The 57,671-nt window shown below is 38.6% G+C and carries 47 protein-coding genes, 4 pseudogenes and 1 riboswitch (2 of these 52 only partly in view); of the genes and pseudogenes, 5 read left to right on the forward strand and 46 right to left on the reverse strand.

Annotated features, from left to right (window positions below; all coding sequences use genetic code 11):
- The 15 genes from MW695_RS03930 to MW695_RS04005 all read right to left on the reverse strand — a co-directional run.
- Positions 1-590 carry the 5' portion of a dTDP-glucose 4,6-dehydratase gene (locus tag MW695_RS03930; protein WP_247103588.1) on the reverse strand. The gene continues 352 nt to the left of window position 1, outside the view, so only the first 590 of its 942 coding nucleotides appear in the window; it begins with the start codon at positions 588-590; its stop codon lies beyond the left edge, outside the window.
- A 76-nt stretch (positions 591-666) separates the two neighbouring features.
- Positions 667-1,671, reverse strand: a complete 1,005-nt coding sequence (locus tag MW695_RS03935; protein WP_247103594.1) for an SDR family NAD(P)-dependent oxidoreductase — start codon at positions 1,669-1,671, stop codon at positions 667-669.
- Between the two features lie 73 nt (positions 1,672-1,744).
- The gene (locus MW695_RS03940; protein ID WP_247103595.1) at positions 1,745-2,992 is read right to left on the reverse strand and encodes a surface carbohydrate biosynthesis protein; all 1,248 of its coding nucleotides are present in this window, start codon (positions 2,990-2,992) and stop codon (positions 1,745-1,747) included.
- 32 nt (positions 2,993-3,024) lie between these two features.
- On the reverse strand, positions 3,025-3,921 hold the full coding sequence (locus tag MW695_RS03945; RefSeq protein WP_247103597.1) for a sulfotransferase family protein: 897 nt from the start codon (positions 3,919-3,921) through the stop codon (positions 3,025-3,027).
- Between the two features lie 3 nt (positions 3,922-3,924).
- On the reverse strand, positions 3,925-5,319 hold the full coding sequence (locus MW695_RS03950; RefSeq protein ID WP_247103599.1) for a glycosyltransferase: 1,395 nt from the start codon (positions 5,317-5,319) through the stop codon (positions 3,925-3,927).
- A 785-nt stretch (positions 5,320-6,104) separates the two neighbouring features.
- Positions 6,105-6,866: a 3-oxoacyl-ACP reductase gene (locus MW695_RS03955; protein WP_247103600.1), complete on the reverse strand. Its 762-nt coding sequence runs from the start codon at positions 6,864-6,866 to the stop codon at positions 6,105-6,107.
- Positions 6,867-6,941: 75 nt separating this feature from the next.
- A riboswitch (TPP riboswitch) is annotated at positions 6,942-7,052 on the reverse strand.
- Positions 7,053-7,123: 71 nt separating this feature from the next.
- Positions 7,124-8,269: a mannitol-1-phosphate 5-dehydrogenase gene (locus MW695_RS03960; RefSeq protein ID WP_247103741.1), complete on the reverse strand. Its 1,146-nt coding sequence runs from the start codon at positions 8,267-8,269 to the stop codon at positions 7,124-7,126.
- Between the two features lie 6 nt (positions 8,270-8,275).
- Positions 8,276-10,363 (reverse strand): BglG family transcription antiterminator, encoded by a 2,088-nt coding sequence (locus MW695_RS03965; RefSeq protein WP_247103603.1) that lies wholly within the window; start codon positions 10,361-10,363, stop codon positions 8,276-8,278.
- A gap of 422 nt (positions 10,364-10,785) precedes the next feature.
- Positions 10,786-12,678 (reverse strand): PTS mannitol transporter subunit IICBA, encoded by a 1,893-nt coding sequence (locus MW695_RS03970; protein ID WP_247103604.1) that lies wholly within the window; start codon positions 12,676-12,678, stop codon positions 10,786-10,788.
- A 250-nt stretch (positions 12,679-12,928) separates the two neighbouring features.
- Positions 12,929-14,860: a fructose-1,6-bisphosphatase gene (locus tag MW695_RS03975; RefSeq protein WP_247103609.1), complete on the reverse strand. Its 1,932-nt coding sequence runs from the start codon at positions 14,858-14,860 to the stop codon at positions 12,929-12,931.
- 440 nt (positions 14,861-15,300) lie between these two features.
- Positions 15,301-19,314: a 5'-nucleotidase C-terminal domain-containing protein gene (locus MW695_RS03980; protein WP_247103610.1), complete on the reverse strand. Its 4,014-nt coding sequence runs from the start codon at positions 19,312-19,314 to the stop codon at positions 15,301-15,303.
- Positions 19,315-19,757: 443 nt separating this feature from the next.
- Positions 19,758-20,393, reverse strand: a complete 636-nt coding sequence (locus MW695_RS03985) for a hypothetical protein (RefSeq protein ID WP_247103611.1) — start codon at positions 20,391-20,393, stop codon at positions 19,758-19,760.
- A 5-nt stretch (positions 20,394-20,398) separates the two neighbouring features.
- On the reverse strand, positions 20,399-21,151 hold the full coding sequence (locus MW695_RS03990) for a gamma-glutamyl-gamma-aminobutyrate hydrolase family protein (RefSeq protein WP_247103612.1): 753 nt from the start codon (positions 21,149-21,151) through the stop codon (positions 20,399-20,401).
- Between the two features lie 535 nt (positions 21,152-21,686).
- The gene (locus MW695_RS04000; RefSeq protein WP_247103614.1) at positions 21,687-23,663 is read right to left on the reverse strand and encodes a YjhG/YagF family D-xylonate dehydratase; all 1,977 of its coding nucleotides are present in this window, start codon (positions 23,661-23,663) and stop codon (positions 21,687-21,689) included.
- 102 nt (positions 23,664-23,765) lie between these two features.
- Positions 23,766-24,695 (reverse strand): dihydrodipicolinate synthase family protein, encoded by a 930-nt coding sequence (locus MW695_RS04005; RefSeq protein ID WP_247103616.1) that lies wholly within the window; start codon positions 24,693-24,695, stop codon positions 23,766-23,768.
- A gap of 464 nt (positions 24,696-25,159) precedes the next feature.
- On the opposite strand from MW695_RS04005, the gene MW695_RS04010 reads away from it, so the two are divergent.
- Entirely contained in the window at positions 25,160-25,924 is a 765-nt protein-coding gene (locus tag MW695_RS04010; protein ID WP_247103617.1) for an IclR family transcriptional regulator, read from the forward strand.
- Positions 25,925-26,070: 146 nt separating this feature from the next.
- Here MW695_RS04010 and MW695_RS04015 read toward each other — a convergent pair whose 3' ends face one another.
- From MW695_RS04015 to MW695_RS04070, 12 genes and pseudogenes are all read right to left on the reverse strand, one after another.
- The gene (locus tag MW695_RS04015; protein ID WP_483299842.1) at positions 26,071-26,379 is read right to left on the reverse strand and encodes a hypothetical protein; all 309 of its coding nucleotides are present in this window, start codon (positions 26,377-26,379) and stop codon (positions 26,071-26,073) included.
- Positions 26,380-26,484: 105 nt separating this feature from the next.
- On the reverse strand, positions 26,485-26,838 hold the full coding sequence (locus MW695_RS04020; RefSeq protein ID WP_247103618.1) for a DUF2200 domain-containing protein: 354 nt from the start codon (positions 26,836-26,838) through the stop codon (positions 26,485-26,487).
- Positions 26,839-26,961: 123 nt separating this feature from the next.
- Positions 26,962-27,531, reverse strand: coding sequence for an LOG family protein (locus tag MW695_RS04025; RefSeq protein WP_247103619.1), 570 nt, complete (start codon positions 27,529-27,531; stop codon positions 26,962-26,964).
- Positions 27,532-27,547: 16 nt separating this feature from the next.
- Positions 27,548-27,868 carry a MazG-like family protein gene (locus MW695_RS04030; RefSeq protein ID WP_247103621.1) on the reverse strand — a complete coding sequence of 107 codons (321 nt, stop codon included), beginning with the start codon at positions 27,866-27,868 and terminating at the stop codon, positions 27,548-27,550.
- A gap of 143 nt (positions 27,869-28,011) precedes the next feature.
- Positions 28,012-28,764: a GNAT family N-acetyltransferase gene (locus MW695_RS04035; protein ID WP_247103622.1), complete on the reverse strand. Its 753-nt coding sequence runs from the start codon at positions 28,762-28,764 to the stop codon at positions 28,012-28,014.
- A gap of 114 nt (positions 28,765-28,878) precedes the next feature.
- Positions 28,879-29,619 (reverse strand): class I SAM-dependent methyltransferase, encoded by a 741-nt coding sequence (locus MW695_RS04040; protein ID WP_247103624.1) that lies wholly within the window; start codon positions 29,617-29,619, stop codon positions 28,879-28,881.
- Positions 29,620-29,704: 85 nt separating this feature from the next.
- Positions 29,705-29,950: a hypothetical protein gene (locus MW695_RS04045; protein ID WP_247103626.1), complete on the reverse strand. Its 246-nt coding sequence runs from the start codon at positions 29,948-29,950 to the stop codon at positions 29,705-29,707.
- 308 nt (positions 29,951-30,258) lie between these two features.
- Complete coding sequence (locus MW695_RS04050; protein ID WP_247103628.1) at positions 30,259-30,513, reverse strand: histidine kinase; 255 nt, start codon at positions 30,511-30,513, stop codon at positions 30,259-30,261.
- Positions 30,514-30,634: 121 nt separating this feature from the next.
- Entirely contained in the window at positions 30,635-30,910 is a 276-nt protein-coding gene (locus MW695_RS04055; RefSeq protein ID WP_308446070.1) for an HAD hydrolase family protein, read from the reverse strand.
- A gap of 90 nt (positions 30,911-31,000) precedes the next feature.
- Positions 31,001-31,535: pseudogene (locus tag MW695_RS04060) on the reverse strand (GNAT family N-acetyltransferase).
- Positions 31,536-31,601: 66 nt separating this feature from the next.
- Positions 31,602-31,907: a hypothetical protein gene (locus MW695_RS04065; protein WP_247103632.1), complete on the reverse strand. Its 306-nt coding sequence runs from the start codon at positions 31,905-31,907 to the stop codon at positions 31,602-31,604.
- Positions 31,908-32,298: 391 nt separating this feature from the next.
- Entirely contained in the window at positions 32,299-32,862 is a 564-nt protein-coding gene (locus MW695_RS04070) for a DUF6434 domain-containing protein (RefSeq protein ID WP_247103634.1), read from the reverse strand.
- A gap of 286 nt (positions 32,863-33,148) precedes the next feature.
- Between MW695_RS04070 and MW695_RS23150 the strand changes: the two are divergent.
- Positions 33,149-33,232, forward strand: a pseudogene (locus MW695_RS23150) (L,D-transpeptidase); the annotation flags it as partial.
- A gap of 175 nt (positions 33,233-33,407) precedes the next feature.
- On the opposite strand, the gene MW695_RS04075 reads toward MW695_RS23150, so the two are convergent.
- Genes MW695_RS04075 through MW695_RS04090 form a run of 5 tightly spaced genes read right to left on the reverse strand, consistent with a single transcriptional unit; the run spans position 33,408 to position 39,318 of the window.
- Positions 33,408-34,991, reverse strand: coding sequence for a SagB family peptide dehydrogenase (locus MW695_RS04075; RefSeq protein ID WP_247103636.1), 1,584 nt, complete (start codon positions 34,989-34,991; stop codon positions 33,408-33,410).
- Positions 34,992-35,016: 25 nt separating this feature from the next.
- Positions 35,017-36,957 (reverse strand): TOMM precursor leader peptide-binding protein, encoded by a 1,941-nt coding sequence (locus MW695_RS04080; protein WP_247103638.1) that lies wholly within the window; start codon positions 36,955-36,957, stop codon positions 35,017-35,019.
- A complete protein-coding gene (locus MW695_RS04085) occupies positions 36,957-38,918 on the reverse strand; it encodes a putative thiazole-containing bacteriocin maturation protein (protein WP_247103640.1) in 1,962 nt (653 codons plus the stop codon). The genes MW695_RS04080 and MW695_RS04085 overlap by 1 nt, the downstream gene beginning before the upstream one ends.
- Positions 38,919-39,185 carry a hypothetical protein gene (locus MW695_RS22870; protein WP_306421073.1) on the reverse strand — a complete coding sequence of 89 codons (267 nt, stop codon included), beginning with the start codon at positions 39,183-39,185 and terminating at the stop codon, positions 38,919-38,921.
- Complete coding sequence (locus MW695_RS04090) at positions 39,073-39,318, reverse strand: heterocycloanthracin/sonorensin family bacteriocin (protein WP_306421066.1); 246 nt, start codon at positions 39,316-39,318, stop codon at positions 39,073-39,075. Before MW695_RS04090 ends, MW695_RS22870 begins: the two co-directional genes overlap by 113 nt.
- Before the next feature lie 356 nt (positions 39,319-39,674).
- Between MW695_RS04090 and MW695_RS04095 the strand changes: the two are divergent.
- A pseudogene (locus MW695_RS04095) lies at positions 39,675-39,874 on the forward strand (IS5/IS1182 family transposase); the annotation flags it as partial.
- A gap of 616 nt (positions 39,875-40,490) precedes the next feature.
- On the opposite strand, the gene MW695_RS04100 reads toward MW695_RS04095, so the two are convergent.
- The 8 genes from MW695_RS04100 to MW695_RS04135 all read right to left on the reverse strand — a co-directional run bounded on the left by MW695_RS04100 (position 40,491) and on the right by MW695_RS04135 (position 50,652).
- Positions 40,491-40,937, reverse strand: coding sequence for a 2-thiouracil desulfurase family protein (locus MW695_RS04100; RefSeq protein ID WP_247103654.1), 447 nt, complete (start codon positions 40,935-40,937; stop codon positions 40,491-40,493).
- A gap of 90 nt (positions 40,938-41,027) precedes the next feature.
- The gene (locus MW695_RS04105) at positions 41,028-41,318 is read right to left on the reverse strand and encodes an RNA polymerase alpha subunit C-terminal domain-containing protein (protein WP_247103655.1); all 291 of its coding nucleotides are present in this window, start codon (positions 41,316-41,318) and stop codon (positions 41,028-41,030) included.
- A gap of 113 nt (positions 41,319-41,431) precedes the next feature.
- The gene (locus MW695_RS04110; RefSeq protein WP_247103656.1) at positions 41,432-42,622 is read right to left on the reverse strand and encodes a DUF4317 domain-containing protein; all 1,191 of its coding nucleotides are present in this window, start codon (positions 42,620-42,622) and stop codon (positions 41,432-41,434) included.
- A 432-nt stretch (positions 42,623-43,054) separates the two neighbouring features.
- A complete protein-coding gene (locus MW695_RS04115; RefSeq protein WP_247103657.1) occupies positions 43,055-44,653 on the reverse strand; it encodes a xylulokinase in 1,599 nt (532 codons plus the stop codon).
- 272 nt (positions 44,654-44,925) lie between these two features.
- A complete protein-coding gene (locus tag MW695_RS04120) occupies positions 44,926-46,353 on the reverse strand; it encodes a sugar porter family MFS transporter (protein ID WP_247103659.1) in 1,428 nt (475 codons plus the stop codon).
- A 308-nt stretch (positions 46,354-46,661) separates the two neighbouring features.
- Complete coding sequence (locus MW695_RS04125) at positions 46,662-48,233, reverse strand: response regulator (RefSeq protein ID WP_247103661.1); 1,572 nt, start codon at positions 48,231-48,233, stop codon at positions 46,662-46,664.
- On the reverse strand, positions 48,230-49,654 hold the full coding sequence (locus MW695_RS04130; RefSeq protein WP_247103663.1) for a sensor histidine kinase: 1,425 nt from the start codon (positions 49,652-49,654) through the stop codon (positions 48,230-48,232). The genes MW695_RS04125 and MW695_RS04130 overlap by 4 nt, the downstream gene beginning before the upstream one ends.
- Positions 49,651-50,652, reverse strand: a complete 1,002-nt coding sequence (locus MW695_RS04135) for a sugar-binding protein (protein WP_247103664.1) — start codon at positions 50,650-50,652, stop codon at positions 49,651-49,653. The genes MW695_RS04130 and MW695_RS04135 overlap by 4 nt, the downstream gene beginning before the upstream one ends.
- Before the next feature lie 178 nt (positions 50,653-50,830).
- On the opposite strand from MW695_RS04135, the gene MW695_RS04140 reads away from it, so the two are divergent.
- Positions 50,831-51,577 carry an MBL fold metallo-hydrolase gene (locus MW695_RS04140; protein WP_247103666.1) on the forward strand — a complete coding sequence of 249 codons (747 nt, stop codon included), beginning with the start codon at positions 50,831-50,833 and terminating at the stop codon, positions 51,575-51,577.
- Between the two features lie 110 nt (positions 51,578-51,687).
- Here MW695_RS04140 and MW695_RS04145 read toward each other — a convergent pair whose 3' ends face one another.
- Positions 51,688-52,032 (reverse strand): hypothetical protein, encoded by a 345-nt coding sequence (locus tag MW695_RS04145; protein ID WP_247103667.1) that lies wholly within the window; start codon positions 52,030-52,032, stop codon positions 51,688-51,690.
- 459 nt (positions 52,033-52,491) lie between these two features.
- Here MW695_RS04145 and MW695_RS04150 point away from each other — a divergent pair.
- Positions 52,492-53,284 (forward strand): annotated as a pseudogene (locus MW695_RS04150) (phosphotransferase).
- Positions 53,285-53,516: 232 nt separating this feature from the next.
- Here the strand turns inward: MW695_RS04150 and MW695_RS04155 are convergent.
- The 5 genes from MW695_RS04155 to MW695_RS04175 form a co-directional block, all read right to left on the reverse strand.
- Entirely contained in the window at positions 53,517-53,849 is a 333-nt protein-coding gene (locus MW695_RS04155) for a hypothetical protein (RefSeq protein ID WP_247103668.1), read from the reverse strand.
- A gap of 17 nt (positions 53,850-53,866) precedes the next feature.
- The gene (locus MW695_RS04160; protein WP_247103669.1) at positions 53,867-55,918 is read right to left on the reverse strand and encodes a DUF6792 domain-containing protein; all 2,052 of its coding nucleotides are present in this window, start codon (positions 55,916-55,918) and stop codon (positions 53,867-53,869) included.
- Between the two features lie 25 nt (positions 55,919-55,943).
- A complete protein-coding gene (locus MW695_RS04165; protein ID WP_247103670.1) occupies positions 55,944-56,561 on the reverse strand; it encodes a hypothetical protein in 618 nt (205 codons plus the stop codon).
- Between the two features lie 245 nt (positions 56,562-56,806).
- A complete protein-coding gene (locus MW695_RS04170; protein WP_247103671.1) occupies positions 56,807-57,424 on the reverse strand; it encodes a hypothetical protein in 618 nt (205 codons plus the stop codon).
- 165 nt (positions 57,425-57,589) lie between these two features.
- Positions 57,590-57,671, reverse strand: the 3' end of a protein-coding gene (locus MW695_RS04175) for a hypothetical protein (protein ID WP_247103672.1). The gene runs 335 nt beyond the window's last position; 82 of the gene's 417 nt are visible here — the last part of the coding sequence; the start codon falls outside the window, past its right edge; the stop codon is at positions 57,590-57,592.

A 57,671-nucleotide genomic window follows, 5' to 3' on the forward strand; every position in this document is an offset into this window, starting at 1 on the left:
AGTTTATTTTTCAAAAAAATAGCAATAACTCCTCCTTCACCCCCTGTTTTTTGATAAGGTCCATACGTATTAAATGGACGAACGACAACAACCGGTAATTTGTAGGCATAGTAATAGGATAAAACCATATTTTCTGCAGCAATTTTTGAACCGGCATATGGAGAAGCTGGTTTGATTAAATCATTTTCCTTAATACCGAGCTCATTAGATGTACAATCATAAACCATACATGTACTCATAAAAACGAGTTTGACATGATGTTCTTTACATTTTTCTAAAATGTTAAATGTACCAACTGTATCATTATAAAATGTCTCTTTTGGATCATTAATACTATCTTGCACATTAATGCTAGCGCCTAAATGATAACAAATGTCAAATTGATTTAAAAAAATGTCATCCAGCAAAGATCTATCCTTGATGTCCCCTTTAATAAAGGTAAAATGTTCATTTTTTGAAAACTCTTCAATATTTTCCTTTCTTCCATTCGAAAGGTCATCAAGCACCCAAACACTGTGCCCATTCTTAATTAATTGCCAAACTACCCATCTCCCAATAAATCCTGCTCCTCCAGTGACTAAAACCTTCATACGCAATCCCCTTCCATCATTTTATGAATAAGACAGTATCCTTAGCACCATTCATTTCCATACAAAACGATACTAATTAAATTAAATTCTCATTTATGAGTAGATGACGGATTTCTTTCTTATCAATTGATATCTCTTTAGACGAGCGATACGTGCCGGGTTTTGCTCTTTTAGCATTTTCGTAAGCTGTATTAGTTTGTTTATGACCTGGAATAACAAACATTTCAAGTAGTTCCCATGCTATTAATGATTCATCATAAGTCATTAACTCTTCGTACAATTTTTCTCCTGTTCTTAATCCAATGTATTCGACCGTTATTTCCTCTTTTTTCAATTGATTTTTTTTGCATGTTTCATTGATAATGACATCAACTAAGTCATCTAATACCAATACTGGCATTTTTAATACAAATACTTCCCCTCCCCGTGCTTCTTTAAGTGCTTGAATCGTAAGGTTTGTTGCTTGGCTTAATGTCATCATAAATCGTGTCATGTTTCGGTCAGTTACTGTCATTTTCTTATTCTCAATCAGTTGTTTTTTAAAAAAAGGAATAACCGACCCTCTCGATCCCATCACATTGCCGAATCGAACACTAGCAAATATCGTTTTCCCTTTACCCTTACTATACTCAGCTGCACTTATTAAACGTTCTGCTGTCAGTTTTGTCGCGCCATACGTATTTGTTGGCGAAATCGCCTTATCAGAGCTTGTAAATATAACTTTTTTTACATCATGAGCAATAGCAGCTTTGATCACATTATTTGTGCCTAATACATTCGTTTGAACAGCTTCAAATGGATTGTATTCACAGGAAGGAACGTGCTTCATCGCTGCAAGATGAAATACGTAATCGATATCTTCCATAGCACTGAAAACTCGATCGTAATCTCGAACATCTCCAATACAAAAGCGAATATTATTTCGATTTCCATAGAGATTATTCATATGATATTGCTTATACTCATCACGACTAAACACACGGACAACCGTTGGATTATCTAATAATATCTGCTTTATTAGGCTTTGCCCTATCGTTCCTGTTCCTCCAATAATTAAGATTTTTTTATTGGTAAAATACATTTCATATCCTACTTTCCGTTTATTGTTTTTATGAAATAGCGCATAACTTTTTAACCCATAACACCTGGGGCTATTATGGGTTAGCAAGCTTTAGTTCAAATACATTACTGTCTAGTTTGTTGATAACTATGTTGGTTTCTGTACGTTCTATTCGGTTTAATGTAGCTATGAAAGAGGATAAAATCTTTCTTGTAAGTTCAGTTTTATTTTTTTTGTGCTGTAATGGAAAATTATTTATGACACGCGGAGCTTGAATAGGATGTACGTTTTTCAAAGAACTCTTACTAAGGAGATGAAGGATTCTTTCGTAAGAAGAGACTTCACCACTATTACCATAAAAACTAGACAGGATCGCTTTCTTCTTTAAGGATGAGCCCGCTTTTTTTTGTGACAAATGCTTATCTACTAATTTGTATATTTCTTTCATACTTGCAGCTTCTTCACTTACAGCATTCGCCAACTCTACATCCCATGCTTTAGAAACTATCGGTCTATAAGTAATACTCGGCTTCTCTAACAAAAAGGCTTCAATTCCCGTCGTACAACCGTTATGAACCATTAACTTAGAAGCTATGATCCATTTTGCAATGGCCCCTTCATGTTCAACAAACACATTTGAAGCATTCTTAAATTCTTTCTGATAGCTCGCTATATTTTCTTGTGGGTGGGGACGAATGATCACATTCACATTCGGATAACGTATGCTTAATAACGTCACCATTTCGACAAAATGATCATATAAATCTTTGAAAAATGTGTGTTTAGTTTTATGTCTCATTCCATTTTTATGGTTATACAAAGCAAATCGAGTATTAACTAAAATAAACTCACCATACTTCTCCTTTAATTGTTCCACAGCGTCATCATAGAGTGATTGAAACGGTACATTCAATAAATCAAAGCGTGGATGACCCGTGACATGAATCTTTTCTTTTAAATGAGGATATGCTTGAACTAGAAGGTTTTTTTGTGTCTTACCCCAACAAAAGATTCCATCTAAAAGCTGCAAGTGGTCCGCAGTTGTTCGTGTATGGATATACGTATTATTATTAAAAATAAAGCCTTCTTCATCTAACTCTACTAATGCATGCCCTAGCTTCTTTATTCGGCTGAAAGTTCCTTGTTTAAAGTGGTTTTTATTTGGATAACCTTTTAGGAAGAAAATCCCCTTTGGAAGATAGGCTGCATTGTCAAATAGCTTCGGCTGTTTTCCAATTACGACATTGTATCCATTCTTCACAGCATAATAGGCTAAGAGAAGTTTTCCATCTAATTCTCTTGTCGTAACTTCAATCGGTAAATAAAGATGTCTTTGTGACATAACAAACTCCTTTGCAAAGAAATGGAATTATTCTAATGTTTCTTTAGTTGTGAAACAAGCTCGTTGTTATACAGTGAATGAAGATCTTGCTTATTGGGAAATATTTCATTTAATTCACTTCCATACTCCATCACAACTTCTAATAAGTCATTGAAATCCTTTTTATTCAACCTTTGCTTCCATAAAGAATTTCGGCTATGATTTAAAGTCTCTATCTTACCTGACAATTTAGTTGGTAATTGTAGAAACCGTAATATGTTTTTCACCACTCTGTTCGGGTTTTTAATAAGCTCTTCTTCTTTTATACAAATCATTCGATCATCTTCAATTTTTTGGCGAAACTCTGATATTGCTTTGTTATTTTCAATCCAATATTCCGCTAAATACCTTACATTTCCATTTGGGAAATACCGATTTACATCAATATCATTTGGTATTTTCTTATTTGCGAAATATTCCCAACAACGATATTCATCTTGTGTTGTTTTCTCTGGCCAATAATGAAATTTTAATTTCACTTTCAAACTAGCAACAACTCTTGGCATATCACGATAGATCCAAATATAACGTGCATCAGGAAATAATGAATTGACCAATGGGAGCTTGTTGCATAAATGAGGGTTTTTACTTAGGAAATAAGCATTCTCACTTTTATTCTTGTCATTTTGTTTCATCCTTTCTACAAACGCTGCTGTTAGTCGCTCTGCTTGACCTGGCTGTACGTCCCGTTCATTTAAACAAGGACAAGTGCGATCACGTGTTTTTGGAGAAGCCATAGGGACACCGCCTATTTGCGACCATATATCCTTCAGCTCAAATGGACAATGAACCAAGTGATCATGCATACCTAATATGGATGCGAGTAAAGTCGTCCCACTTCTCATACACCCAACTAGAAAAACTGGTTTTGTTAATCGGCCTATTGTCATCTATTACAACCCTTTCTTCTTTTTCATTACTTCTTCTAATCTCTGATTAAGCTCACGTATTCTCTTAATAGCATATGGACTACTCGTTTTTTCTTTTAATAATTTTTCCTTGGTTATTCGGTTATGATAGTGAATAATAACAGGATCACACTCGATAATTTTTTTTAGCTTTCTTGAAACTAAGTGAAAGTTCATTTCATATGGAAGGCTTTGAAAAGGTATATTTTTACTTGCATATGCAAGAGTTAAGGAGGCCTGTTCACAGAAATTGAAGTTACGCCCGAGTAAATCTCGATGTTTAATTAAGAGTTTCGTATATTTCTTCCAAACAGGATAGAACTCTTTCATTAATCGCTGAGGAAAAATTAATACCCCTGCATTACAATACATAATTGTTCGAATATCCGCTAAGACTGTACGGTGCTCGCGAGGCAGCATCGGCAGCTTAAAAAATGAGAATATTTCTTCAAACTGTTCATAAGGGACGGTTAGCCCTGCTGCTAATGCCGCTTGGAAATGTTCACCAGTAATATAGTCACTCGGATCACGGACAATGACTGTATCACAATCCAGAAACAAGATCGTATCATAATCTTTTGTTTCAGGAAGCTCAAAGAAACGCATTTTGTTTGATTGAGGATGCCATTTACTAAATCGTTTAACGATTCTTACAAACACACCCAAACGTTCAAGCTCTTCAACAAAATTAGGATCAGCTTCATCAACAATACAAACAAATATATTAACACCAGCCATTCGCCCACCAAACCATCTGATCGAACGAACGAGTCGAAGCGTTTGGTCACGATACTTTTCATTATTCTCAGTTACACAACCGATCATAACTCTCCCAGGCGTAGGCATAAGTTTACTAAGTTCTTCTTCATTTCTTGCTTTCTCAAAGTCAATTCCAGCTTCCTCGAGCAGTTTATTATGAAAGAAGAGAAATTCGTTCGATCTTTTTTTTTCAAAGCTAGAAAGATGATCTCTTAAAACAAATGCAAAGTAGTTTTGCTCACATAAAATGCAAATAAAATGATGCTTCAAACAAGACCTCATGAGTGAGCCTTTCGTTTGTACATGAACAACTTCTTCTCCGACGAATTCATTAGGTGAATCGTGAGTAGGAGTATTTATTATTAGACATCCACCACGTTTCAACCTCGTCTTTAATTTCACCCATAACTGTTCCATTTCAAATACTGGAATTTTATCAATAGCATCAGTAATAAGAATTACATCATACTGATTAGATGATGCTAATTGATTGATGTTTTTCAGCTCCGCCAAATCGATCATCAAAGAAGGCTTTTCAATGGAATGATCCATTCCGACTTGAAGAATATCTTTATTTTTTAAAGACCCAATCTTCTTTTCAATAAATGAATGAACTTTCATTATGAACTCCCTTCTCCTCGTTTATGACTAACTTTTTACTTAAACATATCCTATTAAACAACAATTCATTTTTATTTGATCATTCTTTCATAGAATTCAACAGGGTATACGATATATGTATATTTTAGGAATAAGTATTCTGTGAGTAGGGAGATAACTATTTTCTTATTTGAAAATAGAATCATCTGTGCTAAAGATTCACCTAATATTTCCCTTCAACTTGATTGTCCTTTATAAACGTATCCTGTAATCTAAATACATTTACGCTTAAGCACCTTCCTAAGAATAACCAAAGTTGATACGTTACCCACATCCCTCAATACCAAGTTAACGTATATGTTTTACCTTTATTTTATATAGAACATTTTAGTATAATTCCAAATATTGCAAATGAACGGATGATGGCTGATAAGCGGAAGGTACGATCACAGAAAGTGAACTACGCGCAATTGAAGATGAGGAAATGAAACGCATTGTTGCCAAGCAAAAGGAAGCTGGTCGCCAATCAATAACAGATGGAGAAGGTATTCAATTTCAAGGGGTCAAAACAAAGCCTCATTATTTTAATTGACGGTTTGGATGTAGACAGACTATTTCTTGAATTTGACGATAAGCGTTCAGGTGATTCGAACCACTTCGTTACGTGAAACGACAAGACCTACAGCTTGTTTTAGTTGAAATAGCTAAGGATGCTTCGAAATAAACATGTTTAAAACGATCCATGAAAGAAGTCCTTCCTGGATCGTTTTTCTGCTGTAGCTCTTATCCGTAACCTCTTCTTTGCCTTAATCCATCACTAAACCACCATCGACAACAAGATTCTGACCTGTCACTGCTCTTGCCCATGACGACGAAAAGAATAAAGCCGTATCAGCTAATTCTGCTGGAGTAGTTACCTTTTTCAATGGAGTAGTAGACTCAATGATTCCAAACACTTCTTCAGTCGTCACGCTACTCGCATCCGTTTGCTTCAATAAACCACCTGAGATCATATTAACCGTAATGCCATACTGCCCTAATTCCTTTGCTAAATTACGAGTAAAACCAAGTAATGCCGCTTTACCGGTTGTATATTCATGATAAGCAACGACAGGGTTTTGTACGAGATTCGTACCAATATTTATAATACGGCCAAACTGCTGTTCCTTCATATCAGCTACACACGCTTGTACGGTATTTAGTGCCCCTTTCACGCTTCCTTCAAACTGTGTGTTGAACTTTTCCCATTCAAGCTCGAAAGCATTCTTCTGCGTAACCGGATTGAATTCAAAATCAATTAATGCATTGTTCACAATCGTGGTAACCGGTGTACCAAAATAAGCCTTTGCTTTCGCAACCATTTCCTGCACTTGTACCTTATCTCGTACATCTGCTTGAATCGCAATTGCACGCTCACCGATCGCTTTTACGAGATGATCTGCTTTTTCTTGACTTTGATAATAATTGATAATCACTTGAGCACCTTCGTTCGCATAAGCTTTTGCTAGCTCTGCTCCCACTCCCCTACTTGCTCCAGTAATTAAAACCGTTTGCTCATTTAATTTCACAATAGCCCCTCCAATATATGAATCTTTTCAACATTTACACAACAAAAAGACTAGGAAACATAAGGATCTAGTCTTCGAAAAGATAGCCTACTTCCCTCCGCTGGTATGAGCCAGATCAGGTCCTGAGGGTCAAAAAGTTCAATACTTTTTTCTCAGTCTGTATGACAGACACCCCTAGTAGAAACTATTCATTTGTAAATGCTATCTATTATTATAATTTGAACAAAAGGAGCATGCAATTAAAGTGATTCTAGAGATTACATTTCCGCCTTCAACTTATCATAGTGACGAACAATGTCTCTCACTACATCACTATTTTCATCTAATTTACTGACCACTTTCAACACATAAGAAGGTCCATGCTCATTGATCATTGCTTGAATTTCTAGCGCTTCCTCGTCTTCATGAGCATCGAACATTAAGGCAGCTGCTATCGCTTTAGCCAAGTTTGTATACGGTAGCCCTGCCTTATACGCCTGAATAAGAGGACGGATTAAGCGATCCTGTGGACCTAATTTTCGAATTGGGGCACGTCCGACACGTGTAACACCATCATTTAAATAACGATTTTTGAAGCGTTCGATATTTTTATGAATATACGTTAAATGCTCCTCTTCATCAAGTCCATATTCCTTCACTAAGTACGCACCCGTTTCTTTCAACGTCTCTCTCACTTGCTGTACAACACTCTCATCATTTAACGCTTGATCAATGGTCTTCTTTCCTTCAATATACCCTAAATAAGCGGTGACGGCATGACCAGTGTTAACTGTAAATAATTTACGCTCGATAAATGGAGCAAGATCGTCCACAATTGTCATTCCTTCTACATTTGGAATATGTTCATTTGCTTCCACTACCCATTCAAAGTAAGGTTCAACAAGTACATCAAGTGAGCTCTGATCCTGAATCGGGACAATTCGATCAACAGCCGAATTAAAGAAGAAAATTCTTCCTTTCAGCTTCTGCCTTATTTCATCATCAAGATGCTCCAATATAGATTCCTTTAACCTATCAGTAGCAGCAATTTGATTTTCGCATGCAATCACATAGAGCTTTTCATCCGATACAGCAACACGCTCAGCAATCCCCTGAGCTATTAAGGGTGCTATCCTTGGCAAAATAGTCGGTCCAATTGCCGTTGTTACATAAGTTGCTTCCTTAATTGCATCGATAACTTCTTTTTCCTGGCTCAAATTATTTAATCCAGAAACGTGTTCAATCTTCATTGATTGCTGCTCTTCAGTAGCTAGCTTCACTTGATAGCTCCGTTCTGTATTTAATTGATCAATAATGTGTGCAGCTATGTCGACAAACGTGACATGATAGCCTGATTCTGAAAAAAGAGCTCCGATAAATCCTCTCCCGATATTCCCTGCACCAAAATGAACGGCTTGTTTCAACATTGATCATTCCTTTATCAAATTATTTTGTAAGTAATCAAAAAATGTATCCTCTAACTTCTTGCGAATCATTCCTTCATTTGAAGACGAAAAAATCATCATTGCAATGTCATTTTCAATTAAACTTGTACTTATCATGCTTAGAACCTCCTGTTCACGCTTGCTCATATGTTTAGGAGCCAGCATTAATAGCAGGTTTTTCATTTGCATATCCCTTCCATCCATGCCCTTGATTGTACAAGGCTTATTTAAATGGGCGACTTGAAAGATGAGTTCAGATACACTTTCTTCTCTGCAATGAAACAGTCCCATATTCGTATTTGGTATTCCAAGCCCACCGTTTTTCTCGCGCTCCTCTAGTTCCTTTATCACATTTGTAGGATTTGTCACGAGACCACTCTGCCCACTCTCTTCTACCATTTCTTCAATAACCCTCCAATGACCCTCATCAGATTGCTTCCAATACACACGTAAATTTGCAAGAATCGATTCCATGCTTGAATGAACATCCTGAATTTCCTTTAATAAGCCTTTCACGTCCTGACGGTTGTTCTTTTGATTCGCATCCTTTTCAATAGAAGTCGTGACGTAGCTCTTCTTTCTCGTCACGACTTCTAGATGTTTTTGTAAATAATCTTGAATTGAATGAATATCTTTCTCGCTTAACAACGGGCTAACTAGGATATAATCGACATCAGCAAAGGGTAGCCTAACGGTTGAAATGACCAGTTCATACTCGTTCAAATCAGCCTTTTGAAATTCTTTTATCGACAAAATTTCAACGTTATGAATTTCTGATAGCTCTTTTTGAACACGGCTTGCGAGCATTTTGGACGTTCCAATCCCTGTCGGACAAACGATAACAGCATGTACCTGTATGCTCTCCTCGCGCTTCACTAAAGCCGAACCAAAATGAAGCACAATAAACGCAATTTCATCATCTGGAAAGTGAACATCCTCAAATTGTTTATCCAAGCTTTTCTGCACAACCATAAATAACACCGAATATTTTCTTTTAATTTCATTCGTCAATGGGTTAAATAAATCGAGCTTCTGCTTTAAGCGAAAAATCGATGGTTCCATATGTGCTAGCAATCCTTGATACAACGAAAAGTCATCCATTAAATGTACGTTCAATTGTTCAGACACATCTTGAATGACGTTTTTTATTAACTTTCCCAGTAAGACACTGTCGTAACCAGCAACATCAGCCGCTTGCAGCTTAGATCCTTTTAATACAACGGTCAAAAAATGAACATCGCTCTTTTCTAGTGGAATCGAGAGCTGACCTTGAAGCTTTTCACATATTGCTGACACTAGATTAAATTCACTCGTATAGTCATGCTCTGCTTCTATTTCCTGTTCAAGTAAATGGAGTTGCTCAATTCGCTGAAGTGTAATGCAAATATAGACGATTAGCCCTGTATAATCATTGTCTGCTAGCCTTGTTTGCTCTTTGTTTATCTTCTGATTCACAAGTTCGTCAATCACCACTAAATAACGAGGTGAAAAATAGCCAAGAATGTTCTTATTCGACCAATTTCCTTGACCTAGAAAATAGAAGCTTTCAATTAAATCTTCATAAAAATGAACTAAGAAATAATTCGCAAGCGCATGACGTATGCTCGACTCCGTTCCAACTAACTCTAATCCAACGCCTCTCTTTCTCGTTAGGTTAATAGAAAATTTATGGAACCAATCCGTCAGATCATCTAAATAAAGAGACAACGTTGCCCCGCTTATGCCTAACTGGCGAGCAAGCACTTGCTTCTTAAATGTCGGTCCATCATGAAGTAACATAATAAGCAATTGTAGCTTTCGTTGTTCTGGGGTAATATCAGTCGGATTAACACCCGTCAACCTTTGTATTAATCGATAAATTTGTTCATTTTTCCCATCAATAAATAGACCTTCTGTCGCTGTTCTCTTCAGTTCTAGCTCAAAGGGCTTTAAAAGCTTCTCGATTGATTTCAAATCTCTTTGTACTGTTCTTGCACTGACTTCTAGGAACGTAGATAGAGAATGAACCGTATGCTTACCCGAAGTTTTGACAATAAGATCAATAATCATTTTTTCCCTCGATGTAATAAACATTCATCTCACCCATTTCACTTATTAGATGTCCTGCTTTCAAGAGAAAACACCAAGTTCTTCAAGTATAATCCATTTTCGAATGAGTCTAGGACTAACAAAAGTGTTTAGCCGAGAATCCGAACATCTAGAGAACGTAGCGGATGAAATATACATAGATTCCTGTGGGATGAAAAGGAGGCCACTGAAAAAGTACAAATCGACTTTTTCATTATCCTCATGAAATGCTAAGGTGAGACCCTACAGTGCGTAAGAAGCCACTGAAAAAGTCCAAACCACTTTTTCAGTAGCCTCGCGTAGCACGAGGAGGCTCACCAGCTTCCCGCGGAAAGCGAAGTATATTTCGGGATCGGTTAATGTGCACCTCTGTGTATTCATTCGGTCCCTCATTTATTAAAACACTTTTGTCCCTGCTTCTAGACCGATCATTTACTTTTAATAAGAGCTTTCAATTCTTTCACTGATTTCGCTTGAATCATTCGATCAACATTTGCCTGTTCGGAGCAAATGACAGCAATGCTTGAAAGAATCTCTAAGTGTGTACCATCTTTACCAGCTATTCCGAATATTAATTTCGTTTCTTCTCCATTAAAGTCTACCCCATTTGGAACTTGAATAACGGTAAAGCCTGATTTAATGACCGCTTTCTTTGCTTCTTCTGTACCGTGTGGAATTGCGACATTATTACCCATGTACGTCGAGGTCATTTCTTCGCGCTCAATCATCGCATCTACATAGCTTTCCTCAACATAGCCTGCTTCGACTAGCACGGCACCCGCAAAACGAATTGCTTCTTCTTTTGTTTTAAACTCTTGATTGACAAAAATATTTTCTTCAAGAAGCATATCATTATTTTCTTCAGTCGTAGGCTCCTGACCGAACTTGTCACTCTCAGATTGATCGTTTGCTGTGCCACTTTGCAAGTTCGCAATAAGCTTGTCATATTCAGCGCTTGATAAGAAGTTGTCAACAGAAATATGGTAAGCATTAGGAACCTTATTCTGTGCTCGTGGTGTCAATTCTTCTTGCGTAATGACTATTTCGGCATCAGCTGGAATATTACTAATGGCTGTATTCGTCACCATAACATCCAATCCTGCTTCCTTCACCTTCTTGCGTAGAAGTGATGCTCCCATCGCACTCGATCCCATACCGGCATCACAAGCAAACACAATCTTATTTACTTGATCTACTTGAAGATCATTACTTGTAAATTGACTAGAAACCGAGCTTTTTTTCCCCTTCATCTGTTCCATTTTCTTCGTTGCTTCATCCATATCTTCATCGATTTGTTTTCCTGTTTTTAGAACGATCGCCGAAATGATGAATGAAACAGCAGTTGCTACGAAAATTGCTGCATAGTTAGCAAAATACACCATGCCATTTGGCGGAGTGACAGCCGTTATCGCAATAATACTACCTGGCGATGCAGGTGCACCAAGACCTCCGCCAAGAAGTACAAGAGTGAAGACTCCACTCATACCACCAAGAATAACAGAAACAAGTAACATTGGCTTCATTAACACATATGGGAAGTAAATCTCATGGATACCACCGAAAAAGTGAATGATCGACGCTCCTGAGGCTGATTGTCTCGCCATGCCTTTTCCAAAGATCATAAAGGCTAATAATACACCTAAACCTGGTCCGGGATTGGCCTCCAATAGGAAAAGTACTGAACGACCAGCATTTTGCACCTGCTCCAATCCAATTGGTGTTAAGACACCATGGTTTATCGCATTATTTAAGAAAAGAATCTTAGCCGGTTCTATTAACAAGCTCGTTAATGGAAGTAATCCCATATCCAGTAACCAGTCAACACCGACAACAAGAACTTGTGTAAATGACTGTACGGCTGGACCTATTCCTAAAAAGGCAAGAACGGCCAACGCTCCACCGATAATACCTGCAGAGAAATTATTAACGAGCATTTCAAATCCTGACCGAATTTTCCCCTCAATCATTTTGTCAAACCTCTTAATTAAAAAGGCAGCAAGTGGGCCGACAACCATCGCTCCTAAGAACATCGGCGTATCTGGCGCCCCAACGATAACCCCCATCGTCGCAATCGACCCGACAACACCACCACGCTGATCATGAATCAATTTACCACCTGTATAACCAATTAAAAGAGGTAATAAGTACGTAACCATAGGGCCAACCAAACTGGCAAGGCTTTCATTTGGAAAGAAACCATCAGGAATAAACAAGGCTGTAATTAGCCCCCAAGCAATAAAAGCACCAATGTTAGGCATAACCATCGAACTCAAAAAATTACCGAACTTTTGAACTGCAACTTTTACTTTCGATTGAGCCATTCTAATCATCCTTTCTTTAAGTAAATATAATAAAATGCGTACTTCAAAAAAAGCTTAAAAAAGATAGTAAACTTTTTGAACAACTTAAGCATAAAGGAGCAATAGAGCGACATTCAATGACAATGAAAACTAACTTTGTCGCAATGATCATGACAAACCTATTGTTTCTCTCATTCTACAGGCTATACGAAACTGATAGTTGATTGAAGGCGATAAAAAAGCACACCTAAATCGTAGGCATGCTTTTACTTTAATCCATATAACGATACTCCATCAGCTTCTTCAACATCGCAATTTCTTCTAGTAATTCCTGCCCGACATTCGTTTCTCGTACCTTTTTCCGTTCGAGCTCCTTATCAACAACTCGTTTCACCGATAATACATCAGCACCATTATGAATAACATCCTCTTTTGAATTAAACTGCTGATGAGCGACTAATTGCATCCCAAATGAGTTATACAGCAACGTATAGCCAGCTATCCCCGTAGTTGATTGATAGGCCTTTGAGAAACCTCCGTCAATGACAATCATTTTTCCATTTGCCTTAATGGGGTTCTCGCCATTAATTTCCTTAACAGGTGTGTGACCATTAATAATATGTCCTTGCTCAGGGTCTAGGTCAAACTCTGCTAGAATCGTCCGACAAACCTCCTCATTCTCTCTCAAATAATAATAAGGATTCTTAGGTTCTTTTTGCGCAGCTTTATCCTTAATAAAATAACGTTCAAATGTCGTCATTGCACGCTTTCCAAAAAGTGACGAATACTCCCCTGTCCATAAATACCAAACCATATCAGTCGCAAGGTCATCCGTTTGATCACGATGAGCAAACGCATAACGCAAATACGTCTCAAATTGATCTAATAATGCCCGACCTTTGTATACCTGACCATCAATTTCCATTTGCTCCATCTGACCGTCTTCATTAATCGGCATACAGCCATGAATGAGCAAATTCCCATTATATCGCAAATAGAGGCTGCCTTTTTTCATTAAAAATTTCATATGCCTCGCTAGTTTTTCCGAATGCTGGACAGACAGCAGCAGCTTATTGATCACTTCTTCTTCCTCATCTAATAACACAGTCGGATTATTGCGATCAATGGTTGAAAAGCACGTATTCTCTAATGAATACGTCTTTCCATAGACAGTCACTTCATTGCGCTCATAATCGACCATCTCAAGCAACAAGCGCTCTGACATATTGAAGAAAGGACGTCGATTAATAATCGGACTTTCCAATTTAAATTGAATGATAGCGATCGCCTGATGAATTTTTGTTATTTGCAAAGACTCATCCTCTGACAGTGGTTTATCGGCATGTTGCTTTGGTCGAAATGCTGGATTATCATCGTAATATTTGTCCGCTAACGTCATCAACGGTCGCAGATTAATCCCATATACATCTTCAATAATGTCCAAATTATCGTAACGAGCACAAATGCGAATAATATTCGCTAGACAGACCTTCGAACCAGCAAACGCCCCCAACCAAAGAACATCATGATTCCCCCACTGAATATCTAACGAATGATAGTTAATCAACGTATCCATAATTTTATCAGGGTCAGGCCCACGATCATAAATGTCTCCAACGACATGCAAGTGATCTACAATTAGTTGCTGAATCGTATAAGCGAGCCCTGCAATCAGCTTTTCTGATTGCCCAAGCGTAATAATCTGTTCTAAAATTTGTTTATAATAGGACTTCTTGTTTGAATACTTATCCGATTTATACAATAGCTCTTCGATGACATAAACAAACTGCTCCGGTAGTGCTTTTCGTAATTTCGAGCGTGTATACTTCGACGAAGCATAAGGAATAAGTGTAATCATGTCGCAAATGACTTGCTTGTACCATCGATGCAGCTCTACCTTACTACTAAACTTATTTTTCATCAGCTTTAGCTTGTCTTCTGGATAATAAACTAATGTCGCAAAATCATCAATCTCCTGTTGAGTCAATGAATCTTTGAAAATGTCCATTATCTTTTCTTTCACTTTACCCGAGCCATTGCGAAGTACATGTTGAAACGCATGATACTCCCCATGCAAATCACTGACAAAATGCTCCGTCCCTTTTGGCAAATTCAAAATCGCTTCTAGATTAATAATTTCCGTCACGACTTTCTCTTCACTATCAAATTTCTCAGCAAGCAAATCTAAGTATTTTCTATTCAACGCAGCTGTTCCCCCTTCAGCTCAAGTATGCATATAATATGTTACACCAAATCGATAAACGTCCTTTATATTAAGTATTAATTTTTATTAAGTGTATCATATAAAATAAATAGTGCAACATATTAACAATAAACTTACCCTATTAATGACACACTTATGAGGCTAGAAGAACCGTTAATAAAGATATGGCTCACACTCGCTGACGTAATTTCTTCCGTTCCTTTCTGCTGAAACATGCACATACCAAGTTTATGTTGGCATCAAATTTAAATATATTAAATTGAGCAGATCCCCTTCCTAAATCAGCTTCATTCTACTCTGGAAAAAATCTTATACTCCCTTATATATAAAGAGACGGCCCACCATTTCCAATTCAATTTCAATTGGAAAGGACAGAACCGCCTGTACTATTTCGCTCCTATGTCTACACTAAATTTCACTTAAACAAGCTTTCTACGTCTCATTAACAAGATCATAAACCCGATCAAGAAAAGAATGACACCCATTAAAGCAATGTTGGCTGAATTCGTTGCTGTATCAGGTAATTTACTATCTTCACCTGATTCTTTTTTGCTTCCAGAGTCTTGATTGTCATCATCGTCTCCTTCAGTTCCAGGAGGGGCAGGTAGTTTCTTCTCCTCTTCCTCCTCTTCCTCCTCTTCTTCTTCAGGCTTGCTTGGATCTTCCGGGGTTGGATCAATAGGGTCTTCTTCCTCCTCAAATGCAGCAAATAGACTGAAATGATTCGTTTCGGCAGTCACATAGCCATTTAAGTATGTCCCTCCGACTTTCTCCCACACATTCGTTGTTTCATTCAAGTAGAAAACATGAACCATGTCTTCATCAGTTAGTAAATCTTCATCAATCTGGAAATGCAGCGTGGCAAATTGTTCCCCAAAATGAGAGAGAATTTGATCTCCTTGAGTCAGTGTAAAGTCAAAGATTGTACTCACTAATGTTCCAGGCTCCGAGCCTATTTCTTCCTTAAGCTCTTCTTCATTCACTTCATCAAACGAGAATGTCACAGCTCCTTGGCCCATTTCAAAAATTGTAGCTGGAATTTCTACCGTCACGGTGCTTGAAACGAATTGAATCGTAGCTCCTTTTTCAACTAAATCATCGATTTGCTCGCTACTTAGCTCAATCACTGTATGTCCTACAAACAATTCAGAACGTACATCCAGTTCAAGAATACCACCATCTTGAACACGGTTGACCAGTTCATCAGAAACAAAGATTTTACCATCTTTCACTACAAGATCATCCTTTGGCTCAGAAGGTGGTTCGACTGGGTCTACCGGATCGACAGGATCTGGATCAACTGGTTCGATCGGGTCTACTGGATCTGGATCAATCGGATCAACTGGTTCAATCGGGTCTACTGGCTGACTAGGATCATAAATAGAAATTCTTTCTCCTTCCACATAATCAATCGCTTCTATTTGTGCCTCTACGAACTCTGCAACGGCTTCCCATACGAAGCCATTCTCTTCAACCGTCGAGTCACTTAACGTATAGTGGCCACCATTATGCATAAAGTCATTGTAAGCAACCTTATAAACCCCATTATCTTCAATACTTGTACCATCCTCTAAGCTGATCATAACATTCTCAAACCTCGGTGATCCGTTACCTTCTACTAACGTATAATGAATACCTGAGGCTTGCACATCCACTTGACCATGGTAATTCGATTGAGCTAGAATCATTTCTTTTAATCGTGATCCCGTCGTTTCCACTACGACAATTTGGTTTCCATAACCATCTAACGCTTCAATTTGCTCTCTCGTTATATCACCTGCTGGAATTGCACCAGTCACAGAGCTTCCATTAAGAAGACCAATGTCTGCATTTGTTAATGAACGAACAGCATCTGTGTAGAGGTTTCCTAGACCAACATCCATAACCCCTTTATTTGCACTAAACAATCCTTGTTCAGTAGAACCAATCACTTCTCCAATCGGTCCACCGGCATTTGGATCAACTTCAGTGGAAATTCGTCCTTCAGAACCATAATTCAATTTTTCACCTTGAGCAGTTAAAAATTCTCCGTATTCAATCATCGCCGTCGTCATAGGTGTCACTTCTGCGTATACGACCGTCCCTTGAAAATCGTAGCCTGATCCACCTGTTCCAATGTAATCCGGTACGGCGACTAAATACATAGCATTAAGATCAAGAGGCTGTCCTTCTAATTCTAATTCGACATCGACATATTGCCCACTCGCATTTGTTAAAATCGTATAGTGAAGCCCTGATGATTGTAAATCAATTTGATTTCGATTATTTCTCGAATACGAAAACTTGATGACATCCTTAATCGCTTCTCCAGTCATTTCAAATAGCATCACTTGATTATCAAACGGTTCAATACGATAAATATCACCGATCGTCACATCTCCAGCAGCTATTGAATCACGAATACCACCATTATTCGTGAAGGCAATATCTGCATCGGCAGCAAACGCCATTGCATCTGTCCAGAAGTTCCCTAGTGCTACATCTCTTTCATAACGACCATCTCTTGTAAGACCTGTATCTGATTCACCGATGACAATGCCTAATATTTCATCCATTTGCTCGTTCCAAACATCAATGATCGCTTGTATTTCTTCATCCGTATCTTGTAATTGACTAACATCTTGCAAGTGACCCTGTACTTGAGATACTTCTTTCGTTTCAGCGTCAATCGCGAGTGATAATTTCCCTACATGACTTGCATATCCACCTGCTTGAGCAATTGGTGTGCCACTCACAACTTGAGGTGTGTTTAACACCGTATGAGTATGCCCACCAATAATGACATCAAAATAGTCAACTTCTTCTGCAAAGCGACGATCATCGCCATAACCAATATGAGTTAAAGCAATAATAACATCAGCTTGCTCCTCTAGCTCTTCTTGATAGGCGAGAGCTGTTTCGACATAATCATGGAATTCAATATCTACCACTCCACTTGGCGCTGTTGCTGGAGGGTTTTGCGTTAAACTAAACACACCAACATCGAATTCTTCAAATTCAAAAATCGTATATGGTTCAGGCTGTTCAATCGCAATAGACGGATCAACTGTCATGTTAGCACTTAACCATGGGAAGTTTGATTGTACGACACGTTCAGCAAATACATCCTGCCCGTAATCAAACTCATGATTCCCTATCGCCAATGCATCTAGCTTCATTTCATTTAAAATATCAATGATCGGTTCACCTAAGTTAATGTCATTAACAGGTGATCCACTGAAAATGTCACCAGCATCTAAATAAAGCGAGTTATCAACAGCATCGCGTTCACCATTAATAAACGCTGCTACTTTCCCTAAATCATCAATACGAGAATGAATGTCATTTGTGTGCAAAATGGTTAAATCTAATGTATCATCACCAAGCTCTGGTTCAGTTGGATTTGTCGGCTCCTCTGAATCAGAGTCAGAAATGAGCACAATATCCATATCACCACGAGGTTTCACTTGAAATGTACCATTAAATACACTTGCAATCCCAGTTACGTCAACAACATCTCCGTTACCAAACGCGAAGTCATCGTACTCAAGACCTGTACGATTATCAACGCGAATCGATACCGATTCATTGTCTAATTCAGCTTGAAATTCGAATGTCCCAAAGTTATTCACTTCTGATAAATCAGCAATCGTCACACTTTCCAACGTCACGAGCTGACCTTGAATCGAATCACCTATTTCACTCGGAGTTACGATTGATGGTGTAGGGAGTTCTCCATCACCTAAAACCGTCACACTCGACAATTGGCTAATTTGAAACTCGCCATTAAACTCTCCTGTTTCACCAGTAATAATGACGTCATCACCTTGACTGACTTCATTAGAACCAAATACGTATGTACCACCTGTTGTATCTTGTAAATAAAATCCACTTCCACCCCATGCTCCAGGTGTTGTCGTCACAACTCCTCCGATCGTCACTTCCTCACCATGCTCCATATTGCGAGCATCTGCAATCGAAGTTACTTCAGGTAATTCAGGATCTGGCTCAGGAGAATATCCTTCCACAAATGTCATAGAAGTAGGACTTCTCAAGCCCGCCTGTGAAAAATAGTTTTCTAAGCTACCATGTACTTGAATCTTTTCTCCAATAATACTAGGATTTGATTCTAGTCCAAATGAACCTCGAAAATCAGATGTAATTTGAACGAGTAAAAAATTCGCACTATCTCTTTCCTCAGGATCATCTGCCAAAATTAAATTAAAGTCATTTCCAAATGGCGCAGAAAAATTAAAGCTATTAGCATTTGTAGTATGTCCAACGATATACCCTTCGACTGTAGCTGTCCCTTCATTGTTTTCAATCGCATCTTGTACGGTTAGAGTCGCTTCGTCCGCTGTCACAGCAGCTAGTGATTGAAATGGACTAAACACGAGAGCAAGCACTAACACATAAATGAGAGTTTGCATGAATACATTTTTTCTCTTCACCATAAATAGCCTCCTAAATTCATATTTTACGACTCATTCTAAATTGAAATAGAGAACCGCTGTTTCTATACAACATGTTCCTTCAAAATAGAATTGAATCGTTTACACAAGGCTATCCTACCAAATCAATTTTAAGGCTATGTTAATTTAACATGTAGATGCTGTATATATTTGGACAATCCTGTCATATTTAAGAAAAAGGCGGTAGCGTCTTTTCTTAATTGTGTTGTGCTGTTTGAAAGTGCGGTTCTTTAAAGAATAACGTGTATCGAACGAAGCCAACGCTCTTCTTTAAATGATCCCACTTGCTTCTTCGGTTCTTCTCACATCTCTTCCTCGAATTTTATGCTTTCTTAGCTTTTTAAATAGACTTCTCCGACAACATCCAAAAAGTGACATCATCCAATCTGATGTCACTCGTTCTGCTACTATTTCACTTTGCTACCTCATTCCACCGCCCTAACGATCTCATCAAGCTCCTCTCGCGTATAGACTCCATCAATTCCTGGTTTCTTTAATAAATATTCAACAATTTCGTTATCATCTAATGCTAACGTAGTTTTTAAACCATGGATAATCATACTTAAATATTCCTTCGACGGCCTCACAAATGGAACATCTAAGTCCCAATCGGCCGTGAACGTTAAAATCGGATATCCTTGCTCCTCACCTACGTATAAAATCGTCCCATACCACGAATTTCTAAATGTCTTGAAGCGATTAAGAATCACTTCTTCTAAATTGATCTCAATCTTCACTCCATTATTTTCCTGCTTCACGACATCGACAAACTGTTCAACGGTTATTAAATATTTTCGACTATATGTATGAACCCTTTCATCTTTCGTTAACCCAATAAATGCTACACCTTGATCTTGCCACCGCGCTGATCGCTTTGCAAAGTAAAGTGGATAGTGCATCATGTATGTTGCCTCATCAATAGGAAGTGATTGATCCCTACATCCTACTTCTACTTTTTGTGAGCCACGTGGCCTACCACCCTTGATATAACATAGGAAGCGTTCCCTACTTAAATTCGAACCATAGCTCGCATACCAAACATAGTTAGTAGACTTATTCATCACACTCATCTCCCCTTTTGTCCATTTACCTTATGATGTTCGCATTCCGTTATAAACATTTTGAATAACCGTTGCATAGCCGATTCTTCACTAGCCATTTCCTCTGGATGCCATTGAACACCCATGATTAGCGGCGCTGCTTCATTCATCCCTTCAACCGCTTCAATCATACCATCAGGAGCAACGGCTACTACCCTTAAACCAGCAGCAAGCTTATCTATCGCCTGATGGTGCATACTGTTTACACGATAAGTCTGATTACCGATCATTTGAAAAAGACGACTTCTCTCATCAATCTCTATCAAGTGAGTCGGCTCTGATCTTACCGTTTGTTGATTGTGGTTAATGGCGTTCGCATGTTGCGCCTCGATATCTTGAATGACCGTCCCTCCTAATGCGACATTGATCATTGTCATACCTCGACAAAGTCCTAGTATAGGCTTGTTCTTTTCCAAAGCACAACGAACTAATCCAATCTCAGTTTCATCACGTTTTGGACTTGTTTCTTCGACTTTGGGACTTGGATGCGAATGAAAGGAATAAGGATCAATATCCTCTCCACCACTCAAAATAATTCCATCACAAACATTCCCCCACACCTCTATCAATTCAGAAGATCCATTTGGAATCATCATAGGAACGCCACCTGCTTGTATGACTGAACGGACACACTTTTCATGAATATGATAGCTCATAATTTGGTTATGTGTCACAATTGAGCTTGTTAGGCCAATGACTGGATGTATAGATGATTCCATAATTTGTACTCTCCTTTTAATCTCTGTCTTATCTCAACAATAAGTCATTCCTTATTTTACAAATAGACAATGATAAATATACGTTAAGTATGGATCACGATTCTCTTTTGGAAAAAATCTCAACCAATTATCGTGATGATCCTGAAATAATTTTAAGTCGCTACAGTTGATCACACACCTTTTAGCTTTTTTGGTGCGCCTAATTCTGAAGTCATTTTAGGCTCTGACATATTAGCCTTTACTCCTGCCAACGTGATGGCATATACGTACTGCCTAAATGAAGAACAATGGAAAGAGATCACAGCACCTATCCAGCCTAGTACTTATATCGGACCATACAAGGATTGCCATCAGTCCACTCCGTTGAATCCATCCTATCATCCACTCAATTATCAAAACCAAGCAACCCAACCTCCGTATCAGTCATTCAACTCAACGCCTTACTATAAACAGTATAGATACTAAAAAAGAACGATTGTGTTAATGGATCTAACACAATCGTCTCCCTTCTCTTCTACATCATAACAGCTTCATTTCACAGTTCATCACGAGCCAACGCCTTCTCTCCAGCCTCCAACACTTCTATAATTCGATCTACATCATAAACACTGCCACGCCACGTTCCTCCACTTACCGCCTGCAGTGATGCCCAAAGGCGGGTATCATCAGGTAGCTTAGGATTTGATTTCAGCTCTTGATGAGTGCTGCGACTATTCAACAGCTTTGTTGCATCAGCGATGGGTAGCTGATCATCTTTAGTTCCAATAAATTGAACCGTCCCTTCTAAATTCAAACAATCAATGACAATTTCAATCATATCGCCATTACGTAGCTTTCCGATCGGACCTCCGGCTAATGCTTCTGGACCAATATGACCGATACATGCTCCAGTCGAAACCCCCGAAAAACGAGCATCAGTCAATAACGAAACCTGCTTCCCAAACGGTAAATATTTAAGGGCTGACGTTAGTTGATAGGTTTCTTCCATCCCCGTCCCGAGTGGTCCACCACCGATTACGACCATCACATCACCTGCTTCGACTCCACCTGTTTTGATCGCCTTGATCGCATCCTTTTCAGACGTAAACACCTTTGCTACTCCCGTATGGCGATACACCCCATCCTCCCCAACAACAGACGGATCAATAGACGTCGACTTAATGACAGCTCCTTCAGGCGCAATATTCCCCTCTGGAAACGTCACTGTTGACGTAAGGCCTTTCTCCTTTGCTTGTTCCGGGCTCATAATAACCTCTTCCGGCTGGACACGATCAGCCGCAAATAAACGTTTTCTTATCTCGGTTCTCCGCTCTGAATGCTCCCACCAGTCTAGGTTCTCACCAAGAGTCGCTCCTGTTACCGTTTTCACATCTTCATGTAATAAACCTAGCTTTCGTAAATGCAGCATCACCTCTGGAACACCACCAGCAAGGTAAGCACGAACCGTCGGATGATAATCAGGTCCATTTGGCAAGACACTTACTAACCTTGGCGTTTTCTTGTTTATGCGTATCCAATCTTCTACAGTCGGAATACGACAGTTTGCTGCATGGGCAATCGCTGGAATATGAAGCAGCAGATTCGTAGAACCACCAAAGGCCGCGTGAACAACCATCGCATTTTCAATCGCTTTATCCGTTAGTATGTCCTTTGTCGTCAGCTGATTCTTTTCCATCGCTAATACCGCACGAGCCGATTGTCTCGCCATCTCTCCCCAAATCGGCTGTCCTGATGGAGCTAATGCTGAGTGAGTAATCGCCAAACCTAGCGCCTCTGCCACCACTTGAGCTGTTGCAGCTGTACCTAGAAATTGGCAGCCACCTCCCGACGTCGCACACGAAACACACCCTAACTCAGCCGCCTCCTTTAACGTAATTTCTTTATTAGCAAATCTCGCACCAATCGTTTGGACCTTTCCGGCGTCCTCGCCAACGGTAGGTGGCAGCGTCACTCCACCAGGTACAATAATCGTCGGCAAGTCCGCTGTTCCTGCAAGAGCAATCATCATCGCCGGTAGCCCTTTGTCACAGGTCGCCACACCCATCACCGCCTGCCGCGTCGGAAGAGAGCGGATTAACCGACGATAAACAAGGGCAGCATCATTTCGAAATGGAAATGAATCAAACATACCAACAGTCCCTTGAGAACGACCATCACACGGGTCGCTTACAAATGCAGCAAAGGGCACCCCTTTTTTTTCACGAATCTCTTTAGCTGCCTCTGACATTAATAGATCGACTTCCCAATGTCCAGTATGGTAGCCTAAGGCAATAGGACTGCCATCGTGATCTCGAATACCACCATTTGTCCCAAGTATCAGCACCTGCTTACCAAGTAGCTCTTGGGGTTTCCATCCCATTCCGACGTTTTGCGTCATACCAAACAAATCACCACTTGGTGATTCCTCAAGCATTTGTGCTGTAAGAGGTAGCTCTCCTATTGGCCCTTTCGCATGTGTTTTCACGTTGTAAATCGATTGATCTTCATCAGAGAAAATAGTATATAGTGACATAGCAACCTCCAATTTTTATTTTGTCGTGCGCAGTCGTTAAATCGTGTACGAAGCCGATCACGCAAATTCACTTACAGCCAATTTTTTTGAACCATCACATTCTTATCCCTCTCCGCTCATATCTGGCAGAACGTTTGCTTTTTCTAACACCTGCTTCACCTGTTCAACCTTCTCTTCACTTAAACGCTTCGTTGGCGGGAGTTCATATGTCGATACATCCATCCCACATAGCCTCATCGCTTCCTTAATAACATTCACAAATGGACTATCAATCTTATACAATAGTGGAAGAATAGCTAGTTGCTTATAGAGCTTACCCGCTTTTTCTAAATCACCTTTGCGAAAAGCCTCATAAATTCCTACTGATAACTGAGAAGCGAAATTTCCACTTGCCGAAATCACCCCATCTCCACCTAACTGAAGCGTATTTAACAAATGATCATCAAACCCACACAAGACTGAAAAATGAGGATGCTTCCCTTTCACCTTAATAATCAACTCACGAATATGTCCGACAGAGTCAACCGTATCCTTAATGGCAACAATGTTTTCGTGTGCATCAGCAAGCTTTGACACGAGGTCGACAGACAAATCCTGACCTGTGAGATTCGGAAAATTATAAAGAACAACAGGAAGATCGACAGACTTAGCAATGTCATCATAATAGCTAAACAAGTGTTCATCAGACAAAACCCAATAATATGGGTTAATGACAACAACGCCATCCGCACCGACCCGTTCGGCATCCTGACTTAACTCAATCGCTTCCCTTGTACTCGTACTTCCTGTGCCAATCAAGACAGGCACTCGCTTATTCACATAGGAAACCGCAAATTCAGCTACCTCTTTTCGTTCATTTACTGACATCTGCGAGAACTCTCCCCCCGTGCCAAGAAAGAATAAACCATTCACTCCTTCACCTATCAAATGATCAATTAACCAACTCATTTGTCTTTTATCTAGTACACCTTGCTCATTAAATAGAGTGGACACAGGCGGTATCACACCTTGAAAGCTCTTTACATTTCCCACTATGCTTCTCCTCCTAATTTGTTTTACATTATAAAACTTAGTTCTATTATTTAAAAATATGGTGCTATTATATCATAGAATCAAAGACCAAAGGGAATCGTCTTGTCGTTAATAGGTTAAGAAAAACGCGTTGGTTTCTTTTATTAATTGCGTTGCGCGGAGCCGTTACAACGGTTTTCAGTTATTCTGAAAATGGGGTTCTTTCAGAATAACGTATACGAGCGAAGCCAGCGCTCTTCATTGAATGATCCCACTTGCTTCTTCGTTTCTTTTCACATTTCTTCCTCGAATTTTATGATTCTTATCTTTTGAAAAAGCGCTGCTTCAAGACAAGGGCACCAAAAAAGTACAAATCAACTTTTTCAGTGCCCTGCTACAAGACGCCCTCTTTTCTTCACTTAGCTTCTACGTTAAAATGAAAGGGTTCGTTTATTGCAAAAATAAGAAGAATATGAGGGTGGATCATGCCAATCATTCAATCTGTCGTACGTGCTCTCACGATATTAGATCTATTTGATGAACAGACGACTGAACTTAAAATTACAGAAATAAGTACACAAATGGGACTTCATAAAAGCACCGTGCATTCATTATTAAAAACACTTCAAGAAGCCAACTACATTGAACAAAACCTTGAGAATGGAAAATATAGATTAGGGATGAAGCTAGTCGAACGAGGGAATTTAGTCATAAGTACCTTTAATCTCAGAAATGTCGCTAGAAAATATTTACTCGATTTATCAATAGAAACCGGACAAACGAGCCACCTTGGCATTTTAGACGGAGATGCCGGAGTATATATTGACAAAAAAGAAGGAGAAAAAGCATTAATTCGTTACTCAAGAATCGGTAAACGCATCCCACTTCATTCAACGGCTATCGGAAAAATTCTATTAGCGTATCAGAATGAGGAGAACGTAAAGAAGCTACTATCTGATTACGTCTTCACACCATTAACAAATAAAACGATTATGAACCATGATGCGCTACGAAAAGAATTAGATGATGTCATAAGAAAGGGGCATGCTATTGATAACGAGGAAAACGAGCCGGGCGTTCGCTGCATAGCCGTCCCGATCAAAAACCTCGAAGGCGAGCTCCTTGCTGCGGTTAGTATTTCAACATTAGTCTCAAATGTGAATGATGAACAGCTTCAAGACTATCTGAATTTACTTAAAGATACAGGTGCCAAGCTATCAGAAGAAGTGCGTTACGGAACTGCGACATAATAGAAAAAAGCATAAAAAGGGCACTGAAAAAGTAAAAAACCTTTTTCAGTGCCCTCTAGATTTTAAATTTTTTAAATGCCTCGCCTTATCCATTTTTCAATAATAAGCGAAAGTTTGGCAAATATGGGCTTCTCCCTAGATGCAAGCTACTTATTAAAAACAGCGTCCTTTCTACTGTACATGTCATAAGCAAAATAACCAAATAAATAACCAAATCCAGCACCTAAACTAGTTGCAAATAAGACAGAAATGGGAAGAAACAAACCGACAACTATACCAATATTACAGCCAAAAACCATTCCAATTGGTATTAAACTATCTAATAAACCTTGAGCACTTTTTGATTTCATCTTACCTAGTTTACCTTCGTTATATTGATGCTTCAGCCTTCCAATAACAAATACGACAATCGCTCCCACGATGACAACAGGTGCTATCGCCATGACAAATCCCACGCTAAAACCTCCTTTACTTTTACATACTCTTGAAAGTTACACATTATAGGCAAATCGTAACGACTATCTTCATCCCATCTCATTCAGCGAAGTATTATATTTGAATCATGATTTCCGCAGTATTTTCTCCATCGCTTTTCCTTTTGCTAACTCATCAATTAGCTTATCCAAATAGCGAATTTCCTGCATAGTTGGCTCTTCAATATCTTCTACTCGCACACCACAGACTACCCCTTTGATTAAAGTTCGTGAAGGGTTTAGCTTAGGAGCATCCGCAAAAAAGGTTTCAAAGTCTGTCTGTTGCTCTAATTGCGCTTCTAACTCTTGATCGCTATATCCTGTCAACCAACAAATAATTTCATCCACTTCTGCTTTCGTACGCCCTTTTTTCTCCGCTTTTGTGACATAATGCGGATAGACACTTGCAAAGCTCATTGTATAAATCTTATGCTTGGTCACGAGACATGCTCCTTTCTTTTGTTTCGTATCCAACCTTCTGTATTGTTTTTATTCAAGAATACCATAGAATTTTTAAGAACGTTTCTGCATAATCAAACTTTGTTTACAGGGGATTGACTTCTTTCATGTCCATTTTATAGTATAACTCATCTTATACGTATCTATTTTATGTAATAATTCTGCAGGATCAGAAGAGATTAAAATCAAGTCCTTATACTCTCGTTTCATAAATCCCTTTTTAATAATATGATCAATCATTTCCATCAACGGATCAAAAAAGCCATTCACATTTAATAACCCACACGGTTTTTGATGATAGCCTAATTGAGCCCATGTAAAAACTTCAAACCATTCTTCTAAGGTCCCTGACCCTCCAGGTAGAGCTACAAAACCATCTGCTAATTCTGCCATTTGTGCTTTACGTTCATGCATACTCTCAACAACAATTAATTCGCTAAGCCCTTCATGAGCAAGCTCAACATTTTTTAATTTTTCTGGTATAACTCCAATGACTTTTCCCTCGTATTCTAGCACTTTGTTTGCTATAGCTCCCATACAGCCAACTTGTGCTCCCCCATAAATTAATACTTTACCTTTATTCGCCAATTCCATACCGAATTGTTCTGCAGAATCAATATATGTCTTGTCATCTCCATAACTCGAACCACAAAATACAGCTAAATGGTTTCTCATTAAAAACACCTCTAATTTAATTGTTCTCGAATCTTTTTGTTAATTTCTTCTTATGTTCTTCAAAGACATCTTCTAGACTAATCTGATACTTGTTAGCAATTACAGCGATATTACCTAAAACATCTCCTAATTCTTCTGTTAATGCCGCTTTATTATATGTATAAGTATTTCGTTCTTCATCTGGACGATCTCTTCCAATTTCTAATGCGCGAATCGCTCGTGCCACTTCACCGGTTTCTTCTGATAAAAAACCGATTCTCACAAAAATATCTAATTCTGACCATCCTCTTAACTTATAATAATGATCGACCCATTTTTGAAAACTTTGTACATCCATAGATATGTCCTCCTCTTTCAATGTAATGCAAGTCCATAATAAAGCACAATATATAGTGATGTTTTTTTATATTAACACGATATATAGTGGATATAAAGGAAGAATTCTCATCCTAAAGGTTAGACTTCGCCAAATAAAAGGTACTAGCATTCTATCCGATACCAATATCTATACACTTCTTTAAAACCCAATTTCGAATAAAGATTTAATGCTGGACGATTATTTAATACAACTTGAAGATATGCATGTTCGGCTCCATTTTCCTTACCCCAATTTAAAATAGTAGCAATTAATTGTTTTGCATACCCTTTGTTCCTATACTTCTCATTAGTAACAATATCAAACAACCCTATGTATTCCCCCTCTAGTACGCCCATTCCACAGGTAAGTGGCTCGTTTTTGTCGTTAAACAAAATGACATAGCAAACTTCAGGAACAATCCTTTTTAATATCTTTTTCAATGTAACTTGGTCAGTACCTCTTACATGATTTAATTCACAGAAATAGAAAAACCATTTCTCATCAAAAGTGCTATATAAAACGGTTTTATTTGCAGTTGGTACTTCAACATCATTCAACGATAATAATTGGACACTTGTCAAACCATCTAATACATACCCTTTTTGTTCAAGAATACGATCCAAGTCGTTGGGGAATACATTTGTCGTAAGCTTGTAAATAACTTTCAACTTTTTGCGACGATACATTTTTCTCATAGTTTCTATCTTCTCTTCTATCACATCATTTGATGAATAGAGTGGATAAATAGAATTGGCTCTTTTGGCATAACCATCAGAAAACCTGACTACCCATCCGTCAACAAGCTGTGTTTGAAGAGCTGGCAGAGCATTCATTGATAGTTCCTCTATTTTTTGGATGACTAGCTTATTATTCATTAGATTAATTCTCCCCTTGACTAACATGCTGAGATTCTCCGAAAATTTCATAAAAGCCTGAGATTATCGTTTACATGATTCTAATTAACAATCCCTATTCAGCACACATCAACACTACTTTTTCGCAATGAGCAAGAACCTTTTTGAATTTGTACGAATCCCTTTTTTGGTTCGATTGTTTTGTATGAAATCGTTCAAACTATCTAAGTCTCTTTCTCTCTTACCGAAATCAGGGATAATTGGTGTATGTTGAAGTAAAAATAGCAAATCCTCAGGTCTTTGATAATAGTCGATTGCATCGTATTCAAACGATTGAACCTCAGAAAAGCCCGCATCGTATAGGTCCGTTACATACCTTTCCTTTAACGTACCATCGACTTCCCCAAAAGATTGTCCCCGTCCAAAAGCTGTCTTTACATTTAATTTATCAGCTTCACTTACTTGTTGTGTCAAAAAAGTCCCGCCATTCTTTAATACCTTAAATACTTCTGTTGGAGCAAACGGTGCATGGCAGGCTGAAATAACATCAAAAAAATCGATAGGAAAATGCAAATCATCAGACGACATTTGGGAAAATCGGACGTTTAATGCTTTTGATTTTCTAAGATTCGATCGAGCGGTCTCCATCATTCCCATTGAAAAGTCAATTCCAACTAAGAACATCAAGGAAGAGGCGATTCTTAATACGTTTTCGCCTCCACCCGTTCCAATGTCCAAAAGAACATCTGAACGTTTGCTTCTTTTCATAACTTCTTCGTAAAAATCCCACTTAACCCCTTCAGTCTCCACTTGTAAATGACTAAAATCCCATCCATTTACTTCTCCAACCTTATCGTAAAATTGTAATTCATCCATGTTTATAACCTACTTTTCAAATGTTTTAAAAATGATATCGCTCTCATTTAAACTGCTATAAAATCATCTATTCTTTACCGTTAAATTAAGGTCTATTCCAAAACAAAGTTCTTATTAAGAAAGGAAGGATCATAATCAGAAAAAATAATAGACCATTGCTAATGAGAGGTCCCTTTTTATTTTCAGAAAATAAGGCTAATACCAATCCGGCTCCAGAGGCAATTGCACCAATTAACAGCAATTTACCGACAACGAATACAATAGACATAATGGAGGAAATTAACCCAACGATAAATAAATTGATGGAAATCGAACCTAATCTGCTCTTCAAATGATTTCACCCCTGTTACGTTGCAGAATATTGAACGATACAACTGCGCCGTCGCTTGTTTAAGTACATATTTCCACAGTTAGGCTTGAGATGTGATTGGGTGTTTAATATGCGATGGAAATTTATTGTTACCATTAGTTTTTACAAATAATACGTCATCTCCGTTAAAAATTTCTCCTTTCATATTAATGTTTTGATAGTCAGGGGTATAGTGGAAGACAATTTTCTTCGTGTTTTGATTAGAAATGGTTGAGAGAACCTTAAATCATTTTGGTTTTCACTTTGACACTCCTACTCACTCACTTTAGTTAAATTAGACTGAACACTAGGACCATACTCAATCCAATTACTGCTCCGACATCTGGTACGAAACTTCTATTCCCTTTTCTTTTCTCCAATATTGTCACCACTTTCCCAAGTATGACTAATAGAATGGCTATGCTTATGACGGTATGACTAAAAGCAGAGCTGAATGTACTATGATCAGATATTAGGACTACGGATATTGGAATGATTATGAACAAGGCTGCACTCACATACAAGACCCATTTCCATTTATTCATTTTAATTAAAAGTTCCTCTCATTTTTAAAATTCCTTTCATACCTTTTAACGTTTATTCCTGTACAATAACAAAGGAGCTCCATTAACAACTGTTCCAGTTCTTTTGATTAAAGAATTCATTTTAAAATAAGTATTTTTCTAAAGCATAAAATACTCCGTCTTCATTATTTGAAGACGTCACTACATTGGCTTTGTCTTTAAGATCATCCGGTGCGTTCCCCATCGCAATACCTAATCCTGCGAATTCTATCATCTCTAAATCATTATAAAAATCTCCGATTGCTATAATCTCAGACTTATCAATGCTTAGTTTGTGTAACACTTGTTCTAAAGCACTCGCTTTATGCGCTTGAGGATGAATTCCTCTTCTATTTCTTAATCTTACAATATAAGTGATAGATTACATTTTTATGTTTTCGTACATCAACTTTTATCAACACAGAAAAAGCACGTCTTATTTCAGAACTCAATTCCAACAACATAAGACCTACACTTTATTTCTTTCAAACCATTCATATTCTAAAATACTCATCTCCCATAAACTCCAATAATCCTCACCTATTTTTCTTGACTCTGTGTAATCCTTCTTTAACAAATCCTGATTTTTCATAACAAGCAATCGCCGTGTCATTAAAATCAAACACTCCAAGACTAACTCGATGTAAGCGAAGCTCCTCAAAGGCAACTTTAAGAATTTCTTTCATCATTTGTTGACCTATCCCTTTTCCTCTTATACTTTTTTCACCAACTAAGACTTTTCCAATTCTTGCTGATTTGTTTGTTGTGTCAATTTCCCCTAATGAAATATGACCAATAATTTTTCTAGTTTCTTTTTCTATTACACTATAGACAAAAATAGTAGCGTGATCTTTATTCGCCTTTTCAAGGTAGTTTTCTAATTGTTGTTCATCTAAAGGAAATCTAAAAATAGGACCTCCCCATTGAAGTAAAAACTCAGGTGTTTCAATCCAATTTATCAGTTGCTTAAAATGGGTGCGCTCAAAAAATATTAATTCAACCATATTGTAGGTCTCCTGTTTATTTTAATAGATGTTTTATTCCCACTAACTTGCATCACTTGTTGACGTTTAATCACTTATCGTTTCTTTTCTCCGTTTCAACCTTTTAGTGACAAAATTGATAACCACGTAAATGATTATTACATTCAATAATATACTTAAAGGATTAATGTGTAAGCCGTCATTACCTGTGAAAAAATTAGTTCCAAACCATATACTATTAGGCTCCCTTTGATAAATGGTTATACTTGTTAAAGGGTAGCCATACGTATATCTTCCCATCCCATCACTCATAAAGCGGCTAGGGACTAAAACGACTATTATCGCACAGAGCAATACACTGTATCCCACGATTGTATGATTAATCCGCTTCAAAATACCACCTCATTAATCGTATTTTTCTACAAGCCTTCACCCGTTTAGCAGCTAAAAAGCAGCCCCTTTCATTCATGCCCGTTTTCTGTCCTTGCATTTTACACTCCACAACACGAGATATTGAATGACAACCATCATTGAACCTAAGGTTAGGACTAAAATGGTCCTTTCACTACGCTCTGCATAGACATAAATACAGATGATACCAATGACCAGTATGATCAAACAGGATAATGTCACTATTATTATTTCCTTCTTCATAATCCCTCCTCCATTTCCGAATATGTATTTCTTGTTAATTTCACTATCACTTCATTTTAACATTAATTTCCTTTTTATAAAGAGAAAAAGCGTCCTTTTTAGGGTACGCTTTCTCTCCTTAAGTCTATAGTTAGTGAGTATATTTATTACTTCCTGGGAGGCTTTTAATTGTATTCCATGCTTCAATTGCTTCTTTTCGACTTTTCTGTTGATTTTTCGGGTCCGTATAAAAATCACGTATAAATTGGTTGTATTCAAATTGAGGAGCGATTTTTTTCTTGTATGTAGGATCTTTTTTTCGTTCTTCTTCCTCATTCCATGCATCGACAACATCACGATACGTTTTTCCAATATTATTTTTAAAGTAGTTTTGGATATAGGTAGAAAAATGAAATTTAGGGATGATCGTCTTAAAGAATGCTCGTACCTCTTGACTGCAACGATGATTTTCCGTAATGACGGTCTCAAGGTTTAATTCTAAATCGTTATCGACCTTATTGCTTACCCTTGATTTTCTAATTGGCTTTTTAATCTCTCCTGTATCGATATATGTACGAATCCTATCAGAAATTTCTACTTTTGAACCAGAAGTACTTATGCCATTCTCTCTACAAAATGTTTGTAGCTCTTCCTTTAACCAGTAGTAATCATTGAAATCTTTCATACTCACTTCTTTTGTTAGGTTCGGCCTCATATCCTTCACCTCCTTGTACTCTCAACCAATTATAGAACATATATTCCCCATCCGTCTATTGTTTTTTACCATATGATGCCTCATGATACATATCTGTTCTTCATGAAAATTCAATAATCCTTATTCCATTAAAGTGCCCGATTGTTGAATATTCTTTTTCTATTGAAGAGTATCGTTGTACTGTACATTACTTTAAAGCATCTATGTACATTCTCTTTTAGGACGGAGAAATTATTGAGGCTGAAGTTGAAATAAGGGATATTACGTAGATAAAAAAAAGGTAAATGGTAAGAATGTCTCCCATGAATGTATTCGAATGCTTAATCATGATGTTCTAGAATTAGCATCAAGAGTGCAAATTAATACTTGAGTGGATTCATAAATACTCTGTTAAATCTCACCTCCTTTAATGCAAAGTTGGTTCAAAAGCGGCATAAAGGAGGCATTTTCCTATTTTCAATGATCTTGCTCAAGTTCAGTACCTATGAAATCCTATACCGTAAATATCCATTCTTACATGAAAAAGTGCGTTACTCTTGCCTTACCTAGCTAAGCAAACTCCCTCTTAACCAGGCGCGTGGATGGTATGTTCCGACGGGAATTTGGATCAAGCTGGTTTTTCCTTTCGAACCGATCTTGTAAAGTTCATCACATTGATTCGCATTGAACCCTAACAACGGATGCCCCCCCATTCCTAAAGCACACGACACCAAGAGCAGCCGTTGCACGAGAATGCCCGCTTCCATCTGTTGAATACGGTATCCTCTATACCCAAATATCTCTTTGAGGTGATCCCTGTCTCCAACCACATGCATACAGAGTGGAACTTGATACAAATTCACATTGGGCATGGTTAATCCAGATTGTAATAACTCCCGGTAATCCCCCTTGGTTATTCTCCGAAGTGCCCGAGTGCCATTGTCATAAGAATAGGCACCATTAGGGATTCCCTCTACATTATAAAAACTGCCATATAAAGACAGACGAGTCTCAATCTGGCCCTGTGTATCATCAAGGTCATTTTGATAAGAGAAGGAAAATGTCTCTTTTAATAAAGTAGATAGTTGTGCTTGACTTACCTTCCCTAACATAAAATCGTTATCAGGAGAATACCGCTTCCTGCAAACAGATGCGAGATCGTACGATAAACACTCTGTAAATGGAAGAAAGGCCATCTCTCTCTCTAAGAGAAGTTTCTCACAATTCTTTTTCTTTATTTTAATAAATGACTGCGATGTTTCAAACATCGATGCTTCATTAAGTTTTCTCAGCATCGGATAATCAATCACTCTCTTTGAATAATTACAGGATACATGATTCAACTCTGGAACTTCCCGACACAATTCAGAAGCAGAAACTGCTTCTCCACTTTTTTGAACGTTGTCAACACGAGTCATTGGTGGTTTCATACTTAAAGGGATAACCGCATATACACTTTCCTCCTGTTCGGATAACCCAAGTAAATGATTAATTGACCGATCAAGAAATTGATAACATACTCGTGTAGAGAACCCCATCCGATTGGCCACTTCTAATGATTGCCCAATTAACACACCTGCATCTAACCCTTGGAGTCTGTAGGAGAAATTATTGTATTTATAAAAATTTTTCCAAAAAACGGTCGAGACAAAAACGGTACAAAAACAATCCGAAATAGGAAGACCATTGTCAATACTTCTAAATAAGTAGAAATCGTAATTTCCTTCTCGTAACAAAATAAGACGATGATGCGCCACATCATAATGGTAAATTCCATTGGGAACGTCATCCAGCTTTACATAGACGTATAGTTCATTAGGATACAACGCCCCGCCTGAGGGAACAAATCTCCGTAAAGACTGAGTATAGCTCACATTTTTTTCTTTGGTTCCATCTATTAAAGTAGATTGAGAGTACTGATTTAGACCGTATATATACCATAAGAAATGACCAAGCTCTTCAAGACGAGGGTTTAGATCATCTTCTCTCTTCTTGATTGTTAAAGGTATTTCTGCAGTAAGGTGGATCTTTGGTAAACCGTGGTACAATTTATATGGAAGCGGCGCATCTTCCCAGTCCACCTGCCAATCTAGGGGAAAGATTTTATCCGTGTCAAAATGCAGTCGATATAGAAATGTTTCTAGCTCCAAAATCTTTTTACCTCCTACTCCTCCATTACGGGAATGGATGGGGGAATGGATTAAGCTGTTCATACAATAACGGCTTCTTCACAAATCCTAGTTTCATTGGTACCGTGAGTACCCTCTCCAACCCTTTCACACGGGTGAGGTGATGCCCAAATGTCATTGGTAACATACCGGGAATTAATACCTTTACACAGAATAATCCATTCCTTTTGGTTATAGGTGTGGTTTGGTCAACCACAATAACATCAAGGTTTAAACGGCGTAACCTCTGAAGAATATCCAGAAGATCATCTTTTAAATCAGTATTGGCCAACGGTTCCTTAAATTCCTCAGCAAACGTACGCATAGGACGATGATTATCCAATAAAAAATCCAGTCGTTCCTCTGCTTCTTTCAGACCGTATAGCATACCGTGATCCTCCATGGTACGTACTGCAAACGGATCTTTAAGCATCCTTTTATATTTATGTCGGTTTTTCTCCAATTTTTCGTCATCCCTAAACATCATTCCTGCAAGCTCATAAATCGAGCTTTTTACAGCCCTGATTGGATCAGGGTTAGCACCTGCTGCACAAATAATGTTTACTCCCTTGGACCTTCTGCTTTTTGCCACTGCCCAAACACTTGGAATCTTATGTTCCATAGTCGAATTGTAAAAATAAAGGTCATAACCAGTAACCTCAGAAATACGGTCAACCATCAGCTGTAATTCTATATCATTAGCTGAGCGAAGATTAAGCGGCTGGAGGGGAAGCCTTGCATACCAAGTTATCAAAAAAGAATCTCGCTCGACAACTTCCATAATGGCATGGAAAATGGCTTCTTCTCTAGTCCCCCCTATTGCACATCCGTTTGATGTTTCATATACAAAACCCTTCCCGCAGCCTAAACTATAGTAGGCAAGTAACTCTGGAATCAGAATAGGACGTTCTTGTAAGAACGAATAACCCCAGACCCAATTCATTGGGGAATCAGGTTTAAATGGTTTAAACGGAAAATCAGTCTTTTCATATTGAACGGTTTCATGCAAACCAACACAAGCAGGATTTAGTGCACTATTTTTTAAATGATGATAACTATCATGAACAACCGTCCTTTTTCCTCGAGGTTCGATTCCGCAATATCGTTCCAAACCTTCCAAAATAGCAGTCAGCTCACTCATTTCATAAGAATTAGACCTCCCTGCTACTCCCTCATCCCCTCCAAACATAGGCATGTTCACTAAAACATCAGCAAATGGCAGCTTGACATCCTGCATTTTCCCATTCATGAGCCCAGATCGATAATCGAAATAATCTTTGACTAGCACTGCTTTTAATTCATCCATCGAACGACTGCGATAACCGCTACTATCGATTTTAGGACTAGATTCTAACCGAATTTGAGCTAATTCTGATGTATCATTTGGTAATGAACTGCACATCGGGCACGATGGGTTAGGCAAGAAAAAGTGAAGGGAGTTCGACAACGTTCTCATGTTCGTAATGAAAACTTTCTCTTCTAAGTTGCTGGATACTCCTTGAAGAATCCTCCTTACTTCATTACTTATCAAAGTTGCCATTTGCGACAGTCCTATTCGTGATGCCCAAGCATCTTGCAGTATACCTTCTTCTGCTGGCATTCTCCTTTGAAACTCCCACATTTCTTGACGGTCAAATCCCGCTATAATACGCCGCATATCAGCACAATAAGAACATCCCGTTGTATCCGGGCGAACGAATGGACCAATAATTCCCTCTCCAAACGAAATGAAACCACGAAGCCATGGAATACCAGCATCCCTAAATCGCTCTTCCGCTTTTTCATGAACAGATGGATGCCAGGAATCATGGAGCACCAAAGCTAATTCTGTTTCATCTGGAAGGTCTTCTACTATACTTTGTCGCTTTATGAGATGGGTTCCGGACAATTGATGATAAACAAAATCTGCTAATAAACCACTTCCATCCATTAGAATTATGGTTGCCATTACAATTCCTCCTCTCGAACCTGTATACCAAACACCCCTGCTAGCTCCTGTTTTAAGAAAGGTTCGAACGAAAGATCATAAATACATAGGCGTTTCCTGTTTTGTTTTAAGATCGCAATTGAAGATTGTAATAGCTCTAATTGAGTCATTTCAACACAAGAAGGAATGTTGAGTTTGGATTCCTTTTTTTCAAGAAAATCGGCTGGCTCCATTTCATGTCTTACCACTGAATTCACCTTGTTTTGAGTAGGTAAAAGTGCTTGTTCTAATGCATTTCGTAATGCCAACGTCGTATTTAAACCTACCCTAGTGTACCAACGACCATTCGACCTGATCCGTATGACAGGGAAGCCTAGAATATCCTCTCTTACATCGATAATTGGTGAACCATTTAAGGTAGTTAACGCATCTAAATAATATCTGCATTGCTGATCTTCTATTGATTCTTGCTGCAATTCAAAGTACGTATTGGTCTGATCAGCATTTCTTTCTTTCCACTCTTCATCTAAATATCGTTGCAGCCCTCGACATACAGCCTCTTCAATTGTCTCCCCTGCACCGATGCCCATTATTCCTTCTGGTATGGTCGAGTCAATCTGATCATTCTGATTTTTAAATCCCTTACCATGTGAATGAATCAATTGTGAAACATACATTTCAATGCCCGTCAGTCCAGCATGTCTTTTTGCTTCCTCATGTGTAAAACCAACACAAACAACTTCTGAAAGAAGTGCGGCCGGTCCGTAAGTCAACGGGTTAACTGCTTGAACATAACACTGAGCCAGAGGAAGCTGTGTCAAATCTCGTTCCTCCCATGAATGGAAGATTCCTACCTCTTCGGAAGTTAGCTGACTAAAATATTCCAATAATTTACTAGGTGTGGTATTTCTGTTCAATTCATGTTTAATTCTTAAATCAAGGTCTTCAATCAGCTTGGGGGTTAGACTTTTTGACGTAACCAACGGATGTGTGAGGAATGATAACCAGTTACCTACCAATGTTTCAAGATCAAGCAGGTAAATTTGGTTACTTTGAGTTGAATCTGCAATTCCTACAGCCTTCTTGAAAAATTCAAATACAAGGACATTTGCCAGGATCGATCCGGCTGTCGGAGAGAAATTGTTAGACTGTTGACCTGTTTGAACGACAGGCTGATGAAGGCGGCGCCATGCAGACTCCCAGCATCCATCTGATTCCGGATGGACAAATGGACCCGCTAGTCCTACTTGGTCTATACATATGGCAGGTAGAAATACTTTCCTTTCCTCTTTGCAAACGATGTTAAGATTCCTTATTTCATTTACATTTCCATCCTGCGAAACATACAAAACACAATCATAAGGATGCACCGCTTTTTTTAAAATACTTCTGTACTGCCCTTTTTCAAAAGGGACCTCCTTTACCTCAACCTCAGAATCATCTTTTTGGGCATGCTGCACCAGTTCATGAATCCGGTGCCGATTTGTAGGCATTGATTGCGATAACATAAAGTCGAATTTAGGAAGTCCCGATTCGAGTAATGCACCAACCAATGAAACCAGAATAGTCCCAGCTCCGACTGCTAAAATTTTAGCCTGACGGTATTCTTGAAAGTGGTACGCACCAGAATCAACAAAATTTTCGATAAATTCAATTTGTGAAGAATATTTTTCAAGAACCGTAAGATTTAATTGGTGAGGACGATCTTGACTTAGATCTCGTACAAAGCCCTTCTGATACAACGTTTCTCCAATCTCATATACTCTCTTCTTATATGAGGATGATAGTCCCTCTGTCAATTCTCCCAATGTTTGCTCTCCGTTGAACATCGGCATCAGTGTTTCAATCCATTGATAGATAGTACTCCCTTTTATACGGAATGAACTCTCGTTATTTCTAAAGTACACACCACCTTCTTGATCTGGTTGATAAAATGTATCTTTTTTTACCTTCAGACGTGTAGAAGCGTTAAGTTTTGTCATTCAGCTCCTCCTTATTTCTAATCGATTCAAATTAGGCACTATCATTTTATGTAGTTTTATTTGTCCCTTATGATTAACTAAAAAAGTAATGCCCTGCGATAAATCATGCAGGGACATTTTTTCCATTAAATAACTAAATTTCCTTGAATAACGATTACCTTCCCCCACAGCGGAAACAGTTATGACATCGAAAACAGTTAAAGCAGTTAAAGCAGTTAAAGCAGTTAAAACATTGAAAAAAGCAGCTGAAGCAACGAAAACCGCCACAACGATGGAAGCCTCCGCCTCCAAACAGAGCAAATTGACGTGCATCTTCACTATAAGTGTTCATAGGAGTTAACTCACTAACTTGGAAATCACCCATCTCCAAATTTTGCAATTGATTTTGATAATTATGCATTTATTCTTCTCCTTTGTATTTAGTTTTCAGGTTAAACCGACACCTGATGGGAGAGGCAAACGAAGTTATGAATCAGATTTGGTTCATTTAAAACCATCAGATATTCCGTGTACTCTCTTCAACAAAATATGATTCCTTTTAGGTGATTGTTACTGATGTTAGTGCCTAAATTTCATTGTATGTTTTTATTTCTTGCATAAATCGATAGACGCTTAATAAAAAGAAAAGGGGCTGTATCAAAAGGTCATAAAAATGACCTTTTGACAGCCTCTTTTTTATGCCAAACATTCAAAAAATCGCCTCTTTCGGTATAATGAAGTTACCACTACCACATTAACGAAAGAAGGCGATTTTTTATGAGCAACCAAACGGTCACTTTGCAAGATTATATATGAATCAGAATCAGCTGTATCTTCGTATGGATTTTTCTAATTTAATTCCTGAGGATCACGTTGCCCAAATCGTGAGCGACATGATCGATACCCTGGACGATCAACTGTTTTTTAATGTGTATAAAGGAGGCGGTCGTTCCGCCTACCACCCGAAAATGATCTCTGCCCCGGAGATAATGTAACCGAATCGCCTTTCCAACTAAAAGGCACAATTGTTACAGGGTTCCAAGTCCTACAAATTGATGTAGCAACTATTCGATTTAAAGTTATCGTTCGAACAACTCTTACAGCAACACGACCAGTTGTCGCAAGGTACTAAACTCGTTCAAGATGTTAATCCAAATCGGTGTGAATAAGAATAATATTTTTTATACAGTAAAAAATCAGCCTTATTAAATGAATAAAGCAATTACTTTTAAATTGAGGTAATTGCTTTATAATCATTTGAGGAAAAGGGAATTACGATAAGTCAATTCTTTACCCTACATAGTAACCCTTAAGTACCCCGGTTGCTTCTAAAAATTTTTAAACTTTCTAAGTTAGTATTCCTGTAGTGAGTTAATTTCAACTTTGAAAAAAATAGAGCCCCTCAGTAAGATAAGAGAGTATTGACACCATTCTATTACTCAAATTCTAAGAAGGAACTCTTATATGGAGTTTGAAATGCAAGACAAACAAAATCAACTAATAGAAAGAATTTCCGATTTATAAAGATCATGACATTAGCGAAACCAGGATTTCAAGAATTGCTTCCATTAATTAAATAGCTTCAAGAAATCTTTAAACAAAATCCTCCTCTGAAATCACTTGAATACCATTTCTTTTTAGTAAGGCTGAAGTAACACCATTTCCAACAACCCTTTTACCCTTGAATTCACCGTTATAAATCATTGAACTACCACAGGATGGACTATTCTCCTTGAGAATAACGATTGAAGCATTTATTTCTTTAGCTTTATGTAAAGTAGCATGAGCACCTTCAAGGTAAAGGGCCGTTACATCTTTACCTGATTTCTCAATGACTTTAGCATTTCCATCCAGTACATCTTCTCCGTTTCCGCCTACTATTTCAGCCGGCTCCCTCGGAGTTAAAAATCCACCAAGCAGCTCGGGACAAATCGTCACAGCTTTCTTCTCACTAACTAGCTTACTGATCCGATTATCCAAGCTATGTGTACCGTTATATCTCACTTTTAATCCAGCTAAACAGGAACTGACCAAAATCATGAACATCACCTCACAAGTACATGTATTCTTAATCAAGTGAATTCATTTACTTGATGCATTGCATCATCTACATCACAAATTGTTGATGATTTATTTTTTAAATGATAGCCTTTCTTCTTCTAATAACGTTCTCATAGTAGGTAAGGAAGCTGGCCCAATTCCATGAATGCGTAATATTTCTTTTTCCGTATACGTCGATAGCTTTTGCAAAGTGTCAATTCCTTCATGAAGTAATGCATTTCTTGCAGGTGAACTAAGCTTCGAAAGGAAGCCGCTATTTGGCTTACTCTCCTTATCACAGGTAGGACAACTCGGGCAATCACTACTTTTGTAATACGTATGTCCCTTTTCACAAATCCTCAGCGTTTTTTCCGCTGTCACATTAATTCCTCCTAACTAATTTTTGATTCATTTTACAATTTGCATAACTTCTTTATGAAGGCTCTATCTAATAAGAGATGATACTATTAAAATAATTTGGTATACTCAGTCCCTCACTCTCCCAAATCATCTGCCTTTTCAAACAGAACTTCTGGAATCATATCAAAGCCTTCAATTTTCGTCGTTTCTTCCACTTCAATTAATAAGCATTGCTTGCCGTTCACATGAACTTGACGTACATACCGTAAATCCTGTGGACTAATGGATATATCAGCGATTTTCGTCTTTATTTTAATTGATTTAGACGTATATTTCGGAACAATATTATTGGCTTTCAACTCATATTTCTCATCATCAATGACGCTCTTAAAGGCAACTTCCATTTTATCCTGATCGACCTTTTCAATACCGCTGCTCGTTAATACTCTCTCGACATCGCGGTAGTCTAATTTCGGTATTTCCTCTTCCTCATTTTCTTCAATGATACGGTTAACCTCATCATATACATTTGACAATGTCCTTGTATTCATTTGATCGCCTGCAACGCTCCGAACGATTTCTTCAAACGCATCTTTATCATCTTGCGCCGTCATCATTTTTTCAGCATTGATTACGTCTTCTATGAAATCCTCGTTCAACTCATTCGTCTTGCCTGTTGAGTAAAGAATACGATTCACATCCGAAGCATTGTCCGTTATAGAAGGAAACAGAAAGCCCGTGATTGGCGCTTTTAAATCAATGATCGGATCGACGACTACATTATATTTAAACTCTTTTTCAACATAATCAAACAGTAATTCCTTCTTTGGGTCTTCCGTTCGATTCATACTACATAAGATAAATGGATGAGAATAAACCGTGTCTTGATTACTTCCTTCTACCTCTTCACTTTGACGCTTCATTGGCTTCCGGTACTCACCTCGAATAAACGTAATCACTACATCCATTTCATATTGCTTGTCCTTCAGCATCTTTTCAACGATTTGCAGCATCTGACTCGTCCATTGCTCAGTCTCTTCACTGATCAGTCCTTGGTGAAGAATGAGCTGACTACTATTTTCCACATCGCGCTGAAACTTTAACTCAAACAGCTTCTCGTCCAAATTCCCTGAAAGGACTTTCTTGAAATTAATCATAAATAACTCTTTCTGTTCATCCTCTAATAGCTCAAACGCTAAGCATTGCTGATGATACACCTCACTTGATTCTTTCATAATGTACACGTTAAATATTTCTTTTATCTCTAATTTGTCATTGTTTACTCTAAACTGTCTACGCATTTGGGCGATGTCTTTTTTATTCAAGCTGTTTTTCACTCCTACTTTCAATATCAACATCATTTTACCATAGATACGTAAGATTTCAGTGAGAGGATTTACTTTGAATATGGTCGGTTCGGTTTACTTATGATTCTATTGTCCTTCCTCACAAAAAAACACAGCACTACGTATAGCTAATGGAACCTCATTCCGCTATTTCCTTAATAGAGCTCTTTTTGGCTCCCCTTCCGGAACGTCATTCCGCTATTTGACCATTTGTACTTCATTTTTCTCTTCTTTTGATGTATTAACGGAATGACGTTCCACTTCGTTTGTTTAAACGTCGTTATTCTTTCTTTTAACGGAATGACGTTCCGTTAAGCACGTAAGAAATCCTCTGTTGTAGCACGCATGAATACTACTATACAAAAACGACAGGGTCACATTCACCCTGTCGTTCTCTACTTTACCTCTCATCTATTGATGATTTTCAACCGCTGCTCGCTCAATGGCTAATCCTTGCTTGTAACGCCTCATGAACTGCTCATAACCGGCTACATCTGCTGGATCTGGTACGATTGTTTTCACTTCTTGATCAACAAAGACACGCTCATTTAAATAGTCTTCTAACGTTTCATCGTTCTTTTTGTTGATCATATATGCGCCAAGTAGAGCCATTCCCCATGCTCCGCCTTCACTGGCTGTTTTCATGATAGAGACTGGGGCATTCATGGCCGCTGCTAGAATCGATTGTCCTACACCTTCTGTCTTAAAGATCCCACCGTGACCTAAGAGTTCATCCAACTTCACATTCTCTTCCTTCGTCAAAATATCCATCCCGATCTTCATCGCACCAAATGCTGTAAATAATTGCACACGCATGAAGTTCGCTAAATTGAAGTTACTTTCTGAAGAACGAACAAATAGCGGACGTCCTTCCTCAAAATGAGTCATATGCTCTCCAGATAGATAACCATAAGACAGGAGACCGCCACCATCTGGATCGCCTTGAAGAGCTTGCTTGAACAACGTTTCAAATATTCGGTTTGTATCCGCTTGAACACCCATTGCCCCTAGAAACTCCTCAAATAGCCCAACCCATGAATTTAAGTCAGATGAGCAGTTATTTGAATGAGCCATCGCCACTAAGTTACCTGTCGGTGTTGTGACAAGGTCAATTTCCGGGTATACCTTCGATAAGTCCTTCTCTAGTACAACCATCGCAAAGGCTGATGTCCCTGCTGACACATTACCTGTACGCTTTGCCACACTATTAGTCGCTACCATTCCTGTTCCTGCATCACCCTCAGGTGGGCAAAGTGGAATGCCAGGCTGTAATTCACCTGTAACATCTAGTAGCTTAGCACCTTCAGCGCTCAGCAAGCCGGCACTTTCACCTGCTACTAACACACTCGGCATGATATCCTCTAGCTTCCAATTGATTTGCTTAGCAGTGACCTTTTCATTAAATTGCGTAATCATCGTTTGATTGAAATCCTTCTTGCTCAAATCAATAGGGAAGACACCGGATGCTTCTCCTACTCCTAGCACTTTCTCTCCTGTAAGCTTCCAATGAACGTAGCCAGCTAGAGTCGTTAGAAATGCCACATCATTTACATGCTCTTCTCCATTTAGAATCGCTTGATACAAGTGGGCAATGCTCCAACGTTGTGGAATCGGATAGTTAAATAGCTCTGTTAATTGCTTAGAAGCTTGCTCCGTTATATTGTTGCGCCACGTACGAAACGGAACTAACAGCTCATCTTGCTGATCAAATGCCATATACCCATGCATCATCGCACTAAAACCTATCGCTCCAACCGTTTGTAACGTAACACCATACTGCTGCTTCACGTCGTTAGCCATCTTTTGATAGCTATCTTGTATGCCCTTCCAAATTTCCTCAATGCTATATGTCCAAATTTGATCGACATAGCTATTCTCCCAATCATGGTTACCTGTTGCAATTGTTGTATGGTCTTCCCCAATTAGCACTGCTTTAATTCGTGTTGACCCGAGTTCTATACCAAGTGTTGTCTTCCCATTTTCAATCGCTTTTTTCACATCAATACTCATACCATCGCCTCCACTAGATTCATAGCCTTCTCATCCGTTTCCTTAGTGATATCCATAAATAGAATCAATTATCTTGTACGTATATTTTAATTGATATATTTATATTACTAAAATAAGTACGTACATTCAAGCGTTTAACGAAGACTTGTTCACGTTTTCTCTTTTATAGTATGCTAAGCTATTATTCAATCATACTAACCCCCAAGAAAAAGAGTTGAAGCCTTAAGTGACTAGGCTTCAACTCTATAAATTTCAAAACAAAACAAATTCATCTATTTATTAACCGTCTCCTGCACATTATATTCACTGAATACACTTTTCTCTGACTCTGCTGCGTTCTTTTTCTTCAACCAAATTTGCCCGATTTCCTCGAGTGTCTTGTTCTTCGTTTCTGGCACGATCGTCATCACAAATGTGAAGCAAATCGCGTTAATAACGGCAAACATCCAGAACGTGAACGCTCCACCCATGTTATTAATTAAAATCGGTGTGAATTGCCCAATTGCCCAGTTTGCTCCCCAAAGGAACATTGTCGCAATTCCCACTGCTTTCGCACGCAAATGGTTCGGGAAAATTTCCGGAATCATAATCCAAGGAATAGGCCCCATTGATACACAAAATGCTGCGGTGAAGCCCGCTATGAATACGATAAGTAAAGGACCACTATTAGCTGGTTCAAAGTAAAAGACACTACCAATTAACACCATGAACAGTGCCATTAAAATCGAACCAATCGCCATAAGCTTTTTGCGTCCAAGCTTATCAATTAATAATAGAGCGACAATTGTAAACAAAACTTGTACACTACCAATAATGCTTGTTGCCAAGAATTCCGTATTATTCTCAAAGCCAACACTACGGAAAATGTCCGGTCCATAGTATGTGACCGCATTCATACCAATCACTTGGTTAAAGAGAGCAAGGAATATCCCGACACCCATCGCCATACGCAACCCAGGTTTTAGTAGCTGTTTAATAGATGTATTTTTCTCTGTTTCAATTGAGACTTTAATCTCCTTCGCTTCCTGTTTTGCAACTTCTTCTCCATTAATACGTATCAATGTTCGAAACGCTTCCTTCTCACGTCCTTTTTGAATTAAATAACGTGGACTTTCTGGAATGAAGAACAATAAGACAAAGAAGATTAATCCTGGCAATACGCCATAGCCTAGCATCCAGCGCCAGCCTTCCTCTAATCCCCACGCATACGTACCACTGTTGGCGACCGCATAGTTAATGTAAAAGGTCGCACAGATACCGAAGATCGTAAATAACTGATAAAGCGAACCTAGTCTTCCACGAATTTTTGGTGGTGCACACTCACTAATATACGTCACAGACAGAGCCGATGCGAAACCGATTCCAAAACCACCAATAATTCTCGCCACAATTAGCATCGACACTCCTGTTGCAAAAGCAGATCCAATTGCCGAAATAATAAAGAGCACCGCTGATAAAAACATAATATTTCTTCGTCCGTACCGATCACTTAGGAAACCAGACAGTGCTACACCGAGCACACCACCAACCATCACACACGAAATAACCCAGCCTTGCATCGCAGGTGTTAGTTCATAACGCTCAGCAAGAAACCCAATGGCCCCCGAAATCACAGCGGTATCAAACCCATACATAAGTCCCGCTACCCCAGCCGCAACTGCAATTAATATGACATACCAAGATGACTGTTTCTGTAACATGTTAATCCTCTCCAATTCTCTATCTTTTAAATATTTATCTCATTTGATTAGGAATATAATACGACGCTATAACCTTCCCTCCTCCTGATTCTTCTCTGTATGATGTCGTTTTCATTATTCATTTCATAATGCTTAAAACGTTTACAGACAATGTAACACAGAAAATTCACCTCAAAATCACAATCATCTGTACATTGTTGTTATTATCTAGACAAATTTGTAACGGTTTTCTTGCAACGTCGTTCCAAATTAATTGAAACGGATTCCAACAGCTTAAGGGTACCAAAAAAGTTAAAAACCAAACTTTTTCAGTACCCTTGATACTTCCCTCTATACTCTCTCGGACTCATGCCTGTTTCCTTTTTAAATACGCGACTAAAATAATTCGGATCCTTATAGCCGATTGTCAAGGCAATTTCCTTTAATGGCGTTTTCCCGTCTAACAATAAGTCCTTAGCCTTATTCATTCTCGTCTGCGTAACATATTCTATAAACTTCAGCTGAAAATGCTCTTTAAAAAGCTTGCTTAAGTAATAAGAACTCAAGCCTACTCTTTCAGCTGCCTCTTCTAACGTAACGGCTTTATGATAGTGATCATCAATATACTCTTTCGCTTGTACGAGTAAACGATCGACACCGGACGTCCGCCATTCTCCTAACCGTTCAATTATGACGAGCAAATGCGTCTTCGCGCGCTCCTTAATTTGTCTAGCTGTTTCTAATTGTTCAAAGCTCATCTGAACATCTTCGTCAAAGCCAAGCTCATTCATCGCTCGCGCTAACACGGAAAAGAAGTTTTCGATCGCCTTTTTTATCAATTCAACCTTTGCATGAGACGCTTGTTGAATGAGCTGAAAATACGTATCAAACAGCTGCATTCCTTGCTGACTATCTCCTGTTTTAACTGCATGCACAAGCTCCTTCTCTACTTCAAACGGAACCAGCTCTTTTCGCTGCTTACGCAAATGACGGTTATAGACCATATAGGCGGCACGTTCATGATGATAGACCAGTTCCAAAGCGTAGATCGCTTCTTCATAGGATTGTGAAAAATGTTGAACATCTGATACAATCGATCCGATTCCTGCCAACAGACGACAGCCCTCTAGTTGTTTTTGCACCTGATGAATAATCGTTCCTGCTATATCCTGCCTTAGCTTCTCCTTCGCTTCATCTTCCGCAGTTAATAAAATAAAGCTTGGCACTTGAAACCCCGTTAATGGTCCGACAAGTGCAGAAATACCCTCTTGATCCATTGCCTGTTTCAACACTTTATACCAGCGACTCTTCTCTTGCCTATTAGGGTGAAGCTCCTCAGAATCAAATGAAAAAACAACGACAAAGCCTTGCTTTTGATCAAGATCGAGCCACTTTTGCCAATCCTTCTGCTCGAACTCATGAACATGATCGAGCATTAATGAAACGATTAGTTCCATTTCGATAAAGGAAGCGAATCTCTCTAGCCGTTGATTCAGCTCTAACACTTCACTCCCTTGCCTTCTTTCCTCCTCAATCTCTGCCACCATTCGATCGAAGGCCTCAAGCACTTCAGACACTCTACTTGGCTTCAGCAAATATTCCTTAATACCAAACTTCATCGCTTGGCGTGCATAATCGAACATATCAAAGGCAGACACCATAATACATTTCACATTTGGCTCGATAGCGAGAATTTGCTCAATGGCTTGAAGACCATCAAGCTGGGGCATTTTTATATCCATAAAAATCAAGTCTGGCTTCGTATCTCGTGCAAGCTCAACCGCCTGCTTACCATTTTGCGCTTGTGCTACCACTTCAAATCCTGACCGATTCTTTGATAGCATAAGCTCCAAGCCTTCTCGCTCAAGCGACTCATCATCTACTAGCATAACCTTTATCAATGTCTGTCTCCTCTCTCCTGTTTGGTTACGTAAATCTTTACCGTTGTGCCACTTCCAAGCTCAGAGTCAATATGAAGCTGACTTTCCTTATCAAACAACTTCAACCTAGTCATGACGTTTCTCATCCCGATACCGGTCGAATGGCCAGAGCCTCCCTTACTGCTAGCGCGAGTATCCAATAACCGATTAATCGTTTCCTGATCCATCCCGACACCATTATCCTTAATTTCAATACAAACCTTCTCATTCTCCTCTCGAATCGATAAGACAATATGAGCGCCTTCGCTCATCTCTTCAATTCCATGCATAAAGGCATTCTCAATGATAGGCTGTAGTGTTAAGCATGGAATAGGTGTCGATAAGCACGCTGGGTCGACATCCTCTTCAAACGTCACCCGATCACCAAAGCGCGTCCTCTGAATAAAAAAGTATTCCTTTACAATTCGAACTTCATCCTTCAATACCGTCTCTCGATCCAAGTTGCCAATATTATAACGCAGCAACGTCGACACCGATGAGATCAAATCACTTGTCCGCTCTGCCCCTTCAATATAGGCCGTTTTCGAAATGGAATTAAGCGTATTAAAAAGAAAATGAGGGTTAATTTGATTTTGTAAGCTTTTCAGTTCCATTTCTTTAAGTGACTGCGCTAGCCGCGCTTTCTCTTCGATATCTGTTACAGATTGGAGAATGTTCCTTTTCATTTCATTGAACGTCTTCGTCAAAAACCACAGCTCGTCCTTTCTTGCTACAACGACATCCTCCCCTGAATAATTCCCCCCAGAAATGCGCTGTGCTGCCTTCGTTAAACGTCCGATCGTCCTCGTAATGCCATCGGAGAACCATAAGGCAAACAAGACACTCAATAGAATAATTGAACCAACAATCGCCGTCCCCATTTTTTCTGTATAAGAGATTTTTGCTTCCGTTAATAGCGATAACTGTTTATAATCTGTCAATTCATCATTAATCAATTCAAGCGTCTGTTCATGAATATAACTCGCGATGATTTCTGCTTCATTTAACGAGAATGAATATTGCTGGACATCTCGGCGCTCGACACCTTCAACCGTTTGATCTGTCTGTTCAAGAAAGCTACTAAGCAAATTCAAATAGTTCTTCTTAGCAATTCCATCCTTTTCTGCCCTCTGAAACTCCTGCTGCAAGCGAAGGAGCTGGATTTGATTTTCTTCATAATAAGAATGGTTTTGCGGTAATGGTTCATGAACATAGATTTGTAGTGATTGAAACGTCTCACTCGTCATTCTAGTCAGTTCATTAAGCAATAGAAGCTGTTCAACACTTTCATCATTCAACTCCAGCACCCGCTGATGACTTTGCTCACGAACGAAAAAGACGAGGACAACCAACAATAATAGCGCGACAAAATAAATGAGTAGCTTCGATCGAATCTTGATCATAGCGACTCACCCTTTTCACGCTTCCAGCTATCTACGTTCGACTTTCGGATAATGGATACATCTGTATGATAAATCTCGTCCACCACGTCCCCTTGAATAAGATCAAGCATCATCTCAATGCTTCTGTAGCCCATTTCAAATGGCTGCTGCTCGACAATCGTATCCAACTCCCCCGTTTCGAGTAATTGAAGGTTTTCTTCCAATGGGTCAAACGTCATCACATATAAGCTCTCCTGTTTCTGAAGCGTCTTAGCTGCTGCAACGATTCCTATGCCATCCCACGAGCTCGTCCCAATCATCGCCGTAATTTCATCGTGCTCACTTAACATCGTGTACGCCTTCTCCTCAGCCTCCACTCTCGTAATGTTCGATTCTTCCACCGCTACAATGTCAATCCCGTCAACCCTCTCAATTGTATCCTTGAACCCTTGAACACGTAGCTGATGATGCGTATTGTCAAAACTACCCGTAATCATTCCTATCGTCGCCTGTCCGTTCGTATCTTCAATTAATGCTTCCCCGGCTAATTGACCAGCTACATAATTATCCGTACCAATATAAGCATCACGTAAGCTCTTAGGTGAGTCTGTATCAATTGTCATCACAGGAATTCCTTCACTCACTGCTTGATTAATCAACGGTGTGAACGACTCATTTAACGCTTGCACAATAATCCCGTCAACCTTCGCCTTAATCGCCATGTCTAACAGCTTCAGCTGCTCCTCCGGATTCGAACGACTAGGCCCTTTATACTCTACAAACACATCATAATGCTCCTCGGTCTGCTTCGCCCCTTCTCCAACTAAGCGCCAATAATCATGATTCATCTCTTCACCAATCAAAACAAAATGATACGTTGGCAGCGAAGGATCCGAAGCCACCCCATCATGAATTCTATGTTCATACATTTGCACTTGTTGATAATAATAAAAAGAAAAGCCAATCGCTACAACAAGCAGCGATAATAAGACATAATAATGAATAGGTATCCGACTCATGTTGCCCTCCTGCTCAATCCTATAATAAGTAGATGATTGTATGTTACGCTTATTAATGGAATGAATCAAATGTTTCGTTGCTTCATGGGGCACATTATCTAATAGTCACATACAATTAAAGAGTCATTCCAAGAGGGAAGCCCTCCCTTTTGGAATCATCTCTTAAAGGAGAAAACGTATGAAAGTCACCATCATCGGATTTTGGGGTGCATATCCTGAGAAAAACGCCGCAACGTCCTGCTACTTACTAGAACAAAATGATTTCCATTTACTTATTGATTGTGGAAGTGGAGCCTTAGCTCAATTACAAAACTACTTACCTTTGCACAGCTTAGACGGGCTCATACTCTCCCACTATCATCATGACCACATAGCTGATATCGGGAGCTTGCAGTACAGTATGTTAATAAACAACCAATTACACAAGTCATCTACTCTCTTTCCGATCTATGGACACAATAAGAACAAAGATGCGTTCAAATCGTTACATTTTCGCGATGTGACAGAAGGTCGTATTATTGAAGAAAACAAGCCTGTTCAGATTGGACCATGGCATGTGACCTTCTGCAAAACCGAGCACTCTGCCTATTGCTTAGCTATGAAATTTCTAGACCCAGCAACAGGAAAACAATTCGTCTACACAGCCGATACGTATTGGTGTGATGAACTTGTCCCATTTGCAACAGGTGCCGATCTCCTCATATGTGAAGCTTCCTTATATGAAGAAACGCATGCAGCCAAAACAGGGCATATGACCCCTGCACTCGCAGCAGAACTGGCACGAGAAGCGAATGTACAAACGTTAGTGCTCACCCACCTGCCTCATTTCGGCGACCATCAAGATTTAGTAAAAGAAGCGAAGCAAGGATTTGATGGCGAGGTCATACTCGCAAAGGCTGGGTTGTCTTTTTCATTAGGTTCATAAGTGGATGCAGTGCCTTCCAAAGAGGGTGTCCATTGCCAAACTCCGTCTAATCGGAACCTCATTCTAGCTTGTTTCTTCTGTATAGTGGAATAAGGTTCCATGTCTCAACATTAGCTACTAGTAGAGTGCCCTGCTTCGGTGAACTGATTATCGTAAATCTTCATCCACCTCTCCTTTTGCTCATATAAAAAAATAAATAAAACAATTTGTCCGACAATAAATAAGAATACACCTAAAACAAGTCCCCCAATTAATTCGAACCGACTTACATTCGATGCAAGCTGAAACCAGCTACTAATAGCCATCACACTTAAGATAACATGTAGACAAGCTGCAATCGTCGAATGAATCTCAAATTTCCCCGTATTTCGAATCATAAATGATCCATAACACCCACTAACGAAGACAGCTAATCCCATATTCATCATATACAGTACAAATGTTAGTTCAATCATGCTTCAATCTCCCTTCAACGAATGAATCCCTACCCTTTGCTAAAAAAGTCATTCGTTCATTTGTATGCACGACAAGCCGAGACCATAACTAAAACAGCTTGTCTTAGAAGCGTCGCACGCAACCAACGTTCTTCCATATAGCTACTTTCATCTTCCCTGATTAGGCTTATGACAAACTTGTGAATGACATCTTTCAAATGATTTTTTTCAAGGTACAAATAGAACATGTTATGTCTTGTAGATTAATCATGTAAGTAGTTAAAGGAATTCAATTATTATGATCGAATACTATTTATACGTAAGTTAGTAGTCATTATAGTGTGTGGCATTTATGCTTAAGCAAGGAATAAAGAAACATATTACGAGGGTTCTGTATAAGTTTAGAAATCGGAATCCCAATGTGTATTCATATATTGATCCTAGAGTAGCTGTTTTAGGAATAGTTAGGAGGAATAGTTGATGGCAAACCATGATAAAGAAGAATTACTAACGGGAGGAAATGTCTCTAACGTTTATCGTTCAGGAGATACAGTGCGACGAGAATTAAAGCGAGATAGTATGAAAATTCATCATTTATTAAAGCATTTAGAGAACAAAGGTTACCATTATGCACCAAAGTTTTTGGGTATTGATGAAAAGGGAAGAGAGGTATTATCATTTATTGAAGGTGAAGCTGGGAATGACCCTTTAAAAGCGTACATGTGGTCTGATCAGGCTCTGGAAGAAATCGCGAAAATGCTACGACTTTACCATGACGCTGTAAGTGATTTTCCATTATCAGATGATTGGCAGCCGATAGATAAAACTCCACCCCATTTCGAGGTGTTATGCCACAATGACTTTGCTAGATACAACATTATTTTTAATCATGAAAGACCTATTGGCATTATTGACTTTGATGTTGCAGGTCCTGGTCCAAGACTTTGGGACATCGCTTATACACTTTATACATGTGTCCCCTTAAGTAGGTTTTATCTGTCTGAAGCAGGTGAAAAGGTTTATTATGAAACGTCACAGCATGCAAACCGTGTAAAAACAAAGAGTTCAACTGTTTTTTGAATCTTATGGTGAGACAAGGAAAGAGAATGATTTGGAAATGGTATTATTACGACTAGAAGGTTTATGTCAAACAATTGAAAGGAAAGCCGCTGAAGGCGATATCGCCTTTCAAAAGATGATCGAAGAAGGACAACTTGAACATTACCGAAACGATATAACGTTTATTCAAACGCATGGACGAGAGTGGATGTAATCGTCGGCGTTGATTTCTTAGAGAGACTCAACGCCTGTTGTAGAAGTTATTAGACCATGTCATAAATCTATTTTTCGAAAGATGATAAACCTCTTTCGAAGATAACTTTCCCGATATATATGAGTTTTTATGGTCATTGAAAGATGGGATTATTCTATTTCGAGAGGTGTAATGATCAAAACTACGATGTTTCGAAGGCTGCGTGTCGAAACTCTCTCATTTCCTTACACGTCTACTGAAGCGCTCCATTAGAGATCTCATAATACACGAGTACATCTTGTCTTCGCATTCGGTTCATATAGTCTGAATAGTCCGACATGCTCTGGCCAATCAAGTCATAGTATGTATCAATCATATCAATCGTACTGGCATGCTGGCGATTCATCGCACCTAGCATTCCTTCAATGACAGCTCCTTCTGACTGTTTTAATTCCCCTTGAATGAAGCGTTTGAGCTCTTGGTGGTCGCTTCTCATTCGTAACAATTGCCGTTGAAAGGGACCCGATTTGTAGGTTAAGTCTTCATAGCTATGAAAGGGTACATTCACTTTCATCGTTTTCAACATGGTGGTTTTCACCTTCTCTATGCATATTTAAAAATGTTCGAAATATGTTCATCATGTTCAAACAACGTCTCGATGGCTACTCTCATTTCTTCAATCAATGTCATCGTTTGCCTTAAGTCCTTTCGATATTGGTGAAAGAATTCCTCGAAAGGGTCTGTGATCGTTTGTGGCAAAGCCGGAATAAACTCTTGTACAGAAATTCTTCGTATGGAGTAGACTTGTGTCGCTTGCCCGAAGAATTGTCTTTGATACACATTCGGGTTCTGCTCCATTTGATGAATCTGCTGACGCAAACGCTGCTTCCTTCGCTCATCATCACCAAGTACGTCCCGTTCATACGTCTGCTGCATGCGCGTCAATTCCATTAATACGTTCGCGCAAACCTCTTTCCCTTTTTGGAAAATCCGAATCGAAGAGGAAATGTTCACATAGACTTCCTGTCCACCTGAGCGATTGGTTCGTCCAGTTTTACCTACTGCACCAAATAAATCCACATTCGCTAACTTATCTAACAGAGCCTCCGACGTTAAGCCATCATGAACATAGATCATGTCGTTCGATTCAGGATCATACACTTTGTAAATATCCGAACCCGACTCTTTGCCCAAGTATGCAATAATATGATCCATCGTATGAGCCTCTGCACTCACATGAAAATAATCAACGATTGTCGATGTATGTGTTTGGATGGTCGCCCAATCCTTATTTACTTTTTCTAATCTCTTGCCAAACGTTTCAAATTCAAAGAGGAAATCATCCAGTAAAACCCCAATAGGGATAAACATCACATTCGTTTGATATAAGGTAAGCAGCTTATTCACATCTGAATGCATCCCGTTTAGTTCAGCCTCTAACGATTTAACGGCCTCCACTAACTCTTGCCCTTGCTCAAACGTGATAATTTCCTGTTCCACCATGACTTCCACGATATCTGGCAAATGTGTACGTAAATTCCTGACAAATGAAAGGACTTGTGGGATCGTTTCTTTTAACCGTTCAATTGTCGGTTTTAAAGAAAGAATTGTATGAAATGTTAACCTTGCAGATGCACCCACTCTGTCAACAAATGATTGAAGCGTATAGGGAGTCTCCCTACTTCTTATCTCACGCAAATCACTAATAGCATCCATAAGCCCTGGCCGAATCCCCGTCATCTCACGAAAAAAACCATCAAACCCTTCTTGATTGTAGACATCCGCATAATCAGACAAATACTCTTGAAACGCAAAGATCACCTCATCAGGAATCGCCGCAGCCACCTTCTCTATCCCATCACGTCCATCAATCGTCGAGACGATCTCCGCTTCGCCAATATCCATAAACCCCGGCATTTTCAGCATGCCATACAGCATTTCCTCTTTAACAATGAGGCGCTGAATAGACGATTCGTCCATACGAGATTTATAGTATTCCTCACCAAAGGCTACGAGTTCGTCTGGGGGGATGGTGTGGAGTTGAATAATGTCGTTTTCAATTCCGAATTTATTCATTATGTTAAGCATAAATTCTATATCTAGATTAGCAAGGTGATAAACACTAGGGTGAGCCGGATTAAACACATAAAGTTTATCAAAAATTCCTTTTGTTAATTGTGCATTCATAGAATTATTTCCACCTAAAGAGTGAGCTAAACCATAGCTTTCTAGAGGTGTTTTATTAGATATATTTTTTCTAATTTGTTTTGAGACCTCCGTTTGGAAGTTCAAAGTATCTTGGTATTGAGCGTCACTTTGGCCAGCTCCTATACCCATAGCATTATATATCCAGTCTTTTGATTTCCAACTATCTTTTTCAGACTTCTCACTCCCTCTTACTATCGTATACATTTGATTAATTCCTTTAATTTCATCATAAAAGTGAATAACAGTCCCATCAAAACCCGAATATACACCACTATTTTTTATACCGTCAATATCATCAGAATGATAGATTGTAATATTTTCAGGTGGTGCCTTGCCTTCTTCTTCAAGGATTAGCCTTCTCACTTCAGATTCCGTTACATCATCATATTCTAACCTAACAATCCTCGCACGGAGTAAATTTGAATTGAGTACTTCGTTATTGTCCATTTCTCTCAGCCCCACAACTCTCTATCTATTCTTGAAATTCAATGGCTTTCATTAATTTTAAAGCGTGTTCCTCTTGCAAGTCTACATCTATAGTACAAGGTTCTTCAAAAGTGTAACAAGTTACTTCATAAATAAACTTTACACTTTTCTCAAATGAATTTGATTTGATATAACTAAAAAAATGATAAGCTTTTGGCTCGTTATCTATTTCAAAAACTGATTTTGCATAATAATATGTATTATTTTCATATTGAAATTCTTCATACTTCCCTTCATAATTTACATAGCTTGACAAAAGTGTTAACTGGGTATCTATTGAATTGGTTAACGGGCTATCCTCATACCGGAGTCTTGCTCGATAAATTAAATTGTCACCATACAATTCCTTAATACTCAAACTCTCTCTTTGGTCACCTTCTCTATAATAATAAGCCGGCTCAGTCACCGCATTCTCCGGAAACCAAATCGTATACCCACCTGTTTTCGATTCAAACAAATAAAACCCTTCCTCTACTTCCTTCGTCGACTTCATAAATTCTCTCGTAAACTCATCTTCAAACGCAGGTACGTCTGGTGCATTCATCATACATCCTCCTGTTACCATCATCACTAGTACTAAGGCGATCCCTTTCAAATGTCGCAAAGAACCTCCTCCTTTCCTCGATGCTCTTTCTCATTCTTGCATAAGCTATCCATTTTTTTCAATTCATATTTGGGAGATTTTTCTTTTTAAGGCATTTGTACTATGGCTTTTTACGGGGAATTACTAGCAGTTCCGGAGTGATGTTTACGACTTGCAGGAGTATTTTCTTATCTTATCAATCTTTGGGGCTATGACTTTTCTGAGGATTTAATGATAGTAAGTCACTGTGTACGAACAAACGAGAATTATTCTTGAAATTCTACTGATTTCATTAGATTCAAAGCATATTCTTCCTGTTGATCGACATCTATAGTGCAATTTTCAGATAAGAAATTACAAGATGTTGCATAAAGAAATTTAACGCTTCTATGGTTTGCATTTGATTTAATATAACTTATAAAATAGTAAACTTTACTACCTTCACTCACATTATGTAAAGTTGTTGCATAATAAAATGTCTTATCTCCATGAATAAATTCTTCGTATTCTCCTTGGTAATCTACGTAACTAGAAAGAAGTCTCAACTGACTATTTATATTTTCTGTCCCCGATCTATTATCATAAGTTAGCCTTAATCTGTATGAAAGGTTATCACCATAAACCTCACTAATATTTACAAGTTCTCTTGATTCTCCTCTTTTTATATAATTTGAAGAATCCACTGTAGCATTCTCCGGAAACCAAATCGTATACCCACCTGTTTTCGATTCAAACAAATAAAACCCTTCCTCCAATTCCTTCGTGGACTTCATAAATTCTCGCGTAAACTCATCTTCAAATGCAGGTACGTCTGGCGCATTCATCATACATCCTCCTGTTACGATCATCACTAGTACTAAGGCGATCCCTTTCAACTGTCGCAAAGAACCTCCTCCTTTCCTCGATGCTCTTTCTCATTCTGGCATAAGCTATCCATTTTTTTCAATTAGTAATTCGGATATTTTTCTTTTTAAGGCATTTGTACTATGGATTTTTATGGAAAGTTTGCTTTTTCTTTATTTTGATTCACGAGTCGTAGCTACCTTTCATCATTTGACTTTTTTATAAAATAACGATTTCAGCATCCATCTAGAAAAAATCATTATATGGAAATAAAAACAAGACACAAAA

Origin of the sequence: Halalkalibacter sp. APA_J-10(15), from assembly GCF_023017105.1 — a bacterium.
In the GTDB taxonomy this organism is placed as follows: domain Bacteria; phylum Bacillota; class Bacilli; order Bacillales; family Bacillaceae_D; genus Halalkalibacter.

Coding starts and splice junctions, on each gene's coding strand:
- MW695_RS03945 (WP_247103597.1), bottom strand. CDS start 3,921: ATGACAATAGGCCGATTAACAAAACCAGTTTTTCTAGTTGGGTGTATG.
- MW695_RS03985 (WP_247103611.1), bottom strand. CDS start 20,393: ATGAATAAGTCTACTAACTATGTTTGGTATGCGAGCTATGGTTCGAAT.
- MW695_RS03970 (WP_247103604.1), bottom strand. CDS start 12,678: ATGGCTCAATCGAAAGTAAAAGTTGCAGTTCAAAAGTTCGGTAATTTT.
- MW695_RS04010 (WP_247103617.1), top strand. CDS start 25,160: ATGCCAATCATTCAATCTGTCGTACGTGCTCTCACGATATTAGATCTA.
- MW695_RS03950 (WP_247103599.1), bottom strand. CDS start 5,319: ATGAAAGTTCATTCATTTATTGAAAAGAAGATTGGGTCTTTAAAAAAT.
- MW695_RS04040 (WP_247103624.1), bottom strand. CDS start 29,619: ATGGATGAATTACAATTTTACGATAAGGTTGGAGAAGTAAATGGATGG.
- MW695_RS04080 (WP_247103638.1), bottom strand. CDS start 36,957: ATGGCAACCATAATTCTAATGGATGGAAGTGGTTTATTAGCAGATTTT.
- MW695_RS04120 (WP_247103659.1), bottom strand. CDS start 46,353: ATGTTACAGAAACAGTCATCTTGGTATGTCATATTAATTGCAGTTGCG.
- MW695_RS03965 (WP_247103603.1), bottom strand. CDS start 10,363: ATGTTTATTACATCGAGGGAAAAAATGATTATTGATCTTATTGTCAAA.
- MW695_RS04090 (WP_306421066.1), bottom strand. CDS start 39,318: ATGCATAATTATCAAAATCAATTGCAAAATTTGGAGATGGGTGATTTC.
- MW695_RS04135 (WP_247103664.1), bottom strand. CDS start 50,652: ATGAGTCGGATACCTATTCATTATTATGTCTTATTATCGCTGCTTGTT.
- MW695_RS04025 (WP_247103619.1), bottom strand. CDS start 27,531: ATGAGAAACCATTTAGCTGTATTTTGTGGTTCGAGTTATGGAGATGAC.
- MW695_RS04030 (WP_247103621.1), bottom strand. CDS start 27,868: ATGGATGTACAAAGTTTTCAAAAATGGGTCGATCATTATTATAAGTTA.
- MW695_RS04115 (WP_247103657.1), bottom strand. CDS start 44,653: ATGAGTATTGATGTGAAAAAAGCGATTGAAAATGGGAAGACAACACTT.
- MW695_RS04155 (WP_247103668.1), bottom strand. CDS start 53,849: ATGTTGAAAACGATGAAAGTGAATGTACCCTTTCATAGCTATGAAGAC.
- MW695_RS04070 (WP_247103634.1), bottom strand. CDS start 32,862: ATGAGGCCGAACCTAACAAAAGAAGTGAGTATGAAAGATTTCAATGAT.
- MW695_RS03940 (WP_247103595.1), bottom strand. CDS start 2,992: ATGTCACAAAGACATCTTTATTTACCGATTGAAGTTACGACAAGAGAA.
- MW695_RS03990 (WP_247103612.1), bottom strand. CDS start 21,151: ATGGAATCATCTATACATCCAGTCATTGGCCTAACAAGCTCAATTGTG.
- MW695_RS04100 (WP_247103654.1), bottom strand. CDS start 40,937: ATGATTTTGGTCAGTTCCTGTTTAGCTGGATTAAAAGTGAGATATAAC.
- MW695_RS04145 (WP_247103667.1), bottom strand. CDS start 52,032: ATGATTGAACTAACATTTGTACTGTATATGATGAATATGGGATTAGCT.
- MW695_RS04160 (WP_247103669.1), bottom strand. CDS start 55,918: ATGGACAATAACGAAGTACTCAATTCAAATTTACTCCGTGCGAGGATT.
- MW695_RS03935 (WP_247103594.1), bottom strand. CDS start 1,671: ATGTATTTTACCAATAAAAAAATCTTAATTATTGGAGGAACAGGAACG.
- MW695_RS04050 (WP_247103628.1), bottom strand. CDS start 30,513: ATGAATAAATGGAAATGGGTCTTGTATGTGAGTGCAGCCTTGTTCATA.
- MW695_RS04085 (WP_247103640.1), bottom strand. CDS start 38,918: ATGACAAAACTTAACGCTTCTACACGTCTGAAGGTAAAAAAAGATACA.
- MW695_RS04000 (WP_247103614.1), bottom strand. CDS start 23,663: ATGTCACTATATACTATTTTCTCTGATGAAGATCAATCGATTTACAAC.
- MW695_RS04130 (WP_247103663.1), bottom strand. CDS start 49,654: ATGATCAAGATTCGATCGAAGCTACTCATTTATTTTGTCGCGCTATTA.
- MW695_RS04140 (WP_247103666.1), top strand. CDS start 50,831: ATGAAAGTCACCATCATCGGATTTTGGGGTGCATATCCTGAGAAAAAC.
- MW695_RS03980 (WP_247103610.1), bottom strand. CDS start 19,314: ATGGTGAAGAGAAAAAATGTATTCATGCAAACTCTCATTTATGTGTTA.
- MW695_RS04035 (WP_247103622.1), bottom strand. CDS start 28,764: ATGAATAATAAGCTAGTCATCCAAAAAATAGAGGAACTATCAATGAAT.